Source organism: Streptomyces sp. A01, assembly GCF_059026195.1.
In genome coordinates, this window is record NZ_JBWLKN010000042.1 from 1 (window position 1) to 48,026 (window position 48,026).

Genomic DNA, 48,026 nt, shown 5'->3' on the forward strand with positions numbered 1-48,026 from the left:
CCCCCCCCCCCCCCCCCCCCTCCCCCCCCCCCCCCCCCCCCCCCCCCCCCCCCCCCCCCCCCCCCCCCCCCCCCCCCGCCCCGGCGCCGTGCGGACGGCGACATACGGCGAGTCGCCGCGCACGCCAGCCGCAGCCGACAGCGGCAACCGCCTTACGCAGCCGCGTTACGCGGTGTCTTTCGGAATCCACGCCTTCCAGACGTCCGGGTTGGCCTTCACCCAGCGCTTGGCCGCCTCATCGGCGGACAGCCCCTGGGAGGCGATCATCTCGGAGACGTCGTTCTGGTGGTCCTTCGACCAGTGGAAGTTCTTCAGGAACTGCGCCGCCTTGCCGCCCTTCTTCGCGAAGTCCGCGTTCAGGTACTTCTGGAGCGGGGTCGTCGGGTAGGCGCAGTCGATGGTCCTAGGGTCCTCGGCCCCCTTGGCGGCGCACTCCTCCGTGTACTTCGGAAGCTTCACCTCCACCATCGGGACCTCGTTGAACAGCCACTGCGGCTCGTACCAGTAGGTGAGGAACGGCTTCTTCTGCTTGGCGAACTGCTTGATCTGAGTGATCTGCGCCGCCTCGGAGCCCGCGAAGACGACCTCGAAGTCGAGGTCGAGATTGCTCACCAGCGCCTTGTCGTTGGTGACGTAGGACGGTGAGCCGTCCAGCAGCTGGCCCTTCTTGCCGCTCTCCGCCGTACGGAGCTTGCTCGCGTACTTGTTGAGGTTCTTCCAGTTGGTGACGTCCGGGTGGGCGTCGGCGAAGTACTTCGGTACGAACCAGCCGATGTGGCCGGTCACGCCCAGGTCGCCGCCGCGCGCGATCGTCTTCTTCTCCTTGACGTACCGCTGCTCCTGCTCCGGGTGGCCCCAGTCCTCCATGATCGCGTCGACCCGGCCCTGGCTGAGCGCGTCCCAGGCGGGCACCTCATCGACCTGGACGGTGTCCACGCGGTAGTCCAGCTCGTGTTCCAGGAGGTACTTCGCCACCGCCACATTGCCCTGGGCTCCGACCCATGACTGGAGGGAGAGGTTGACGGTCTTGGCGTCGGAGACGTTCGCGTACGGGGACGACTGCTTGGTCATGTCGGCCTTGCCGCAGCCGGTGGTGAGGGCCAGCAGCCCGGCGACGGCGCTGAAGGCACCGAGTGTCATCGCGCGGGTGCGCGTACGAGACGTACGAGACGTGTGATTGCGCGTACGAGCTGCCATGTCAGGCTCCCTTCCGTGCGCGGCGCCGGGTCGGCTGCGTCACGCGGTCGAGCATCAGGCCCAGGCAGACGATCGCCGCACCGGCGACGAGGCCGGTGGCCAGGTCGCCCTGCGCGAGGCCGAGCAGCACCTGGTAGCCGAGGCCGCCGCCGCCCACGAGCGAGCCGATGATGACCACGGCGAGCACCAGGACGACGCCCTGGTTGACGGCGAGCAGCAGGGCCGGGCGGGCGAGCGGGAGCTGCACCTGGCGCAGTTGCTGGCCCCGGGTGGCACCGAGGGACCGGGCGGCTTCCATGGCCGCCGGGTTGACCTGGTTCAGGCCCTGGGTGGTGATGCGGATGACGGCGGGCAGCGCGTACACGATGGCGGCTGCCGCCGCCGGGGCGCGGCCCACGCCGAACAGCGCGACGACCGGGATCAGGTACACGAACTGCGGCATCGTCTGGAAGACGTCAAGGACCGGCCGCAGCAGGCGTTCAAGGCGGCCGCTGCGCGCGGCGAGGATGCCGATGGCGAAGCCGAGGATGAGCGTGACGACGACGGCGGCGAGCACCTGGGACAGGGTGTTCATCGACTCGTCCCAGACCCCGAGCACGCCGATGCCCGCCATGGCGAGCACGGCCGTCAGGGCGGTGCCCCAGGTGCCGATCAACCAGGCGAGGGCGGCGACGATGAACAGCACCGACCACCACGGGAGGGCTTGCAGGCCGTCACGCAGCGGGTCGAGGGCATAGGTGGTGAAGTGCCCGGCCCAGTCGGCGGTGCCGCCGATGACGGGCACCCCGGAGTAGAGGTGTTCGGTCATCCAGTCGACGCCGTCGTTGACGGTGTCGGCGATGGCGACCGTCCAGCTCTCCGGCCAGGTCAGCGACTCCGAGAGCTGGCCGGCGACGAGGGCCACAGCGACGGCCCACCCGTCCCAGCCGCGCAGCCAGCGCGGCCCGGCGGGCTTGCCGCCCGCGTGTTCGCCCGCCGCTGCCGTGGTGCGGTCCAGGACGATGGCGAGCAGGACGATCGGGATGCCCGCGGCGAGCGCCGCGCCGACGTCGACGGAGGACAGCGCCTGGAAGACGCGGTCACCGAGACCGCCGCCGCCGATCATGGAGGCGATGACGGCCATGGAGAGCGCCATCATGATCGTCTGGTTGAGGCCGAGGAGGAGTTCCTTGCGCGCCAGCGGCAGCCGGGCCGTCACCAGCCGCTGCCACCGGTTCGCGCCGAGGGAGTCCACGGCCTCCAGCACGCCCACGTTGGCGTCGCGCAGCCCGAGCGCGGTGAGCCGGGCCATCGGCGGCGCCGCGTAGATGACCGTCGCGAGGACGGCGCCGGGCACGCCGATGCCGAAGATCAGCACGACGGGCAGCAGATACGCGAAGGCGGGCAGCACCTGCATGGTGTCGAGGACGGGCCGCAGGGCCCGGAAGGTGCGGTCCGACAGGCCGCCGGCGAGGCCTAGCAGCGCGCCGATGACGACCGAGAGCACGACGGCGACGACCATCAGGGCGAGCGTCTGCATGGTCGGCACCCACATGCCGAGCAGCCCGCACACCGCGAACGACAGCGCGCTGGTCACCGCGACCTTCAGCCCCGCCGTGCGCCAGGCCACGAGGGTGGCCAGCGCGGTCACACCGATCCAGCCGAGGGCGAGGAGCACGAGGTAGACGCCGCGTACGGACAGCACGATGGCGTTGCTGATGTGGCCGAAGAAGTACACGAACAGCGGGTGGCTGTCGCGGTTGTCGATGATCCAGTCGTTGGCGTCGCCCAGCGGCTCGGTCAGATCGACCGTCAGGTCCGACGGCCACGTGCCGCTGGCCCACTTCGCGTGCGCGAGCGGGATCAGCACGGCGGCGAGCACGATGAGGACGGCGAGCTTGCGCACGCTCGGGCGCCGCGCCAGTGCGCGCGGGCCGCTCACGGCCGACGCGTCGGGGGTCTTCGTCATGGGAGGGGTGGCGGTGCTCACACGCGGCCCCTGGTGACGGGGCCGGTGGCGTGACACGCCGCACGGCGAGCGGCGCCCGCCGTGGGACAGGAAGCGGGGAAAGCCGGGAGACGGCTGGTGGTGGTGCGGTTCACGCCGGCACCGCCTCGCCCCGCTCGATACCGGCGACCACGTCGAGCAGGCAGGCGTGGTCGATGACGCCGAGGCAGCGTCCCGCCTCGACGACGCGGACCGGGCCGCCCGCGCGGGCCACGGTCTCGATGGCGTCGGCGACCGTCGTACCGGGCGGCAGCTCCGGGCCCTGGTCGGCTTCGCCGTCCCTGGCCGGGCGCATCGCGCGGCGCACGGTCAGCACCTGCTCGCGCGGCACGTCGCGGACGAAGTCCCGTACGTAGTCGTTCGCCGGGGAACCGACGATCTCCTCCGGCGATCCCAACTGCACGATCTTCCCGGCGCGCATCAGCGCGATCCGGGTGCCGAGCCGCAGCGCCTCGCTGAGGTCGTGGGTGATGAAGACCATGGTGCGGCCCTCGTCCTGGTGCAGGCGGATGACTTCTTCCTGCATGTCACGGCGGATGAGCGGGTCCAGGGCGCTGAACGGCTCGTCGAAGAGGAGGACCTCGGGGTCCACGGCGAGGGCGCGGGCGAGGCCCACGCGCTGCTGCTGGCCGCCGGAGAGCTGCCCGGGGCGGCGGTTCTCCATGCCGGTGAGGCCGACCTTCTCCACCATCTCGGCGGCCTTGGCGCGGCGTTCGGCCTTGCTGATGCCCTGGATCTCCAGGCCGTAGGCGATGTTGTCGAGCACGGAGCGGTGCGGGAGCAGCCCGAAGTGCTGGAAGACCATCGACGCGCGGTGGCGGCGCAGGTCGCGCAGCCGTGCGCGGTCCATCTCCAGCACGTCCTCGCCGTCTATGACGACGCTGCCGCTCGTCGGCTCGATGAGCCGGGTCAGGCAGCGGACGAGGGTGGACTTGCCGGACCCCGACAGGCCCATGACGACGAAGACCTCGCCCTGGTGCACATCGAAGGACACGTCGTGGACGGCGGCGGTGCAGCCGGTGCGCTGCCGCAGCTCGTCCGGCGGAAGCTCGGCTTCCGGGCTGCCGGGGATGCGGTCGGCCTTGGGGCCGAACACCTTCCACAGGTTGCGGATCTGGAACACGGGCTCCGTGCTCTCCGCGGTGCCGGCCGGGCCGTCGGTGGACGCGGTCCCGCCGTCGGCGGCCGTGGCGCCGGTCCCGGCGGGCGTCTCCGCGGCGGACTCGGCGGTGGTCTCGGCGGTGGTCTCGGCAGTGGGCTTGGCGGACTCAGCGGCTGATTCGGCGGCGCTCATCACGCATCACCTCCCGGCGTCGTGGTTCGGGCAAGCATCTCGGCGCACTTCTCCCCCACCATCAGCACTCCGATCATCGGGTTCACGGCGGGCATCGTCGGGAAGACGGACGCGTCGGCGATCCGCAGCCCGCGCAGTCCGCGGACGCGCAGCTCCGGGTCGACCACGGCGAGTTCGTCAGCCGGGGCGCCCATGCGGCAGGTGCCGGCCGGGTGGTAGACGGTATGCGCGACCTTACGGGCGTACTCGCTGATGTCCTCGTCGGAGGTGACCCCGGGCCCGGGGCACACCTCGCGCTTGAGCCAGCCCGCCAGCGGCTCGGTCTTGGCGACCTCGCGGGCGATCTTGATGCCGTCGACGAGCGTGCGGCCGTCGTAGTCGTCCTCGTCCGTGAAGTACCGGAAGTCGAGGGCGGGCTTGGCCTCGGGGTCGGCGCTGGTCAGGTAGAGGCGGCCGCGGCTGCGCGGCTTGGGGATGTTGGGCGTCATCGACACGCCGTGCGCGGGCTTCTCGTAGCCGAGTCGCTCCGGGTTGTCGGTGAACGGGATCTGGTAGAAGTGGAACATCAGGTCAGGACCGCGCGACTCCGGGTCGCGGCGCAGGAACAGGCCCGCGTCGGAGTCCATCGCCGAGTTCTCCGGGATCGGCCCGTCCGTCTCCCACACGATGACCGACTCGGGGTGGTCGAGCAGGTTCTCGCCGACGCCCGGCAGGTCGTGCGTGACAGGCAGCCCCAGCGCCTCAAGGTCCGCCCGGGGGCCGATGCCGGAGTGCATGAGCAGCCGCGGGGTGTCCACCGCGCCCGCGCACACCAGCACCTCGCGGCCCGCCTCGATCAGCAGCTCCTCGCCGTCCTTGGTGCGCACGCGCACGCCCGTCGCCTGGTCGCCGTCCAGGACGAGCTGGTACGCCCAGGTCTCCAGCAGCAGCGTCAGGTTGGGCCGGTCGCCCGCCTCGATGTGCGGGTGGAGGTAGGCGACGGAAGCGGAGGAACGCTTGTTGTTCTCCGGGTGGTACGCCAGGTCGAAGAAGCCGACGCCCTCGTGGAACGGGGCCTTGTTGAAGCCTTCGACGCGCGGCACGTCGAGCGCGGTCCGGGCGGCGGCGACGAAGTCGCGCGCGATGGCGTTGCGGTCCTTCTCGTCCACGGCCACGATGTTGTTGCGCAGCCGGGCGAAGTACGGGTCCATGGACTGGGCGTCCCAGCCCTCCGCACCCGCCTCGGCCCACTCGTCCCAGTCACCCGGCAGCGGCTTGAAGCTGATCAGGGTGTTGTGGGAGGAGCAGCCGCCGAGCACCTTGGCGCGGCTGTGCCGGATGTGTGAATTGCCGCGTGGCTGCTCTGTTGTGGGGTAGTCATAGTCCAGGTCGCCGCCGAGCAGGCCGAGCCAGCGGCGCAGGGTGAGCACATCGGGGCGGTCGATGTCCGAGGGCCCGCCCTCGATGACGGCGACGGTGACGCCGGGGTCCTCGGTCAGCCGGGACGCGATCACCGAGCCTGCGGTGCCACCGCCGACCACGACATAGTCGTATACGGGCATGAGGGGTCGCTCCTTCTGCAAGGTACGTGCGGTTACGTGGTGCGCGAACAGGCGGGCGGATCAGCCCGCGAACCAGCGGACGGGCCGCGGGTCCAGGTTCTGGTAAATGTGCTTCGCCTCGCGGTATTCGGCGAGCCCGGCCGGGCCCAGCTCACGTCCCACACCGGACCTGCCGAAGCCGCCCCACTCGGCCTGCGGGAGGTAGGGGTGGTAGTCGTTGATCCATACGGTGCCGTGCCGCAGCCGTCCGGCGACGCGGCGGGCACGGCCCGGGTCGGTGGTCCACACGGCACCGGCCAGCCCGTACTCGGTGTCGTTGGCCAGCTCGACGGCCTCTTCCTCGGTGCGGAAGGTCTCCACGGTGAGGATGGGCCCGAAGGTCTCCTCACGGATGACCCGCATGTCGCGGTGGCACTTGTCGAGGATGGTCGGCGAGAAGAAGTAGCCGGAGGCCGGGCGGGTGGCGGACGGCTTCGGCTGCTCACCGCCGCAGCGCAGCACAGCGCCCTCGGCGAGCCCGGAAGCGACGTATCCCTTGATCTTGTCCAACTGCTGCTGGGAGACCAGCGGGCCGCACTCGACCCCGTCCTCGGTGCCCCTGCCGAGCTTGATCCGCTCCGCGCGGCGGGCCAGCTCGGCGACGAAACGGTCCCGCACCGACTCCTCGATGATCAGGCGCGCGCCCGCCGAGCAGACCTGGCCGCTGTGGATGAACGCGGCGTTCAGCGCCTGGTCGACAGCGGTGTCGAAGTCCTCGTCGGTCGCGCATGCGTCGGCGAAGACGACGTTGGGGTTCTTGCCGCCCAGCTCAAGAGCGACCTTCTTCACGGTCGGCGCCGCGGCCTGGGCCACCTTCGTACCGCTGGCGAGTCCGCCGGTGAACGAGACGAGGTCCACGTCAGGGTGCTCGGACAGGCGGGCACCGACCGGGTCGCCCGCGCCGGTCACCAGGTTCGCCACCCCGGCCGGGAGACCGGCCTCGGCCAGCAGCCGCATCAGATAGATGGTGGACAGCGGCGTCACCTCGCTGGGCTTGACGACGAAGGTGTTGCCTGCGGCGAGCGCCGGAGCGATCTTCCAGGTGGCTTGAAGCAGCGGGTAGTTCCACGGCGCGATCAAGCCACAGACGCCCACCGGCTCATGGACGACCACGCTGTGTACGTCGGGGCTGCCGGCGTCCACGACACGGCCCGCTCCCTCGCCCGCCACCAGGTCGGCGAAGTAGCGGAAGGCGTTCGTCACGTCATCGACGTCGACCCGGCCCTCTTCCAGCGTCTTGCCGGTGTCGCGGCTCTCGGTCAGCGCGATCGTCTCGCGGTCCCGCTGGAGCAGGTCGGCCACGCGCCGCAGCAGCGCGGAGCGCTCGGAGACGGCGGTACGGGGCCAGGGGCCGGTGTCGAACGCCCGGCGCGCCGCGGCGATGGCGTCATCGGTGTCGGCGGCGGCGCCTTCGGCCACCAGGGCGAGGGTGGTCGCGTCCGCGGGGTCGAGCACCTCCCGCTGCGCGCCGGATGCGGCCGCTCGCCACACCCCATCCACATAAATCGTCTCGACTGCCGACACGTCTGCTCTGCCTTCCGATGAACCGAAATGTTTCCCCGCTGGTCACGCCAGCAACAGGGAACCCTCCCCGGAAGGCTTAAACGTATGCGCGATCGTTCATTGAAAGTGGCCTGACTCACTACACACGCGCCACTTTAGTCAGAAATGCGTAGTAAAGAGCTGATAAATTCACACGCATCAAACAAGCCAAGGGGTAGGGATCTCGTCATGACGACGAAGTACGGCGTGCTGGCAGCAGCGGTGTGTGTGGTCGCGATAGTAGGCGTTACCGGCTGCGGCAGCGACAACGGCTCGGATGACGGAAAGAGCGGCCAGGCGAAGCCCGCCAACGCGCTGGAAGGGCTGTCCGCGAAGGAGATCTCCGACAAGGCGATGGACGAGCTGCTCGGCGCGACGTCGATGCGCATGAAGCTCGACGAGGGCAACGGTCCCCAGGACGCGAAGATCGACCTCGCGCTGGACAACAAGGGCAACTGCAACGGCAGCATCAGCATGGGCGGCCAGCAGGGCTCGGCCGAGCTGATCAAGGCCGGCTCGAAGGTCTGGATGAAGCCGGACCAGGCGTTCTGGAAGTCCCAGGTCGGCGGCGAGGACGGCACGGCAGCCGCCGAGCTGTTCAAGGACCGGTACATCTACGGCACCACAGACGACGAGATGCTCAAGGGCATGGCCGAGACCTGCGATCTGAAGGCCTTCCAGAGCAGCATCAGCAAGGACGACAAGAGCGACAGCACCGGCGACAAGGCCATGAAGAAGGGCGCGCTGACCCGTCTCGACGGCCGCCCCGTCGTCCCGCTCATCGTGAAGGAAGACACCGACAAGCAGACCGTCTACGTCGCCGCTGAGGGCAAGCCCTACCCGCTGAAGATCGTCTCGACCGGCGGGTCCGACAACAGCACGATCGAGCTGACCGACTACGAGAAGCCGGTCGTGACGACGCCGCCACCCGCCAGCCAGGTCGTCGACGTCAAGAAGTTGCAGGACATCAAGTCCTGACACCGCGCCAGTCGCGCCGCGTGCGCGTCGGCTGACGCATGCGGCGCGCCACAGCGCCACAGCGCCACGGCCACGCATACGGCACTTCGCACGCGGACGCCGGTGCGGATGCGAGCGTCAATGCGGACACGGACGCGGACGCGGACGCGGTAGAAGCGAGCGCCCGTCATACGAGACGTCCCCCGAAGGCCCATGGCCTTCGGGGGACGTTCGCGTCCGGCGACATACCCGCCGCGCGGCTGCGTGCGGGTCCGGCCTGGCTGGGGCGGGTCAGAACTCCTCTTCCGTGGGCGGTGCGTCACGGGCGAGCAGGCCCGCCGTCCACAGCGGCAGCAGCGCGTGTGCCGCGAGCAGCGAGATGAGCACCGGCAGCAGAGCCCCCGTCAGCTCCCCGCCCTCGGCCAGGCCGACGGCCACGAGCCCGGCGACGGCGAGTGCGAGCAGCACAGTGAAGGCGCGGTGCGCGACGGTGAACACCCGGCCCCGGTCGGCGAGCTGCCGCTCGTCGAGGACGGCGGCCCGCAGTTCGAGCAGGCCCCGCGTCGCCGAGTTGAGCGCCCCCGTCAGCCAGCACCAGGGCAGGAGCGTGCCCAGCATGATGCCAAGGCCCCACCAGCCCGGCTGCTCCTGGAACGCGGCGATGCCCGAGCCGAGCGCCAGCGCGGTCAGGCCGATGTGCGCACCGACCAGGGCACGGCGGCGGGCGGAGGTGGCGTGCACCACGTCGGCCCGGGGGTCGTTCATCGTCTTCAGCATGAAGCGGTCGTAGCGCGTGTGTTCCCTCTGGCGCGTGGTCATGACGTCCTTCCGTACACCTCATCGGTGAGCGGCCGGAACGGTTCGAGGGAGAAGATCGCCTCTACCGGCAGCCCGAAATGGCTCGCGATACGCAGGGCCAGGTCCAGGCTCGGGTTGTAGTCACCGCGCTCGATGTAGCCGATCGTCTGGTAGTGCGCGCCGACCGCCTCGGCCAGACGCTGCCGTGAGATCTTCCGCTCCGCCCGTACCATCGCCAGCCTGTTGTGCACCTGCTCGCTCATGTATAAGAAGTACTACATTCGAACGTAGGTCAGCAAGTAGCTGGGCGCGTACGTCGGCAGAGCGCCGCGATGTGAGCAACCCGGACGACGGGCTCAGATGGCCGCCGGGGCCGCCAGGCGGCGCGTCTCAACCAGGGGAACAGACCCAGTCCTTGGGGCAGAACGACGGCAGCACGATGTCCTGCGTCTTCCGCTGCGCGGGCCACTTCGACTCAGGACCCAGGATCAGGATCGCGTACTGCTCCTCATCCACGGCGGTGAACGAGCGGTCCAGAACCCGGCGCGGGCCGAACGCGGGGCTGTCGTAGCGGTACTCAAGCTCCGCGTCGGAGTCGTCGGCCACGTCGCCGAACTCATCGCGGACCCGCTCCAGCCGGAGTCGCTGATAGGTCGGCTGCTTCGCCTTCAGTCCCTTGTCCGCTGCGGTCAGCGACTCGAACGGTGTCAGCGAGGGCCCCGTGGGGTCCAGGGCGAAGATCTGGATCATGGACGTCTTGTCGGGCGACTCGTAGAAAACACCGTCGTCACGCTTCTCGCGCGTCCAGCCCTCGGGGACGTAGACGCTGAACCCCTCGGGGTCGTCCTGCTTCTCGTACCCCTCCGGCGGCCCGCCGCCCGCGTCGGGCGACTCGATTTCTGCGCCAGTGGAGCCGGTGGAGTCCGTGGAGCCCGTGCCCTCGGAAGGCCGCGAGTCACTCGCGAAGGGGTCCGGCTCCCGCGCGGGTTCCGACGCGCTCGAACCGGACCTGCCCCGCTCGTCCTTGCCGTCGTCGGCCACCAGCTGCCAGATGCCGACCCCGAGGCCGCCGAGCAGGGTGACGGCGAAGGCCGCGAGCAGCGCCTTGCCGATCCGTGCGCCCGGCGCTCTGCCGCCCGGCCCGGAAGGCTCCGTGCCCGGCCCCGCCCAGCGCTGCTCGGCCTCGTCCCAGTGCGGCCCGCCGGCCTGCTCACTCATCCGCCCGCCTCCCCTTGGCGCGCGACACGAGAACGCCTGCCCGGCGCGGCGGCGACGGCTGCCTGCCCCGCGTGAGGGGCGGACCGGCGCCTGCCGGGAGGTGACCGCCGCGCGCCGACGCGCCGCCCGCCCCGCACCGACCGGCGGTACGTCCCGTCGCGAGGCCCGGCGCGGCCGACGCACCTCAGACCTTCACGCGGTGTTCGTGATTCCTCCACCAGAGCGGTGAAGTTACCTGCGAGAAACCTGACATGTGCGATGACGAATACATCCCGCCGCGCCCCGACCTCACCGAGACGCAATGGCTCGACCTTGACGAGAGCATCACCACCACCGGACGGCAGGCCCCCACCCCCGCCGCCGGTGCGGGCGCCGGGACCGGCGGCGGCCTGGTCAACCGGCGCACCGTGCTGGGCGGGGCGGTGGCCGGAGCCGCCGCCCTGACGCTGCTCCCCCAGGGCGCGGCCCCGGCGCGGGCGGCGGGCTCCGGCACGGCCCCCGTCGACCCGTTCCCATTCCCCACCCGGCCCGGGGCGAACGGGGAGTACGCCGTGCTGATCACGGGCGACGCCGGCACGGGCTCCGACGCCCAGTACGCGGTGGCTGCCGCCGCCAGGAAGGTCTGCCGCGCCGAGGGCGTCAGCGTGGCCGTAGGACTCGGCGACAACCTCTACGAGAACGGCCCCGAGTCCGCCCACGACGACGAGTTCACCAGCAAGTTCGAGCAGCCCAACACGGGCATCGACGTGCCCTGGCTGATGGTCCTCGGCAACCACGACTGCTCGGGCCTCATACCCGGCAGCGGCGGCGACCCGTCGCGCGGAGACCGCGAGGTGGCGTACGCGACGACCTCCCGGCGCTGGCACATGCCCGCCCGCTACTACGCGACCGCGCTGCCCGCGCGGCGCGGCTCGGACGCCCCGCTCGTGGAGTTCTTCGCGCTCGACACCAACCCGGTGGCCTCGACCGTGACACAGCTGGACCCGTACTTCCGGTGGAACGGCCCGTACATGCGGGAACAGCGCCGCTGGCTCGACTCGGCGCTCACCGCGTCCCGCGCGACCTGGAAGATCGTCATCGGCCACCACCCGTACCTGAACAACGGGAAGCACGGCAGCGCGGGCTCGTACGACGGGTTCGAGATCGGCCACTACACCAGCGGGGTGCATTTGAAGGAGCTGTACGAGGAGGTGGTCTGCGGCCGGGCCGACGTCATCCTGTCCGGGCACGACCACACCCTCCAGATCCTGGAGCCGACGAAGCGGGCCCGGGGCACCCGGCAGATCGTGTGCGGCGCGGCGGGCAAGTCGGGCGACGGCAAGGCACACGGGAACCACCCGGCGCGCTGGCAGGACTTCTCCAGCCACGGGTTCATGGTGCTCAAGGTGTCCGCCGGTGCGCTGAAGACCGACGCCTACACCGTCGACGTCGAGACCGCCACCGCCCGCCTCGCTCACAGCGTCACCACCAAGACCGCGCTGAGCGAACGCTCCTGACCGCCTTTCCACTCGCCGCCGCCCGATGGCGGGCCCGCCCCGGCTCCCCGCGAGCCGCCGGGCCCGCCACCGCGTCGCGCCCACGGCCGCCGCGCCGCCCGGCGCCGCACGCTCATCCACCGAGCAGCGGGCCCAGCGCCTGGCCGACGGCCACACCGGAGGCCAGCATGCCGATGCTCGTGCTCGCGTCCTGAAGCAGCGTCCGCAGCCGGGCGAGCCGACCAGGGGCGGCCTGACCGGTGCGCTGGATCTCGTCCTGGGCACCGGCCAGTTCACCGGCCAGCGCTTGGGTCTCCGGACTGGGCACGACGCGCTCCAGGTCCTCGCCGAGCTGCCGCATCGCCTCGACGAGCCGCTCGTACGCGGGGTCGCGCGGGGCGCCCTCGTACCGGACGTTCTCGATGTGGTGGTGGTCGCCGATGCCGATGGCGCTGCCTTCCACACTGCCGAACCGGATGTCCCCGGTCCGCCAACCGCCGCCCGTGCTTCCTGTGCTTGCTGTGCTGCCCGTACCGCCGCCGGAACCACCGCTCCCGCTCACGCCGTCACTCCCGTCCGCACCGTGCTCGTCAGCTGGTCGCACCGCTGCCCCCTCCTCCTGCGTTGGCACCGCCAGGGGCGGCCCCCCGGCCTGCCCCCTGACCCCCCGTCTGACCTGCCGTCTGACCTGCCGTCTGAGTGTTCTGCCGCGTCACATTGCTGATCGTGTGGTGGTCGCCGATGCCGATGGCGCTGTCCCTCGCCGACTCGATGAAGACGCCGCCGCCGCTGACATTGATCACCTTCTGCTCGAACTCCACGGTCTGCCAGCCCGCCTCGTAGAGCGCCTGCCGCACGCCGCCCGCCACCCGGTCCTCCACGCTCTTGAGGTAGCGGCTCACGTCCATCTCCTGGAAGAGGGAGGCGTCCTGGTCACTGCCCATTTCGCGCACCGAGACCCACGGGCCGTCCGGCAGCGCCCTGTCGTACGCCCCGGCGTAGGCGCGCCACGCGCGCAGTGCGGCACGGAACGGATACACCAACGCCCGGCCCGCCGCCCTGGGCAGCTCGCCGATCACCCAGGCCATCCTGCCCAGCGACGTCTCCCGGCGGTCGGCGTCCGCGATCCGGTCGACTGCCTGGAAGGCGGGGCGGATGGGACGCAGCACGTGCGGGGCGAACTCCAGCATCAGCATGCCGCCCTGCGTGTGCACCCGGACGAAGACGGTGACGACGACTTCTTCCCGCCACGCGCCGACCCGGACGCGCAGGAAGTGCCTGCGCTTCTCGCCACCCTCCTCGACGGCCTCCTCCCGCTGGCGTGCGAAGTCGGTCGCGGAGTGCGGCGCGTGCGACCGCTGGGTCAGGCCCTTGACCGGCAGGAACACACACTCATCGAGCTGAAGGCCGCGCAGCCGGTCCCTGACCTCGACCGGCATGCTCAGCGAGCCCTGCGCGGCGGGCAACCGCAGCTTGTCCACCAGCGGCCGGATCTTCTCCAGCACCACCCGGTTGTCGAGCTGCACCTGCCGCACGCCCTCGCGTGGCCGCAGTTCGACCGCCAGGGTCCACGGCTCATACGGACGGCCCGCGCCGAGGAAGGGATGCTGGGGGTGGTACATGATCATCGGCGAGTGCTGCTCGCGGCGGATGAGGTCCCGCACTCGCTGGAAACGCCTGCCCGTGTACCGCTCGGCGACATCAGGGCCCTGCCCGGCGAACGTGGCGGGCTCCAGGTCGACAGCGAGCGTCCTGGCGACCTGTCCGCGATGGGCAGCCAGCACCCCCGCCATCACCAGCGGGAACACCATGGCGAACCAGCCGTCAGCGGGGTCGATGGGCAGGGGCGGCACGAGACTGCCGGGCGAGACCGGCGCGTCGCCGCCCGCCAGGATCACCGACAAGGCGAGGAGCACGTACGCCACGAGGAGAGCCCAACCGAGGAAGGCGCTCACGACCGTCATCCGACGGCGGCCGGGGGCGGCTCCCTTGCCCGGGTAGCCCGCGCCCACCGTTCCGTACGAGCTGCCACGGGCCCAGGACGCGAGGCCGAGCAACATGCAGGGGATCAGCAGAGCGACAGCGAACCACAGGATGAGGCCGAAGAAGAGCGCCCATACCGCGACGATCGCGGCGGCCGCCGCGGCCTCCAGCCTGCGGGCCCGCAGGGCGTGTGCCAGGACCCGGGTCACCTCGGTGCCGAGTGACGGCGCCACCGCCCGCTCCTGATGGACGTACAGCTCATCGATGACGGCGTCACGGAAATCGTCATCGAGGTACACCCCCGCGCACAGCAGCCGCGTCGCCTCACTGTGGGCGTACGGCGGCCGTCCGGACGGCGGGGCGGGCGGGGAGCCGGGAGCGGCGGGCGTGCGGGATGCCGGTTCGGGCCGCGTGGCCGCGCGGGGCGCGGGCGTCCGCGCTGCGGGCTCTCCCCGCGGCGGCACGGGAGCGGCGGGCGCGGGCGTGAAGACAGGGGCCGGGGCGGGGGCCGGGGCGGGCGCTGGGGTCACGGCCGGATCGACCGCGGGCTGGGACGGCGGGGCGGAGGCGGGCTCGGACGCGCCGGACGCTGGTGGGCCGGGATGCGGTGCGGCGGCGGCCGGGGAGGGCGCTCGGGGTGCGGCCGCGGCCGCACTGATCCCCTCGCGCGCGCCCGGTCTGGACGCCTCTGCCGGCTCGGTACCGCGCGACTCGGCCCTGGGAGACCCGGCTCCGGGTGCGTCGGCGCCAGGTGTACCGCCTCTGGGCGGCTCGGTTTCGGGCGCCGCTGCTGCCGCCGCTCTGGGCGGCGCCGCTCTGGGCGATGGCCGCCGGGAGCCCGGTCGTCCGGCCGCGTGCTGGTGGTGATCCTCGTGAGCCATGCGCCCCCCGGGACTGGCGTCAGATGAGTCCACGTTAGGGGAACTGACGCTCCACCAGCAGGCGCTTGCACGAAAGGCCACACTCCCGTGTGAAACAGGGGTGTGGCCTTCCGTTTTCGGCTTCGGCAACGCCGGTGAACCGGCTACCGCCGGTGGCTCAGATCAGGCCGAGACCGCGCACGGCGTCGCGCTCCTCTTCCAGCTCCTTGACCGAGGCGTCGATGCGGGTGCGCGAGAAGTCGTTGATCTCCAGGCCCTGGACGATCTCGTACTTACCGTCCTTCGTGGTGACCGGGAAGGAGGAGATGATGCCCTCCGGCACGCCGTACGAACCGTCCGACGGGATGCCCATGGAGGTCCAGTCGCCGTCGGGCGTGCCGTTGACCCAGGTGTGCACGTGGTCGATGGCGGCGTTGGCGGCCGAGGCGGCCGAGGACGCGCCACGCGCTTCGATGATCGCGGCGCCGCGCTTGGCGACGGTCGGAATGAAGGTGTCGGCCAGCCACTTCTCGTCGTTGACGACCTCGGCGGCGTTCTTGCCCGCGACCTCGGCGTGGAAGATGTCCGGGTACTGGGTCGCCGAGTGGTTGCCCCAGATGGTGAGCTTGCGGATCTCGCTCACCGGCACGCCGGTCTTCTGCGAGAGCTGCGAGATCGCGCGGTTGTGGTCCAGGCGGGTCATCGCGGTGAAGCGCTCCGCCGGTACGTCGGGGGCGGCGGCCTGCGCGATGCGCGCGTTGGTGTTGGCCGGGTTGCCGACGACGAGGACCTTGATGTCGTCCGCGGCGTGCGCGTTGATGGCCTGGCCCTGCGGCTTGAAGATGCCGCCGTTGGCCTCAAGCAGGTCGCCGCGCTCCATGCCCTTGGTGCGGGGGCGGGCGCCGACGAGGAGGGCGACGTTGGCGCCGTCGAAGGCCACGTTCGGGTCGTCGGAGATGTCGATGCCGCGCAGCAGCGGGAACGCGCAGTCGTCGAGCTCCATGGCGGTGCCCTCAGCGGCCTTCAGGCCCTGCGGGATCTCCAGGAGGCGAAGCCTGACCGGCACGTCAGCGCCGAGAAGGTGACCGGAGGCGATGCGGAAGAGCAGCGCGTAGCCGATCTGGCCGGCCGCGCCGGTAACGGTGACATTGACGGGAGTGCGGGTCATGGCGATCTCCTGCTGCGAGCTGGCGGTGGGTGTCCCTGCCCATTTTCCGAGGTCTCTTGGTATCGAGAGACACGGCGTCAGGCTATACCGACGCGGCCACCCCCCACGCCCCTGCCCTCTGTGGGACAGCTCACCGGGCGAAAACAGCCCAACTCGAGCGCGGCGGGCGCGGTGCGGGACGCCGCAGTACGTCGCGGCAGGTCGCGGTAGAGCGCGGCAGGTCGCGGCAGAGCGCAGCAGAGCGCGGCAGGTCGCGGTGCGTCAGGGACGCGCCGGGCCGCTGGGCGGGTCTCCTTGGCGCGCGTTCCTCGGCGCGGGGCTTCCCGGTGGGGTCCCGCCGACCGGAATCACCTGAGCGGAATCTCCCCGTCGGGTGCCCGGCCTGGGCAGAAACCGGCTCGGCGGCCGTCCGCAGCAAGGAGGGGGGAGCGCGAACGGCCGCCTGTGTATCGCCGTACCCGTGGGGGGGTATGGAGCGCCTGCCCAGCTTCTGTGCGGCCATTCCCCCTCACTGACAAGGAATCGCCACCCGGCCACGCCCCCGCCTCACCGTCCCCGCCACTTCCCTGACCCTCCCCTGGCCCTCCTCCGGCATTCCCCCGGCACGAGTCATGCCGAGAGGTGGCTAACCGGCGTACTTCGCCGCGTAGTCGCGGGCGACCGCCAACTGTTCGCGCTCCATCCAGGGCGCGGCGGCCAGCATGCCGGGCAGCTGCGTACGTTCCGTCGTCACGGCACGGAACAGCCGGGAAACGGTGACGTCATGCTCGGGACGGCGCACCACGTCGACCGGGTCGCCGGCGCGGAACTCGCCAGGCTCGATCACCCGGAGAAAGGCACCACAGGCGCCCGCCCGGGTGAACCGCCGCACCCAGCCCTTCTCGCCGATCCAGCCGGCGAAGGTGCGGCAAGGAATGCGGCCACCCGTCACCTCAAGCACCACCTCGGAGCCGACGCGCCACCGCTCGCCCACCAGAGCGCCCCGGAGATCGATGCCCACGGTGGTGAGGTTCTCCCCGAACGCCCCGTTGGCCAGCGGGCGCCCCAACTCCCGCTCCCATATGTCCAGATCCTCCCGGGCGAACGCGTAGACGGCCCGGTCGTCCCCGCCGTGAAAGCGGAGATCGCAGACGGAGTCCCCGGCCACGCCGCTCGCCCCCACCCCGGGCGGACCGGGCGGAGCCACGCGTACCGGCCCGTTCACCGGCTGCTTGTCGATGCCCGTCATTCCGGACGCGGCATCGGTATAGGTCACCGGCTTCGCCGGTCCCACGTTCAGGCTGAGGATCTTCATACCGCATGCTAGATCCTCGCCCTCACCAGGCAGCGGAACGCACTGTTCCGGGCGGTGCGACGCGGCTGGTGACCCGTCGGCGGCCGAGGCGGTCGCGCGCCCCGGCCCCGCTCGCTCGGCCCCGCGCCAGGCCCGTCCGCCGCTCACTCGCCCGTGCAGCCCCGCTGGCCCGTGGTCAGCGTGACGCACGCCGTGGCGCGCGTGCCGGGCTTGACGGTGACCATGAAGGTGTACGCGTCGCCGTCGGCGTTGGCCGTCTGGCTCTGCTCGGGCGCCCGCTTGCCGTCCGCCGCCTCGGCCGTCACCCGCACCTTGTCGCCGGGCGCCGCCTGGTTCACCCGCGCCCACGATGCGCCGCACACCTTGCTGTAACGGACCTCGATATACGCCGTACCCACGATCGCGTCACCGGTGGTCTTGGCGTACCGACCGCTGCACCCCATGGCCTCCGGGTCCTTGCCGCCGCATGCCTCGCCCGTGCACCGCACTCCCTTGGGCAGGTCGGCGCTCACGGACGGCGAGGGGGTGGCCGGGCCCTTCGCCCGGGCACCGTCGTCCTTGCGGAGGTCGAACACCAGCACGACGGCGGCGATGATGAGCAACGCGCCCACGATGCCGGCGACGAACATCGCGACCTGGCGCCGCCACACGCCCGACGAAGACCGCCCGGATGGCCCGGATGGCTCGGACGGCCCTGCCTTGCCGGACGACCCGGACGACCCGGCCGGGTCGGGGGTTCCGGTCGGGTCGGCGGGACCGGTCGGCCCGGGCGCTTCCGACGGTTCCGCTGGTGTGGGTGGGGCGGAGGCGGTGGAGGCGGGAGAGGACCGTCCGCACAAGAGAGTGGCGGGTGCCGAAGGCCCTTGGCGGTCGCACGAGTCGTCCGGGTGCTCCCGCACGTCGTGGGGCTCGGCCCCGGGCCCGGCCGCCGCGCGGCGCCGCCACGCGGGTGCTGACGGCGAGGGCGCCGACGGTGGTGGTGAGGCCGACGCGGACAGCGGTGGTGCCGACGCTGACGCCGACCGCGTGGCCGACGGCACGGCGAGGTTGCGGGGCCACTGCAACCGTTTACGTGGCGCCTCGTCGGCCGCGTCAGCCTCGATGTCCTCCCTGGCGAGCTCCAGCCAGTGGCTCCGCGGCGCGTCGGCTCGCGGGCTCCCGGCCTCCTGCCGGCCGCCCGCCGGGCGTGCGATGGGCGGCGGGGGCACGGGGGACACGGACGGCACCGCGGGCGCGAAGGAACCTGAGTCGGCCTTCTTCTCGCTGACCTCTTGCTCGGCGGCCTCCTGCTCGCCGGCCTCCTGCTCCGCCTGGCTCGCTTTACGGCCGCCGTGGCCCGGCTTCTCGTCGGCCGGGGCCTCGAACTCCCCCAGCGCCGCCCGCCCTTGCGCGGCCCATATCGCCTCCATGGTCATGTCGTGCCGTATCTCCGACTTCCTCCGGGCGCCCTCCGCGAGCTCCCACAACGTGGACAGGTGGTCCGCATGAGCACCGGTCAGCTCCGCCAGCGTCCGCACCGCACGCCGCGGCGGCAGCAGCTTGCCACCCAGGTACTGCTCCCACGACGTCTTGCTGTAGCCGGTACGGTCCGCCACCGCGGCCATGCCGAGCTCGCTGCGCTCGATGAGTCCACGCAGCTGCTCGATGAACTCCCGCACTTGCGGATCGAGTTCCTCCGGCAATTCCCTCCAGCGAGGCATCGCCTTCCCCCTGTCCCCCCCGAATCCACCCTCTGACCTGCTTCAGTCCGGTCCCCACCGGGCCCGCGTGGAGGTGCTGTGGCTGCCGCTGCGGACGCAGGTCCCAGGATGGCAGTCCCGCGACACAGGACGCGCTGGGGCGCTGGGGACAATACCGCGACCTGGTGCATGGCTCCCATGAGCCGTGCCACCTCCCATCACGGACACGGCTCCTGCCACCGGGCAGAACGGGTCAACTCGCCGTGTCAGCTCGCCGGGCCAGCTCATCGGGTCAGTTCGTCGGGTCAGTTCGTCGACGGTGTCAGCTGAGGGATGCCCGGCGCGCCGCTGCTGAGGCGCCTCCCTGACGCCGGGAGGACCGGGCTGAAGGCCGCCTCTGCCTGGCACTTTCCGTTGCGTAACTGCGACGCGGCACCGGAATGGTCACCTCCGGGCCACAGGCTGCGGACTTTTCTTGATCTCGCCCGGCAGGACGGTGATCCTCATACAGAGCTCGTTCGACAGGGACCGTGGTCCTCGTGGAGAGCTCGTCGTCGCGGCACGCAGTACGCCAGTGCACCAGCGCGACACCAGCGTGATACCACGTCACCAGCGCGACACTGTAGTACTGCGGAACAGCGGCGGTCGGCACGGGGACACATCGAACGGCGGCTCGTCCTCCCACGGGGGTGGAGGACGAGCCGCCGTTGTCCATGTCTCCGGCAAGGTCTCCGGAGGCCCGGCTCTTGCGGCCCTGTCTCTTGCGGCCCGGTCTCCGGCACGCGCGAGCGTCCGCGCGTACAGGCCAACACGTACAGCCACCCCGTACAGGCCCCCACAGGGCACGCACAACGCCGCGGACGCACAACGCCGCGGACGTACGCGCACACAGGCGTACGTCCGCGGAGCCGTCCGACGGGGGAGGTGCCGGGTCAGCGCACCGTGTAGTGGACCAGGTCCTCCAGGAAGGGGAGCTCCAGCCACGGGTCCGGCTGCATCATCATCGACAGCATCACGATCAGGAAGCCGAGCAGCCCGTACGTGACCATGTCGGTGAACCGCGACCGCACCGCCAGCATGCCCACCGACGGCAGCACCCAGCGGAGCACCGCGCCCACCATCAGCGCGAGGCCGATGAGGATCGTGCCCGCCCGCAGTGCGTCGAGGGCGACGATCAACAGCCCGGCGCCGGTCCCGCCCATGACCGTCAGCAGCGGCCACTGCCGCGCGGGCGCGGGCGCGTCGCCGCCGGCGGCCCTGCCGCCGCCCTCCGGGCGCGCCGTGTCCCTGGTGATCAGGGGGAAGCGCCGGGATCTGCGCCCTGTCGGCGCGGAGTCCTGGGCATGCGCCCCGGCTCGTGGTCCCAACTGCGGCTGGGACGCGGCGGCGGCCTCGACCGAACCCGTGCTCTCCCCGCCCGCGTGCGCACCCATGGCTGACTGCCTCTCTCTGCGGCTCATCGGCTCCCGGTTCAGGCCGGCGTTCCCGCGGCCGCGCGCTCGGCGGCCTCAACGACGTTGACCAGCAGCTGCGCGCGGGTCATGGGCCCGACACCGCCCGGGTTCGGGGAGATCCAGCCCGCGACCTCGCTGACGTCGGGGTGCACGTCTCCGGCGATCTTGCCATTCTCGTCCCGGCTGACGCCGACGTCGAGCACGGCGGCGCCCGGCTTGACGTCCTCCGCCTTGATCAGGTGCCGTACGCCCGCCGCCGCCACGATGATGTCGGCCTGCCGGAGGATCGAGGGCAGGTCGCGGGTGCCGGTGTGGCACTGCGTGACCGTGGCGTTCTCCGAGCGGCGGGTGAGCAGCAGCGGGATGGACCGGCCCACCGTGATGCCCCGGCCGACGACGACGACGTGCGCGCCCTTGATCTCCACGCCGTGGTGGCGGAGGAGCTGGATGATGCCGTACGGAGTACAGGGCAGCGGGCCCGGCTCGTTCAGGACGAGGCGGCCGAGGCTCATCGGGTGCAGGCCGTCCGCGTCCTTGGCCGGGTCCATCAGCTCAAGCACCCGGTTGGTGTCGATGCCCTTGGGAAGCGGCAGTTGCACGATGTAACCGGTGCACGTCGGGTCGTCGTTCAGTTCCCGTACGACCGCCTCGATGTCTTCCTGGGTCGCGGTGTCCGGCAGTTCGCGCTGGATGGAGGCGATGCCCACCTGGGCGCAGTCGCGGTGCTTGCCCGCGACGTACCACGTGCTGCCTGGGTCGTCACCCACCAGCAGCGTCCCGAGGCCGGGCTGTACGCCCTTGGCCTTCAGCGCCTCCACACGGGAGGCGAGCTCGGTCTTGATCGCGGCTGCGGTGGCCTTGCCATCGAGAATCTGGGCGGTCATGACTCCATACTCCAGGATGCGGCCGTCCTCGTACCAATCAGGTGGGGCCCGGACCCCCGCGCCGCCCGGCCCCTCCGCGCGACGCACGGCACGGCGCCGCACCCCGTGTCCCGTTTTCCACCGGCTTCACCGGTGCGTAGCGGAGCACCCGCGAGGCGACGGCCGCTCCCCCGTGGAGGAGCGGCCGTGAACCGGGCAGCCGGGCAGCCAGTCGGCCGGTCAGCCAGCCAGCCGTTGCCGCGATGTGGCCGGTCAGTGGAGCCGGTCAGTGGAAGAAGTGCCGGGTGCCGGTGAAGTACATGGTCACGCCCGCCTTCTTCGCGGCCTCGATGACCAGCTCGTCGCGGACGGAACCACCAGGCTGCACGACGGCCTTGACCCCGGCGGCGGCCAGCACCTCGAAGCCGTCCGGGAAGGGGAAGAACGCGTCGGAGGCGGCGTAGGAGCCACGTGCGCGCTCCTCACCCGCCCGCTGCACGGCCAGCTTCGCGGAGTCCACACGGTTGACCTGGCCCATGCCCACACCGACTGTGGCGCCGTCGCGGGCCAGCAGGATCGCGTTGGACTTGACGGCCCGGCAGGCGCGCCAGGCGAAGGCCAGCTCGGCGAGGCCTCCGGAGTCCAGGGCCTCACCGGTCGCGAGGGTCCAGTTGGCCGGGGCGTCGCCGTCGGCCTGCAGCCGGTCGGTCACCTGGAGCAGGGCCCCGCCGTCGATCGGCTTGACCTCGACCGCGTTCGACGGCGCGTCGGGGCAGCGCAGCACGCGGATGTTCTTCTTGCGGGCCAGGACCTCCACCGCGCCGTCCTCGTAGCCCGGGGCGACGATGACCTCGGTGAAGATCTCGGCGACCTGCTCGGCCATGGCCAGCGACACCGGCTGGTTCACGGCGATCACGCCGCCGAAGGCGGACAGCGGGTCGCACTCGTGCGCCCTGCGGTGCGCCTCGGCGACGTCGGCCCCGACGGCGATGCCGCACGGGTTGGCGTGCTTGATGATCGCGACACAGGGCTCGACGTGGTCGTACGCCGCCCGGCGCGCGGCCTCGGTGTCCGTGAAGTTGTTGTACGACATCTCCTTGCCGTGCAGCTGCTCGGCCTCGGCCAGGCCGCCGCTTCCGCTCACGTACAGCGCGGCACCCTGGTGCGGGTTCTCGCCGTAGCGCAGGACGCTCTTACGCGCGAACGTGGCGCCGAGGAAGTCGGGGAAACCCGTCTCGTCCGTGGCCGCGTAGTCGTCGACGAACCAGTTCGCGACGGCCACGTCGTACGCCGCGGTGTGCTGGAACGCCTCGGAGGCGAGCCGCTTGCGCGCGGCGAGGTCGAACCCGCCGTCGCCGACGGCGGCGAGCACGTCCGCATAGCGGGCGGGGTTGACCACGACGGCGACCGACGGGTGGTTCTTGGCGGCGGCGCGGACCATCGAGGGTCCGCCGATGTCGATCTGCTCCACGCACTCGTCCGGGGAGGCGCCGGAGGCGACGGTCTCCCGGAACGGGTAGAGGTTCACGATGACCAGCTCGAACGGCTCGACGCCCAGCTCGGTCAGCTGCTCGCGGTGCGCGTCGAGCCGCTGGTCGGCCAGGATGCCCGCGTGGACCCGCGGGTGGAGGGTCTTCACGCGGCCGTCGAGGCACTCCGGGAAACCCGTCAGCTCCTCGACCTTGGTGACCGGCACCCCGGCTGCGGCGATCTTTCCGGCCGTGGAGCCGGTCGAGACGAGCTGCACGCCTGCCGCGTGCAGCCCGCGCGCCAGCTCCTCAAGCCCTGTCTTGTCGTAGACGCTGACCAGCGCGCGGCGAATGGGCCGCTTCGTACCTTCGGCGGTCACGGGATTCTTACCTTTCGTCCCTCAATGCGGTAGCCGTTGCGGGCCAGGCGCCCCACGACATCGACGAGCAGCTTGCGCTCGACTTCCTTGATCCGCTCGTGCAGAGCGGCGCCTCCGTCTTCGGAGTCCTCGTCCCCGACCTCGACCACGCCCTGGGCGATGATCGGGCCGGTGTCGACGCCGTCGTCGACGAAGTGGACTGTGCATCCGGTCACCTTCGCGCCGTACGCGAGCGCGTCGCGCACACCGTGAGCGCCGGGAAAACTGGGGAGCAGCGCGGGGTGCGTGTTGATGAACCGTCCCCCGAAGCGGGCGAGGAACGCACTACCCACGATCTTCATAAATCCCGCCGAAACGACAAGGTCGGGCTCGTACGCGGCGGTCGCCTCCGCCAGCGCCCGGTCCCATTCGGCACGCGTCGCGTAATCCTTCACCCGGCAGACGAAGACCGGCAGCCCGGCGCGCTCGGCGCGCTGAAGCCCGGCGATTCCGTCCCGGTCGGCACCCACGGCCACGATCTCGGCGCCGTATCCGGCGGGGTCGGCGGCGATGGCGTCGAGCAGCGCTTGGAGGTTCGTACCAGATCCGGAGACCAGTACGACGAGCCGGGCCGGGCGCCCGGCGCTGGGCTCGGCGCCGCGAGCGGCGGCAGCGGGGGGAGGCGGGGAGGCCACAGCGGGTCTCTTTCTCGTGTTCGCGTGTTCTCGTTCGCGTTTGTTCGCGTTGTTCGCGTTGTCGGTGTTCTTGTGCTGGTACGGCAACGGGGACCGCGACTGGTGCGGCAGCGGGTGCGGCAACGGGTGCGCGCATGGCTGACGCTTGGCTTTGTATGGTCGTACGAGATCGCGGAACCTGTGAATCCGGGGAACTCTACGAAGCGCCCGACCGTCGGCAACGATACCGGCACACCGGACAGCCCCCACGGGACGGGGGCGCGCGCGGGAGGTAGCGTCTGGACTGCGAATCCGCCGGGAAACCGGAGAATCCACCGGGGAGCCCGGACAGCGCCGGGCGACCGGGGTAACCAGGGGGCCGGAGAACGAACTGATCGAACGCCGGATTCGTTGACGACGTGGGAACCACAGTCCCGCCCGCGCCCAGGCCGGTCGGCAACAGCCGGACCAGGCCCGACGTGCGGGACGCCGACACAAGGGGAAGACATACTCCACATGCCGGACCGACGCCGCCGCACGGCTCACCGCTTCCCACTGCCCTCCACTTTCACTGGGGGGTCGCGATGAGGCGCGTCAGCATGTCGCGCCCGACGCCGCTGCTGCGCGACCAGCGACCGCCGTCCTCGTCCTCCTCGCCCAGCGGTGGAGACCAGGACAGCCGCCCGTTCCCGCCGCCGCCCGAGGGCCCGCCCGAGCAGTCATGGCAGTCGGGGCAACGGCCGGCGGACAACGGCCCAGCCGATGGCGGTGCCGGCGGTGCCGGTTCCGGCGGGACCGGCAGCGGCCAGGGCGGAGGCGACCAGGGCCCCCGCCAGAGCGGTGGCCGCAGCCGCGACAGCTGGACCCGCTGGGGACCGGCCGGCGGCCAGAGCCCCACGGGTACGGGCGCCGGGCCGGGTTACGGTTCGCCGACCACCGGCCAGCCTGAGAACCAGCCTCCAGGCCAGCCCCAAGGACAGCCGCACGGCCAGAACCAAGGCCAGGGTGAAGGCGGCGAGGGCCAGGGCGACGGGCAGGGTGACGGCGGCCAGCAGCCCCCGGCCTGGGGCAGCCAATGGAGCAGCCGTCAGCCCAGCCGGGGCAGCGGCGGCTTCGGCGCGAGCCCGGGCACCCGCCAGAACGGACCGAACGGCCAGAACGGCAACCAGGGCGAAAACGGCCAGCGCGGCCAAAAGGGGAACGGGCGCGGCGGCATGCGCTGGGACCCCACGGACCCGTTCCAGCGGCGTGCCCGCTATGCCCTGCTCTCCGGCATGTGGGCCTTCTTCTTCGCCCTGTTCAGCCTGCCGCAGATCGCCCTGCTGCTGGGCGCGCTGGCCCTCTACTGGGGCATCAGCGCGCTGCGCGGCAAGACGCGCCAGCCGGAGAAGCCCAAAACCCCGCCCCTGGACGCCCCGCCGCCCGCGCCTGACGCCGCCACCGCGCCGCTGCCCGCCCCGAAGAACGGCAACGGCTCGAAGCAGCACTCGACGGCGGCCATCAGCGGTGTGGTCACCGGCGGCATCGCCCTCGCCATCGTCATCGCGACGTACACGTTCCAACTCGTCTACAGCGACTACTACGAGTGCACGGATGACGCACTCACCAAGTCCTCGCACCAGCAGTGCGAAGATCTCCTTCCGGAGCGCCTTCGCCCGTTCCTGAGCGTGGACGACTAGGCCCGCAGAGCCGACTCGTCGCGGACGAGGGCGCGGTCGCGGTCAAGGTCGCGGATGAGGTCGCGGTCGCCGTCGAGTGGTCAGCTGTGACCACCGGCGGCGACCAGCGGGACCGGGCCGCGACCCGCGGTGATCAACGGCGAGGAGCGGCGAGGAGCGGCGAGCGGCTAACGGACCCGCTCAGCCAGGAAGTCCTCCCAGGTCCGCTTCCCCACGGTCGTTCCCTCAAGTGACAGGTTCTCGCCCGCCCGGTACGCGCGGCCGACCTTTCCCGGCATCGGGACCGGCATCATCAACCGGCGCTTGCCGCGTGCTTGCAGGTATCCGCGGCTCAGCTCGGCCAGCTCGTACACCTGCGGCCCGGCCAGGTCGGGCACGAGACCGGCCGGCTTGTCGAGCGTCAGATCCACGAGCCGGGTGGCCACGTCGCGGGAATCGACCGGCTGGAACCGGAACCCGCGCGGCATGGGCATCACCGGCAGCTTCGCCATCGTCTGCACCACGTTCAGGACGAACTCATGGAACTGGGCGGCACGCAGCGTCGTCCAGGGCAGGCCCGAGTCGGCGACGACCCGCTCCGCACCCAGCTTGGACTTGAAGTAGCCCACCGGAAGCCGGTCCGCCGCGATGACGGAGATGTACACCAGGTGTCGCACCCCGCCGGTTCGCGACGCGGCCCGCACCAGATTCCGGGTCGCCTCCTCATCGCCCTTGGCGGCGCCCGCGAGGTGCAAAACGGTGTCGGCCCCGTCCACCGCGGCCTCGATCCCGTCGTCCTTGAGCAGGTCACCGGTCACGTACTCGATGCCGTCCACCCCGGATTCCCGGCTGTGCCGACTGAGCACCCGCAGGTCGCAGCCGGCATCCCGCAGGAGCGGGGTGACGTGGCGTCCCAGCGTGCCCGTGCCGCCGGTGACCAGGATTGATGACGTCATGACTTCTCCAATGTCTGGTCCGGACTGGGCGTTCATCCATCAGCCGGATCAGTAGGTTTTCAAGGTCTGCTTCTCTGACACCCCGCGAGCGAGGAATGTGACCGATGGACGAACACGCACGGCTCATCGAGCGTTTTGAGGAGAACCGGACCCACCTGCGAGCGGTGGCCTACCGGATGCTCGGCTCGGTCAGCGAGGCCGAGGACGCCGTCCAGGAGACGTGGCTGCGGCTCAGCCGCGCCGACACCAGCGGCGTGGAGAACATCACTGGGTGGCTGACCACGGTCGTGTCACGGGTGTGCCTGAACATGCTGCGCACGCGTGCGTCACGGCGTGAGGAGCCCCTCGACATATACGTACCCGACCCGGCCCTCGGCCATGAGGACGGGCATGACCCCGAGCAGGAAGCGTTGCTCGCCGACTCGGTCGGGCTGGCGCTGCTGGTGGTCCTGGACAGGCTGACACCCGCCGAGCGCCTCGCCTTCGTGCTGCACGATATGTTCGCCGTGCCCTTCGATGAGATCGGCCCGATGATCGAGCGTTCCCCGACCGCGGCCAGACAGCTCGCGAGCCGCGCCCGCCGCCGGGTCAAGGGAGGCACGGCGGTGCCCGCCGCCGACCCGGCCCTCCCCCAGCCTTCGGCCGGGGGGACGCCCATGCGCCGAGTCGTCGACGCCTTCCTGGCCGCCACCCGCGGTGGGGACTTCGACGCGCTGGTCACGCTGCTCCATCCGGATGTGGTGCTACGCGCCGACCGCGCGGTCGGCCCCACCCCCGAACCCCTGGTCGTCCGCGGTGCCCACTCGGTGGCCAAGGGTGCGATGGCCGCCACAGGCCGGGCCCTGTCCACGGGCCCGATACTGATGAACGGCGCGGTCGGACTCGCGATGGCCCCTCGCGGACGGCTGTTCCTGGTGCTCGGCTTCACGGTCACCGATGGCCTGATCACCGAGATCGACGTGATCGCGGAGCCGGATCGCCTCAGCCAACTCGACCTCGCCGTTCTCGACGACTGACAGCACTCCGCCGCCCAGCGCTGTGAGGTTCCGGCTCCTGCGCCCAGCGCTGTGACCCCGTGACACATACGGCCGGCATGGTGGCGACACGCCTGGCGCGCCGACCCCGCGAAGCCGGGGTCGGCCGACGGGCTCGCGGGCCCAGCCGGGCAGGGAGGGCGGCAGCCGCACATCGGCTGCCGCCCTTCCCTCCGCTGAAGCACTGCTGAGCGGACGTCAGGGACCATGCGGCCCCTACGGTTCACGTTTCCCATGCGGCTCTCGGGTCTCGTACGGGTCGTACAACTCATACGTCTCGTGCGGCGGCGGGGACGGCTCGAAGTCGGGCATCAGGCCGCCAGAGGACTCCTTCAGCGCGGCCCAGCGCGCCTCCCGCGCCCCCGTCGCGTGCCATGAGTCGGTACCGGCGGCCTCGTCGGGCTGCTCCGCCCCGGGACGTGGCTTTCGCCAGCCACCCTTCGACGGTGACAGCGCGTGATACCAGCGGTCCGGCCCACGCACGCCACGTCCCAGCCGCCGCCAGCGCGGCACAGCTGATGTGACCGAGGTGGTTGGGGTGGCCGGTGGGGACGAGGTGGTCGGCAGGGCTGATGGGTCCGAGGCGGTCGACGGGATCGATGGGGAGAGCTCGGCTGGTGCGGCTGGTGTGGAGGTCCCGACTGGTGTGGAGGGGGTGGCCGCTTCCGAGAGAGGAGCCGACGCAGGAGCACCAGCAGCCGTGGCAGCGACAGTGGCAGCCGGAGCGGGAGTCTGAGCGGGAGTCGGCTCGGCCTGAGCTGCCGAGCCCTTGCGCCCGCGCGCCGGGGACTGGGCCCCTGGCCGCGACTGGGGCCGCAGTCGCGTTCGTCGCTCCGCCCGCTGCCTCGACGCGTACGCGCGAGTCCGCCACCAACGCAGCGCCAGCGCTCCGGGGACGCCGAGCGATGTGGTCCAGCAGAGCGCGGCCAGCCCCACCCACCTGGGGTCGGGCCCGAAGTCCGCGAGCGCGCCCGTACCCAACGGTCCACCCGCCGCCCAGGCGAGAAATGTCATCGCCGCTCCACAACCGACCCCGGCGAGCAGCACCGTCAGCGCGGTCTGGCATCGGCCCCACACCAGCGTGCCGTCTTCACGCCTGCGCCCACCGTGCCTCCCGGCGACGAGTCCGTTAGTGCCGCGTTCCTTGGTGTCGCGTTCGCTGATGGCACGCCCAATGAGACCGCCTGGCCCCGATCCCCTGCCCCCGCCGGTCTGGTCTCCGCTGGTTTGGTCTCCGCTGGTTTGGTCTGCGCCGGCAGGGTCTGCGCCAGTCTGGTCTGCGCCGGTCCCCTCTCCGGCTGGCCCGTCTCCACACGGCTGCTGCCCGGACAGCCTGTTCTCGGAGGACTCATCATTGGACGACTTGCCTCCGGGCACCTCGGCTCCGCAGGCGGTCGCGACGCTGCGCGCCACCACGATTCCCGCAGTGACGGGCACCACCCCCGCCACCACCCATGTGAGCGGCCCGCCGGGGCCTTCCGCCGGCAGCGCGGCGAACAGCGGGAAGTGCGGCAACAACGGGTAGCCGCTCACCGCGAGCGGCCCCACCGCGCTGCCCGCACCTACGGTGAAGCCGGGGCCGAGCGCGTACGCCGAAGCCCACACCACCGCGTTCGGCAACAAGGCGAGGTTGAGCAGAAAGACCGCGAACCGCCCTGACCACACGTTCGTGAGCTGCGGAAACGAGTCCTGCACGGCTCCGGCGTGCGCGGCCAGCGCGATGAGCGTGAGCAGTGCGCCTCCGGCGAGCAGCGTCGCCGTGGCTCGTGCGGCGACGCCCAGCGCGGCGAAGTAGCGAGGCCGCGCGAAGGTGGTCCGTACAAATCCGGGGAGACGTTTCAGCGCCTGGCGCGCGAGGTGGGGCAACGGCCAGTGCGGCTGGTCGCTCGCCGCCCACACTCCAGCCGTGACAGCGGCGACGACGAAGACCGGCAGCCGCAGCAGAACGCTGAGGGGGTCGGCGGGCAGCGGGCCGGAGCTGGCGTAGAGCATGGCGACCGCACTGACCAGGAGGTATCCACCGGCCACCAGTCCGACGGCCGCGTGCGGCGTGAGCCGCGCAGTGTCCACCCAGGGCTTCCCACCCTCACCTTCATCCCCCCAGGGGTCGTCTCTCGACTCCTCATCCTCCTCATCCTCCGAAAACTGCGCAGGCGGCGAAGACGACGAGTGCGACGAGTGCGAAGCGTCATCCGCGTGCCGCGAGCCATCGGAGTGTCCGGAGTAACCGGCGTGACTGGAGTAACCGGAGTAACCGGAGTAACCGGGATCGTCAAAGTGCTCGGAGTAACCAGGATCATTCGAGCGGAGAGCGCGATCGGAGTGATCCGAGTGATCGGGGTCCGCGCGTTCCGGCTCCCCGGGCACCGACCGGCCGAATCCTGGCTCCCCAAATTCCGGCTCCCGGTGTCGCGGTCGGTTGCTCCGCGCCTCCCACCGCTCGGCCCAGGCCTGTTCCAGCTCTCGCCGATGCATGTCCGACTCCTCGACCGCGTGCCGTCCGGCCCGGTACAGCAGCCAGCACGGCAACAGGGCGAGCAGCAGCGGCGTGACGCCCACAGGCACTGCGTGGCCGGTCAGCGTCTCGGTGCGGATGAGATCCGCACCGTGGGCGAGAAGCCACAGGTCAGCGGCCATACGCAGGGCACTGCCAGGCCCGCTGTCCGGAAACGGCGAGGTGATCCACAGCAGCAGTACGACGACAGCGAGCGTGCCGAGCCCAAGCCCTGCGGCCACCACACCGCCCAGGAGTGCCTGCCCTGCGGCGGGCGAGCGCTGAGCCGAGGCCCGGCCCCGCGAAGACAACGACGGGGTGCGATCGGTCATTTGGGTCACGCGGCCATGCTGCCAAGAACACCCGTTTCGTCCATGTAGCAGGCGAATAGTCGCCGTGTCGCCGAATATATTCGTATGCGTGTTTTCATAGAGCGTGACCGTACGACGCCGAACAGTGCAGAAGCACCTGGCGCGGAGCGGCAGACATGAAGCGGGGCAAGGCCAGCGAGGCTGAGGAGTTGCCGAGCGCGTCCGTCCCCCAGCGGAAACGAAACTGGCGCCACAACCGCGACCAGGCCGAGGATGAGCCGGCCAGGGAGCCAGCGGCGGCCAAGGCGAGGAACGGCAGGGGCAAGAAGGCGGCCCTTTCTCCGTCCCTCCGTCGCCCCAGCCCACGCGCCGCCGAGACCGATGCCGGCCTCAGCCCCTGCCCTGAACTCGGCTCCGTCCCGAGTTCCGATGCCAGCCGGGATCAGGCGATATCCACAGGGCCCGAGCTGGATCGCGGCGTCTCAGCAGCGGGCGGCACCACCCCGGGCACGGCCACCCGGCGGAACGCCATCACCCCCACGAACACGACGACCCCGAGAAACACCGCCAATTCGCCCAAGACCGAACCCACCAGACCCGCCAGACCCGCCAGACCCGCCGAAACCGCCGAACCTGCCGAAACCGCAAAACCCGCCTCGCAACGCAGAGGCCGTCTGGGCGTGCGCCGCAAAGCCATCCCGCAGCGCAAGACCGACCAGCGACGCGAGAGCGCGCTGGCACGCGGCACCGGCAGGAAACCCGGCACCGGCCCGAAGCGCGGCATAAGACCGACGCGCCGTGCCGACCTGGCGAAGAGTGCCCGTACGGAGCACGGAGCCAACGGGGGGCGTGGGATCAGCCTCGACGCGACGTCCGCGAGGCGCGAGCCCGCGGCGGCGTTCGACGCGCTGTACGCGCGGCATGCCCCCGCCCTCGTACGCCAGGCGTACCTGCTCACCGGCTGCGTGCGGCTCGCGGAGGAAGCTGTCGAGTACGCGTTCCAGCTGGCCTGGCAGCACTGGCCAGAGGTCGCCGTGGACCATGACCCGGCGGGCTGGGTAAGGGCGGCGACGCACGAGTACGCGCTGTCGCCGTGGCACCAACTGCGAGTCGGCCTCAAAAGATTCAGAGACCGCAATAGCCCTAAAAGCCTAAGAGGCCGCAGGAAATCGACTCCCGCTACCACCGTAAGCAGCACAGATGGCACCGGTACTACCGGCGCCACCAGACCCTCGCCCGCCGCGAGCCCCGGTTCCGCGATAACAGGGGCGGCGCCTCGCTCCGGCGAAGCCGACGAGGCGCCGACCGCCGACTCGAAGAAGACCAGGTGGCTGAGAAAGCCCAAGGAACCCAAGGAGCCCAAGGAATCCAAAGGCCCCGGAGAGCCCAAGGGACCCGGGAAAGCCAGGGAATCCGGAGAAACCAAGGAAGCCACAGCAGCCAAGGCAGTCGGCAGGTCGCGAAAAACCGGCGAAGCCGGAACGGCTGGAGTGGTCGCAACTCCTGCAACCACTGCAACCACTGGAACGACCGCAACGACCGCAACGACCGCAACCACTGCGAAGAACGGAGAAGTCGGCGAGTCCGAAACGACCGGTTCCGACGGCTCCCGTCGCGGTATCCGTACGAAGGCCACGCCCACCGCCACCGACGCGGCCCGGGCCGTCACCCCGGCCGCCGCAGTGCCCCGTGACCCGTTGCTGCTCGCGGCGCTGCTGAGGCTCCCCCGTTCGTACCGGCGCACCCTGCTGCTCTACGACGGTGTCGGCCTCGACCTGCCGGAGACCGCCGCCGAGGTGGAGGCGAGCACACCGGCCACCGCCAACCGGCTCACGCACGCCCGCGAGGCGCTTGTACAGATGCTCCCATCGCTACGGAAGGTACCGCCGGACCGACTCGGCGAGGTCCTTCATCAGCGCCTCGGTGCGCTGGCCGTGGCTCAGCCGGTTCGTACCCGTGCGGCAGAACTCGTACGAACCGGGAGCGAACGCACGACGCAGCGCGTGGTCCGAGCAGCCATCGGCCTCACCGCGCTGATCGCCGCTTCGACCACCATCAGCCTGGTGTTCTCATCCGACCAGCAGGTCCCGGCCACCGAGCCCAGCCGACCCCCGGTGACGGCCCCGGCCGAGCCGCGCCCGGGAGCGGAGGAGCCCAGTGCGCGGCAGCCCGACGCGCGCAGCGGCGCCGAGGGGACCGAGGCCGACCAGAACGTGACGCCGACCGCCCCGCCCAGCTCCCTCACCCCTGCGACCCCTGTCACCCCGCCGACCTCGTTCCCACCCGTCACCCCGCCCACCTCGTTCCCGCCTGACACCCCACCCACCTCATTCGATCCCCCCGCGTCACCCACTCTCCCCACCTCACCCCCCTCCTCCATCCCGACCGCCCCGTCCGTCCCGTCCCCGCCGAGTACGCCGCCCATCTGGTGACCAGCGCCTGGGCAGAGACGGCCGACGCGGAGAAGCCGCTACAGCAGCAGACGGCCCACGGCCCAGCTGACAGTCCAGCGGACGACTCAGCCGGGGCGGACGCGGCAAGGACAGGCACGGCCGGAGAAGGAAACGGAAACAAAGAAACGCCGCAGAAGAAGAAAAGGCGTGGGCCCGCACCCCGAAGGGTGCGGGCCCACGCCCTGAAGGTCACCGGCCGCGGCCCGAAGGCGTCGGCTCTGGACCGTGGTGCGCGATCGAGGACTCAGCCGGCGAGTGCGGCGCGCGCCAGGCGAGCGGTCTCGGACGGCGTCTTGCCGACCTTCACGCCCGCGGCCTCAAGGGCCTCCTTCTTCGCCTGCGCCGTGCCGGAGGAACCGGAGACGATGGCACCCGCGTGGCCCATGGTCTTGCCCTCGGGCGCGGTGAAGCCCGCCACGTAGCCGACGACCGGCTTGGTGACGTTGGCCTTGATGAAGTCCGCGGCCCGCTCCTCGGCGTCGCCACCGATCTCGCCGATCATGACGATCAGGTCGGTGTCGGGGTCGGCCTCGAACGCGGCGAGCGCGTCGATGTGCGTGGTGCCGATGATCGGGTCACCACCGATGCCGACGCAGGACGAGAAGCCGATGTCGCGCAGCTCGTACATCATCTGGTAGGTCAGTGTGCCGGACTTCGACACGAGACCGATGCGGCCCGGCTTGGTGATGTCGGCCGGGATGATGCCCGCGTTCGACTGACCGGGGGTGATCAGACCCGGGCAGTTCGGGCCGATGATGCGCGTCTTGTTGCCCTTGCTGCCCGCGTACGCCCAGAAGTTGGCGGAGTCGTGGACCGCAATGCCCTCGGTGATCACGACGGCCAGCGGAATCTCGGCGTCGATCGCCTCGATGACCGCGGACTTGGTGAACTTCTCCGGGACGAAGATGACCGTCACGTCGGCGCCGGTGGCCTCGATGGCCTCCTTGACGCCGCCGAAGACCGGAATCTCCGTACCGTCGAAGTCAACGGTGGTGCCCGCCTTGCGCGGGTTCACGCCGCCGACGATGTTCGTGCCCGAGGCAAGCATCCGCTTGGTGTGCTTCTGGCCTTCGGAGCCGGTCATCCCCTGGACGATGACCTTGCTGTCCTTGGTGAGGAAGATAGCCATAGTTACTGGTGCCCTCGTCCCTTACTTCGCTGCCAGTTCGGCGGCGCGCTCAGCGGCACCGTCCATGGTGTCCACCTGCTGCACGAGCGGGTGGTTCGCGTCGTTCAGGATCTTGCGACCCAGCTCCGCGTTGTTGCCGTCAAGACGCACGACCAGCGGCTTGGTGACGGCCTCGCCCTTGGTCTTCAGCAGCTCCAGGGCCTGCACAATGCCGTTGGCCACCGCGTCACACGCCGTGATTCCGCCGAAGACGTTGACGAACACGGACTTCACGTCCGGGTCGCCAAGGATGATCTCCAGGCCGTTCGCCATCACCTCGGCGGACGCGCCGCCGCCGATGTCGAGGAAGTTGGCGGGCTTCACGTTGCCGTGGTTCTCACCGGCGTACGCGACGACGTCCAGGGTGCTCATGACGAGACCCGCGCCGTTGCCGATGATGCCGACCTCGCCGTCGAGCTTGACGTAGTTGAGGCCCTTGGCCTTGGCCGCGGCCTCCAGTGGGTTGGCCGCCGCCTTGTCCTCAAGCTCGGCGTGACCGGGCTGGCGGAACTCGGCGTTGGCGTCCAGCGACACCTTGCCGTCCAGCGCGATGACCTTGCCGTCGCCGGTCTTGACCAGCGGGTTCACCTCGACGAGGAGCGCGTCCTCGTTGATGAAGACGGTCCACAGCGTCTTGAGGACGTTGACGACCTGGTCCGCGATCTCGGCCGGGAACTTCGCCGCGGCGACGATCTCGCGCGCCTTCTCGTCGGTGACGCCCTCAATGGCGTCGACCGGGATCTTGGCGAGCGCGTCGGGGTTCTGCTCCGCGACGACCTCGATCTCCACGCCGCCCTCGACCGAGGCCATGGCCAGGAAGGTGCGGTTGGTGCGGTCGAGCAGGAAGGAGACGTAGTACTCCTCCGCGATGTCCGCGGTCTCGGCCAGCATCACCCGGTGGACGGTGTGGCCCTTGATGTCCATACCCAGAATCTGATTGGCCTTCTCGACCGCGTCAGCCGGGTCCGCCGCCAGCTTCACGCCACCGGCCTTGCCGCGGCCGCCGACCTTCACCTGCGCCTTGACGACCGCGCGGCCGCCGAGGCGTTCGGTCACCTCGCGCGCCGCCTCAGGCGTGTCGATGACTTCACCGGCCAGCACCGGTACACCGTGCTTGGCGAAGAGGTCCCTCGCCTGATACTCGAACAGGTCCACGCGCGTCCGTCCCTTTGCTTCTCAAATACACCGGCGGTCTGAGTGATCGCGGTTCTTGTCTGCGCGGGCGTGCCGCGAAGGGCAGCGTGACGACGCGGTCACCAAGATCGCTACGAGGTTGTACGCGTCAGCCGGGTACGCGGCATGTCCGCTGGGCAGGTTATCGCCGCATGCCTGGCCGCCCTAAATCGCAGATCACACTTGGGCGGTGATAACAGTCACAGATCGCGACGACCGGGTAGCCCTCACACACATGAGGACCACCCGGTCAGCGGATGCGGGCGCCGATTCGCCCTACTGCCTTCTGATGCCAGGTGTCAGACGTTCACACCGTCGAAACCATCAACGGCGGGCAGCGTCGCCACGCCAGGGACAGCCGGGACGAAAGGCACAGAGGTGACGTTGGCCACCGTCCAGACAGCCGCCGGGACGGACGAAACGGCCGGGACGGACGAAACAACCGGCACAGCGGAAACAGCCGGAAGAGTCGGAGCGGACGGCACGGACGGGACGGAAGGCACCGACGGCACGGACGGGACGGCTGTCCCGGCGGGAACCGCCGGGACAGCCGGGACCGACGGCGTGGCCGGGAGGGACGGCACACCGGAGAGTAGCGGCAGCGCCGGGATGTTCGCCGGGTTGGTCAGGTCGGTCAGACCAGCCGGAACGGCCGGAACAGCCGAGCCCAGGTCAGCCGGAACAGCCGGGGTGGGCAGATCGGCGGGGACCACCGAGGTCACGTCAGCCGGAACGGTCGGGGCGGGCAGACCGGCGGGAACCACCGAGGTCACATCGGCGGGAACCACAGAAGCCACGTCGGCCGGAACAGCCGAACCCAGGTCAGCCGGGACGGCAGGGGCAGGCACATCAGCCGGAACCACCGAGGTCACGTCAGCCGGAACGGTCGGGGCGGGCACGTCGGCGGGGACGGTCGAGGTGAGGCCGGTCGCGGCCGGGGCCAGATCGTCGGCACCCGTGACGAGGCCGTCGACGACGACCTGCGCGTCGGCGGTGGCAGTCGTGACGAGACCTCGCGCGAGCGGAGCGGCATCGGCGGTCACGCCCTCTGCCAGGTCCTGAGCGCCACCGGCCGTGCCGGTGGCGAAGACCTGCGCGCCACCGGCCGTGTCCTTGGCGAAGCCCTCCGCCTTGCCGGCCGTGGCGGTGCCGAACGGGGCGACCTGCCCGGCCGCGTGGTCCGCCAGCACGCCCACGTCGCCGACCGCGCGCTCGGCGACGGGAAGCACCTTGGTGACGGTGCGGTGCACGACGGGAGGCAGGACGGCGTCAGCAGCCTCGTCAACGGTCGGCTGAGCAGTGCCGACGGCTCCCCGGGCCGCGGTGGTCAGCTGCTCCGGGCGGACACCGGCGGTGGAGATGGCGCCGAGCAGGTCATTGGCCGAGCCGGGAGCGGCGGGCAGCTGCGGCGCGTCCGGGAGGTCGGTCGGCAGCTGAGTGGGCAGCTGCCCGGCCACGGCCGGTACGACACCGTCGGCCGGAAGCGTGGGTACGACTCCGGGCACCTCGCCCGTCGGCAGGTCGAGGTCGGTGGCGTCACGCAGACCCTTGCGTACGTCCTTCCGCACGCCATCGACGACCTTGCCGGGCTTGGCGTGCTTGACCTGCTTCTGAGCGTTGCGCGTGACGTCGCTGACGTCCCCGGCCTCGCGCACGTCATCGACGCCGCCCAGGCCGTCCACGGTGCCGGTCACGTCACGCGCACCCGGCAGCTTCGCCACATCCGTCACCTTGGGCACGTCAGTGGTGTCAGCCACGTCGGTCACGTCGGCGGCACCGGTGGCGCCGTTCACCGTGTCCGTCGCCGTGTCGGTGACCGTGTCAGTCGTCTTGTTGACGTCCGCCACCTTGCCGGTCGGCAGCGTGTCCCCGGCCGTCTTGGTGACGCCGCTGACCGTGCTGGTCGCGGAGTCGGCGGCCGGTACGTCAGGCAGCTCGGACGCGCTGGCGGCGGCCGTGCCGAGGGCCCACATGCCGGAGGCGGCAGCGGCAACGAGAAGGGAACGGCGGATGTTCTTACGCATGGTGAGGAAACGTCCTTCGAATTCAGGCGATTGGCGAACGGGCAGACCTGTCCCGCCCCCGCGCGGCAGGTCACAACAGACGGGGGAAGGTCTGCCCTAGCCGGGGAATTCGAGGACTTCGTTGAACCGCTCACGCGTCGGCGCGTGGCTCCCGGCGCGCACCGCGCCGGGCACGAGACCGGAGCGCGCCGCGCCTGACGGGAGAACTGCGTGGGTGTCACCGGAGCGGGGAGTGGCGTTGTCTCCCGCGTACTGGGAGACCGGCCCAGCGGGCGCCTGCGGGAACGGCGTTCGCACCGGCCCGCGCTGATCGTGACGCGACGCGCCCGTGTGCGTTTCCCGCGCCTCATCGGCCGTGGCCCAGGGGGCCTTCACAGCCGGACTGTCGGACCGGTCGGCGAAGCCCAGGCGCTCCGCCGCCGTGCCACGCGCGTCCGGTCCCGTCCCTGTGGGGGCGCCGCCGATGCCCGAGGTCTCGTCCGTACGGTCACCAGCCGATGCGTCACCAGACGTACGGTCACCGACCGGCACGTCTCCGAAGCCACCGGGCAGGACATCCGCCGGCAGGTGTACGGGCAGCTGGCGTGCGCCGTCCCGGACAAGGGAGATGACCGGTTCGGCTGCCAGCCCAGCCCGTTCCACGACGGGACGCACCACGCGGTCGCCGGTACGCACAGCCGTCCCGCCGGTACGTACAGCCGTCCCGCCAGTACGCGTCCCACCAGTACGTACGGCCGTCCCCACGCGCTCAGCCGCCCCCACAGGCTTGGCGTCGCCCACCGCGTCGGCCGCAGCGGCCGCGTCTCCAGCGTTGGGCGAACCGGCGTCATCCACCGAACCCACGCCATGGGCGGCGTCAGTCCTGCCGCCCGTGTCACTGCCGGCGTTATCGCCCGCAACGGCGGGGTCTGCGGAAGTGACCTCGCCTGAGCCCGACGCGGACATTGGGGCGGGCATCGGCGCGGATGATGACGGAGACACGGATGATGACGGAGACGGTGACGCAGGCGCCGGCACAGCTGCCGACGCCTGGCCGGAGGGCGCTTCATCGGCGGGCACCGACGGCGCAGCCGACAGCGGGGCCTTGGCGGAGACCGGACGCTGGGCGGAATCGGCTGCGCCGTCGGACGGGGCGACCCGCGTCGCACTCGGGGCCCCTTCGGACGCGTGGACCTGGGATGCGTGGGCGCTACCGCCGAGAACGAACGTGAGCGCCAGGAATCCCCCGAGGAACACCGCTGCCAGCAGCGCACGCCGTGCGACCACGGTGCGCGGCAAGCGCACGGCGGCAGGCAAGGTGAACGCGACAGACAAGAGGAGGGGGCCTTCCCAAACGGACGGACAGATTCACGTCTCGGCGATGGGGGTGATCCTTGCATGCCGGGCGGGGTGCCGCGCAAGCCCTGAGTAACCGAAGTTACTGATGCACCTCCTTGTCCGGTATTGGCAGTTGACGCTTTTCTATCGCGGCCGCCATCACTTCGGGAAAAAGGTCAGGAGTGCACGCGAAGGCGGGCGAATCGAGCGCCGCGAGCGCCGCCGCGTGCTCCCTGTCGTACGAGGGCGCCCCCTCGTCGGACAGCGCGAGCAGCGTCACGAACTGCACGCCGGATGCCTTCATCGCCGCGACGCGCCCCAGCATCTCCTCGCGTATGCCGCCCTCATACAGGTCGCTGATCAGCACGACGACGGTGTCGGCGGGGCGGGTGATCTGCGACTGGCAGTAGGCAAGGGCGCGGTTGATGTCAGTGCCGCCGCCGAGCTGTGTGCCGAACAGCACGTCCACCGGGTCATCGAGCTGGTCCGTGAGATCCACGACGGAGGTGTCGAAGACGACCAGGCGCGTGGCGAGCGAACGCATCGAGGCCAGCACCGCTCCGAACACCGAGGCGTAGACGACTGACGCGGCCATCGAACCGGACTGGTCGATGCAGAGAATGACGTCCTTCTTCACGCCTTGCGCGGCGCGCCCGTAACCCACAAGCCGCTCCGGGACCACGGTGCGGTAATCGGCCACGTAGTTCTTGAGATTCGCACGGATGGTGCGGTCCCAGTCGATGTCCCGATAGCGGGGGCGGCTGACGCGCGCTGAGCGGTCGAGTGCGCCGGTGAGCGTGGCACGCGTACGCGTCGCCAGCCGCTTCTCCAGGTCTTCGACCACCTTGCGGACCACCGCCCGTGCGGTGGTCTTGGTGGTCTCCGGCATCGCCTCGTTCAGGGAAAGCAGCGTCCCTACGAGATGCACATCGGCTTCGACGGCTTCGAGCATCTCCGGCTCAAGCAGCAGCGCGGACAGGCCGAGCCGGTCGATCGCGTCGCGCTGCATGACCTGGACGACGGAGCTGGGGAAGTACATACGGATGTCGCCGAGCCAGCGTGCGACGCGCGGGGCGGAGTTGCCGAGGCCACCGGACCGCTGGCCTTGCCGGCCGGTCCTGCTGCGACCCGCGCCGCCCCCGCGGCGGCCTTCGCCGTCCCCACCGCCGTACAGCGCCTCCAGCGTGCGGTCCATCGCCGCGTCGGTGCCGCCCAGTGCGTACCCGGTGCCATCGCCTCCTTCTCCACCGAGCACCAGCCGCCACCGCCGCAGCCGTTCAGCCGCAGCCGCCTCGGCAGCTGTCTCGGCACCCTCGGCACCCGGGTCACCCAGGACTTCCAGATCCTTCCGGTCATCGAGCGTCCCCGATGGTGCGCCGAAGGCTTCCCCCACCATGTGTCCCTCGCCCACGTCAGCCCCTTCCGCGCTCTGCCCCGCACGCCCCGCGCTTTCCACGCCCAGCTCCGCACCACTCACGCTGGCCCCCTTCACCCACTGCGCCTGCTGCGCTCGCCCCACCCGCGTCACCTTCGTCGCCCCGCTCACACCCCCATCTCCTGCATCGCGCCCTGTCCGAGAGGCCGTCCGAGAGGCCGACTGTCTCCCTCACAGACACCACGCTCACGGACACCGCCGTCCTTCCGCTCGTCGGGCGGGATGCCGAGCAGTGCTCGCAACGTCGGCAGGACGGCCGATGAGCGCTCCAGGTCCCATCCCGGGCCGAAGCCCGGCGCCGAAGCCGCTGCCGAGGTGGCGCCCGCACGGGCGCGGCCGTCGACCGGCCCGCGCCGCACGAGCTCCCCCAGCGTCCGCCGCACCCCCGCTTCGTACGCCGAGAACGTACGGCGCAGCAGCGGCAGCACATCGGTGAACGCGCCTGGTGCTACGCCGCTCAGCCAGCCGTCGATGAGAGCGAGCAGCCGCTCATCGTGGACAAGGAGCATTCCGCCGCCCGCGCCGCCCCCTATGAACCCCTCGATCCAGGCGGCCGCCGCCGTGGGTTCGGTGCCTGGGGACAGGGCGAGCCCCATGAGCCGGGCGGCTTCTCCCTCCGCCAGCCTCCCGTCATCCAGCAGCAACCGGGCCGCCCGGCCACGTATCAGCCCGGGCGTGCCGTCCCGCACGGCCAGCACCCGCAACACGGCCGACCAGCGAGCCCGGAGACCACCGCCCTCACGCGCGCTCCCCCCGCCCCGGGAGACGGCAGCGTGGCCCCCACCGGCCTCCGCACCGCCGACACCGCCGCCGCGACCGTCACTTCCCCCGCCACCGCGGCCACCGTCTCCGCTACCCGCACCGGCACCGGCACCGGCACCGGCACCGGGGATGCTGTCAGCGGCACCGCCGTCCACGCCAGCGTCCACGCCGCCGTCCACGGGGTGCTCCCGGGTCTCCGCCAAGAGCCCGATCGCCTGGTGTGCGGCATCCAGGTGTCCCCACATCTCGGCAGCGCCGTCCGCGTCCAGACCGACGCAGGCGGGCGGCAGCCCGACACAGACACGTTCGGCGAGACCCGCGGCGACCTCGCCGAGTGCTGCGGCGTCCGTGCCGCGTACGTCCCCGTACCGCACGGACCGCACCAACGCGGGCAGCGCCTGCGCGAGGTGACCGACATCGGCGTCGAGCGCGGCGCGGTCCGCGAGGACTCGCATGACCACGGGCAGGGCGTCGGGAAGCCCGGCGAGCAGGCACTGCTCGGCCAGCTCGGTCACCTCGGCAAGCGCCTTCGCCGCCACGGCACGTGACTCGGCCTTCGCTGTGGCGGCCGACAGCACGGTCGTACCCCACACCCCGGCTTCGGCGAGGCGTACCGACAACTCGGGCTCCCAGCGCAGCCGCCACGTCTCGCGGAACGTGCCGGTGCTGGCGCGCGCGGGGGATGACGGGACGCCCCAGTCGATGCCGAGCAGTCGCAGCCGGTGGAGTAGCCGGCTGCGTTCCGCGTCGGTGTCCTTGCGCAGATCCAGGTCCAGCTCGCGGTCAGCGGCCGCTGCCTTGAGGCGCAGCGTCTTCTGCAGCCTGGCCAGATCGCGCTGGAGGGGCGTCGCGGGCGCCGAGTCGGGCACTTCACCGAGCTCATCCCCGACGATCAGCCGGTCCTGTACGAGGACGAGCGGCACATCGGAGCCGTCGCACATCACGGACCGGATGGCGTCCGTGGTCTCGGTGAGCCCGGCGAGCGGGCGGCCGCGCATGGCCGCAAGGGTCTCTGCGAGCCGGACCGCCTCAATGACGTGCGCGGTCGATACCGGGTAGTCCTCGTCGCGGAACAGCCCGGCGACCTTGGCCATCCAGCGCTCGATGGGCCGGTCCGGAGACCGGAACAGGTGGCTGTACCAGCCGGGTGAGGCGACACCGGCACCGTAGCCTCCTCCCGGCTTCCCCGGGTCGCCCAGCCGGGACAACCGCCGGTGGGTCCAGGGCACCCAGCTCAGCTCCACCTTGGCCTTGGGCAGCCCCTGGAGGAGCTTGCGGTCGGCGGTCACGGTCGTCCGTGCCGCCAGCGCGGGCACGTGCCAGGCGCCGCAGACCACGGCCACCTGGTCCCCGAACTCCCGCCGCGCTTCCCGCAGCCGGAGTCTCATGTGCGCCTCGCGGGCGGCGTCGTGGTCATGCCCACCGTGCCCGTACTCGGCTCGCAGCGCGCCCATGGCGTCGCTGAGCGCGACGAACGGGGCGAGCGCGCCCGCTCGTTCCGCGTCGCGTGCCGCCGCCTGTCCCGCGTCCTGCGGCGCAGCCCGCTCCGCCGCCGTTTCCCCGTCTGCGCCCGCCCCTGGCGTGCGGGACAGTGCCGCGACGGTCTGAGCGCTGCGGTGTTCGACCACGTCCTCCCACCAGCGCTCGGGGTCGTCGTGGCCCGCCGCCTCAGCGAGCACGGCGAGCGGATCGACGCGCACTCCCGCGGCGCTCGTCTTCCCGGCTGCCCGCCCATCTCCTGCCCCGGGCTCCGCGCCGTCCCCCTCCGGCTCAGCGTCCCCCTCTGATCCCGCGTCCGCGTCCGCGTCCGCGTCCCCGTTCGCTTCCTCCTCCGCCGCGGCGAGTGCCAGCGAGTGCGCCGCCGGAAGGTCGATGAAGCGCACCGGAACGCCGCGCCCGAGGGCCCACCGGATCGCCACCCACTCCGGCGAGAACTCGGCGAGCGGCCAGAAGGCGGCCCGCCCCGGCTCGTTCACCACGTGGGCGAGCAGTGCGACCGGCGGCCGCATGCCCTCCTCGGCGGCGAGCCCCACCACCGCGTCCGCCTCCGGTGGCCCCTCGATCAGCACGGCCTTCGGCGCGCAGTGTTCGAGCGCGGCCCGCACGGCACGCGCCGAGCCGGGGCCGTGATGCCGCACGCCGAGCAGCAGCGGGCCCGCCGTGACGGCGGCAGCGGGCGCATCCGGGGCCTGGGTCATGAGCTCACCTCCCGGCAGGCGCGGTAGAAGTCCTTCCACCCGTCGCGCTCGCGGACGACCGCTTCCAGATATTCCTGCCAGATGACACGGTCGGCCGCCGCGTCGCGGACGACCGCGCCCAGGATGCCCGCGGCGACGTCGCCCGCGCGCAGCACGCCGTCACCGAAGTGGGCGGCGAGCGCGAGGCCGCCTGTCACCACGGAGATGGCCTCCGCCGTCGAGAGCGTGCCCGACGGGGACTTGATCTTCGTACGGCCGTCTCCGGTGATTCCTTCCCGCAGCTCCCGGAAGACGGTGACCACGCGCCGGATCTCTTCCACGCCCTCGGGGACGGCGGGCAGATCGAGCGACTTGCCGAGCTGGTCGACCCGCCGCGTGACGATGTCCACCTCGGCTTCCGGCGTCGCCGGGAGCGGCAGCACGACGGTGTTGAACCGGCGACGCAGCGCGCTGGACAGCTCGTTGACGCCCCGGTCCCGGTCGTTCGCCGTCGCGATCAGGTTGAATCCGCGCACCGCCTGCGTCTCCTCCCCCAGCTCGGGGATGGGCAGGGTCTTCTCGGACAGGACCGTGATCAGCGTGTCCTGTACGTCGGCGGGGATGCGGGTCAGCTCTTCCACCCGCGCGGTCATGCCCTCCGCCATGGCGCGCATCACCGGGCTGGGCACCAGGGCGTCCCGGCTGGGCCCGTGAGCCAGCAACTGGGCGTAGTTCCACCCGTACCGGATGGCTTCCTCCGGCGTCCCCGCCGTGCCCTGCACCAGCAGTGTCGAGTTGCCGCTCACCGCCGCCGCCAAGTGCTCGGACACCCATGTCTTGGCGGTCCCCGGCACGCCGAGCAGCAGCAGCGCCCGATCGGTCGCCAGCGTCGTGACGGCGACCTCGACGATGCGGCGCGGCCCCACGTACTTGGGAGTGATCACGGTGCCGTCGGGCAGCGTCCCGCCCAGCAGATACGTCGCCACCGCCCACGGCGACAGCCGCCAACGCGTGGGCCGGGGCCGGTCATCGGCTGCCGCGAGCGCCTTCAGCTCGTCGGCGAACGTGTCCTCGGCATGCGGCCGCAGCACCGCCTCCGGATCAGCTGCGGCCCCCGCCGCGCCCACCGCCACCGCACCGGCGGCCGAACCCCCGATGCCGTCCCCCGCCACCTGCGCGGCACTGCTCTCCGGCACCTTCGCGCTGCCGCTCTCCGACATCCTCATCATGGCGTCCCCGGCCTCGTTCGCGGTTCCCGAAACGGTCACAGATCCCCCTCCTCACGCACCATCCGGCTGCCTCAGCCGGGGCACGTCATCCACCATGCACCACACCTCTGACAATCCCCCTCGGCCGCCCAACTCCGCAGGTCAGAACGATTGTCAGAGGTGAAGCGTAGCTTCGTGAGCATGAATCCGCAGGGGGAACGCTGGACGGCGGAGCAGGTGCTTGCCCTCGCTCCTGACGCCGCATCACGCAAGGCGGGCGGCAAGCTCGCCACACCGGCGCCGTGGTCGGGCACGGGCGTCCATGACCAAGCTGTTTGGGGGCTGTGTGCGGGCAGCGGCGGCAAGCCGTACCAGACGGTCGTGGACACCTCCGGCCCGGCTTATCACTGCGGCTGCCCGAGCCGGAAGTTCCCGTGCAAACACGCGCTGGGGCTGCTCCTGCTCTGGTCCGCGGATGACGCCGGGGGAGACAGCGAGCCGCCGCCGTGGGCCGAGCGGTGGCTGGATGACCGGCGGGAGCGCGCCGAGCGCAAGGCGGCTGCCGCAGCCGCAGCAGCTTCTTCCGCAGCCGGGACCGGTAGCGGACGCGGTCCCGGCGGACCCGGTGGGTCCGGCGGATCTGACGAGTCCGGTGGGCCGGCTGTCCCCGGCGCGCGGGACTCAGCGGAGGTGTCCGCCGCGGCCCGCCGTCGCACGGACCGTGCCGAGCAGCGCGAGCGGCGCATCGCCGCAGGCGCCACAGAACTGGAGCAGCGCCTCGCGGACCTGCTGCGTGACGGCCTGGCCACTGCCGACCGTGACGGATACGCGCAGTGGGACGAGACGGCCGCCCGCATGGTCGACGCGCAGGCCCCCGGCCTCGCCGCCCGGGTCAGGGAGTTGGGCGCCATCGCGTCCTCAGGCGCCGACTGGCCGTCCCGACTGCTGGAGGAGTGCGCCCTGCTGCACCTCCTCAACCAGGGCTTCCTGCGCGCCGCCGGCCTGCCGGCTCCCTTGGCGGCCACAGCACGCACCCGTGTCGGCCTGGCCACGGACACAGCCGGACTGCTGGCGTCGGCCCCGCCCGTCCGGGACCGCTGGCTCGTGCTGGCCCAGCAGGACAGCGATGACGGCAAGCTGCTCACGCGCCGCGTCTGGCTGCGCGGTGAACGAACGGGCCGAATGGCCCTCCTGCTGTCCTTCGGAGCCGCCGGCCGGGCTCCCGACCTCGCCTTCCCCGTCGGTCTCGTGCTCGACGCCGACCTCGCCTACTACCCGTCCGCCCGCCCCCTGCGCGCCGCACTCGGCACCCGCTACGGCATGTCGAACAGTGCGGTCGCCACAGCAGACGCCGCTGCCCTCCCCCCGGCGCCCACCCTGCCGCTGACGCCCCTCCCCGGCATGAGTGTCTCGGCCGCTCTCGCCGCCTATGGCGAGGCTCTACGGGACGACCCCTGGCTCGATACCTGGCCCGTCATCCTCTCCCGGGTCGTCCCGGTCCCGGAGACCGCCTCTTCCGCCGCCGTCAGCCATACGGCACAGCCAGCCGCCGGGGGCAGCGACTACTCCCCGGAAACCGACGCCGGAGGCTGGCAGTTGGCCGACGCCGAGTCCGGCCAGGCCCTCCCGGTCGATCCGCGCTGCCCGACAGATCTGTGGCAGCTCGCTTCACTATCGGGCGGCGCTCCCGTCACCGTCTTCGGTGAATGCGGACACCGCGGCTTCATCCCGCTGACCACCTGGGACGAGTCGCCCGTGGCGCTCTCATCGGACGGCCGCCGCCCCACGACCTACGGAGGCACGCCGTGAACCAGGCCACCGAGCAGACCGCGAGCCACCCCACGCACGACACCGTGGCGCGCGCCGTGGACCGCGCCGACGCCACCGCCCGCGCGGACCCCGCCAGCTGGAACGACCTGCTCGCGGCGGCGCTGCTCGGCACCGACCGGCGCACCCCGCCGGTCACCGCGCGCCGTGACCAGGACGCTGCAACAGCCCTGCTCGACGCCGCCGCACTCAGCACGGTGCGGCGCCGCGCGGGGCTGCGTCCCGCCGCAGCGCGACCCCGTCCCGCGCCCGCGCCCGAGGACACCCGCCCCGCGCTGCCGCCCGCCGCCCGCCGCCGGTTGGCCATGCTGCTCGCCGACCGCGCGAGCCCCGGCGCAGGCGGCCCGCGCACCGCGCCGGACCTCACGGAGCTGCTGCCCCAGTGGCTCGCCGCCGCCAACGAGCACGGCTACCGCGCCCCCGCAGCCCTGCTCCCCACGCTCCTCGACGCGGCCCGGGCGCGTACGGACCTGCGCCCGGCAGCGCTCACCCTGGCGGGCCCCCGCGCGCTGTGGCTCGCCCGCCTCAACCCGGACTGGAAGTTCGCCCTACGCGCCGTCCCCGGGACCGAGGCTTCGGACGCGGCGCTGCTCAGCGCCACGGCGGACAGCACGACGACGGCGTCCGCAGACGAGGCCGATCCCGCGCCCTTCCCCAGCGCCGTGCAACGCCGCTGGGAAGAGGGTCTGTTCGCCGAGCGGGTCGCGCTGCTCGCCTCCGTACGGCGCCGGGACCCGGCCGCCGCACTCTCTCTGCTGGCCAGCACCTGGTCCACGGAACGGGCCGAGGACCGGCTGATGTTCCTGGACTCGCTGCGCGAGGGGCTGTCGTCCGCCGACGAGCCCTTCATCGAACAGACGCTGTCGGACCGCAGCCGCAACGTCCGTTCCACAGCGGCCGAACTGCTCTCCGCGCTTCCCCACTCGGCCCTCGCCGCGCGGATGGCCGCCCGCTCCCTGGCCTGCGTAGCGCTCGAAAGCCCGGCCGACGGACCGCCTGCGGGCGATGGCGCGAGCGGAGACGCGAGCCGAACGACGGCCCACGAGCCGCGTGTGACCGTAGCGCCGCCGCGTGCCTGCGACAGCGCGATGCAGCGGGACGGCGTCGTACCCAAACCGCCCTCTGGGCGTGGCGAACGTGCCTGGTGGCTCGGCCAATTGGTGGAGGCGACGCCCCTTGGTTCCTGGACGGAACAGTTCGGTGGACGCACGGCGGCGGAGATCCTGGCGCTCCCCGTCGCCGACGGCTGGCAGACGGAACTGCACGCCGCCTGGAGCCGCGCAGCCGTGCGGCAGCGCGACGCGGCATGGGCGCGGGCCCTGCTGAGCGCCCCCGCGTCCACCACCTCATCCAGCACGCTCGGATCACCGACACCGTCACCGTCACCGACACCAACGCCGGCACCGTCGACGTGGGCGCGGAGTGCGCCGCAGCCGCACAGCGCTCCGTCCCGCGCTCCAGCCCCGGCCGCTGGCGCTGCCGCCCCCGGCGCCGCGACTGGTGGCCCTGCGGCTGCCAGCCCTGTGCCCACCACTGCCAGCACTCCCGCCGTGCGGGCGGCGCTCGGCGGGCCCGCCAGTTCCGGCGTCGCGGGGATCGACGGCCCTTCCTGGCGGGACCCGGCCAAGCTGCTCACGGTGCTGCCTGCGGAGGAACGCGCTCTGTGGGTGGCGGAGTTCATCGCCGCTCATGGCCTGTCCGACGCGTTTCGCCTGCTCGGCGTGTGCACGGTGCCTTGGGCCGAGCCCCTGGGCCGAGCCGTTGTGGACGCGCTCGATATCGCCCGGGACGCCGGTAGCTATCCATGGAGTTTCAGCGGCGTCATGGGGCTGGCCGAGCGTTGCCTGGACCCGGCACAGGCGGACCGGCTGGAGGTACTGACCGCGATATCGGACGAGCCGGAGGACGGCTCGCCGGGCGCCGTCGGCTACTGGTCGGAGGCGTTCCGGCGGCTCGTGGGCACCCTGCGGCTGCGGGCGGCCATGCAGGCGGAGCTGGCCGGAGCGACCTCTCCCGGTACGGCGGCGGGCTCGCCCACCGCCCCCTAGCTGTTCTGTCCGGGGAGGTTGTGGACAGGTGAGCCAGGTCTCGGCTGAGGGAGCTTGAACAGGTGAGGGCCTTCCGGGTTCGGTGTGGATTGCGACGTCTACACCGACCGAAAGGCCCTCGTGCCCCACC

33 protein-coding genes are annotated in these 48,026 nt (G+C 71.5%); 7 read left to right on the top strand and 26 right to left on the bottom strand.

Annotated elements, in window-relative coordinates; genetic code table 11:
* Positions 1-165: 165 nt before the first annotated feature.
* From AC5P1B_RS33235 to AC5P1B_RS33255, 5 genes are all read right to left on the bottom strand, one after another.
* Positions 166-1,197, bottom strand: coding sequence for an ABC transporter substrate-binding protein (locus tag AC5P1B_RS33235; protein ID WP_493891734.1), 1,032 nt, complete (start codon positions 1,195-1,197; stop codon positions 166-168).
* Between the two features lies 1 nt (position 1,198).
* Entirely contained in the window at positions 1,199-3,145 is a 1,947-nt protein-coding gene (locus tag AC5P1B_RS33240; RefSeq protein WP_493891765.1) for an ABC transporter permease, read from the bottom strand.
* A 130-nt stretch (positions 3,146-3,275) separates the two neighbouring features.
* Positions 3,276-4,478, bottom strand: a complete 1,203-nt coding sequence (locus AC5P1B_RS33245) for a quaternary amine ABC transporter ATP-binding protein (RefSeq protein ID WP_493891735.1) — start codon at positions 4,476-4,478, stop codon at positions 3,276-3,278.
* Positions 4,478-6,019, bottom strand: coding sequence for a GMC family oxidoreductase (locus AC5P1B_RS33250; RefSeq protein WP_493891736.1), 1,542 nt, complete (start codon positions 6,017-6,019; stop codon positions 4,478-4,480). The genes AC5P1B_RS33245 and AC5P1B_RS33250 overlap by 1 nt, the downstream gene beginning before the upstream one ends.
* Positions 6,020-6,079: 60 nt before the next feature.
* Positions 6,080-7,582 (bottom strand): aldehyde dehydrogenase family protein, encoded by a 1,503-nt coding sequence (locus tag AC5P1B_RS33255; RefSeq protein ID WP_493891737.1) that lies wholly within the window; start codon positions 7,580-7,582, stop codon positions 6,080-6,082.
* A 207-nt stretch (positions 7,583-7,789) separates the two neighbouring features.
* Between AC5P1B_RS33255 and AC5P1B_RS33260 the strand changes: the two genes are divergently transcribed.
* Positions 7,790-8,578 (top strand): hypothetical protein, encoded by a 789-nt coding sequence (locus AC5P1B_RS33260; RefSeq protein ID WP_493891738.1) that lies wholly within the window; start codon positions 7,790-7,792, stop codon positions 8,576-8,578.
* Positions 8,579-8,848: 270 nt separating this feature from the next.
* Here AC5P1B_RS33260 and AC5P1B_RS33265 read toward each other — a convergent pair whose 3' ends face one another.
* From AC5P1B_RS33265 to AC5P1B_RS33275, 3 genes are all read right to left on the bottom strand, one after another.
* On the bottom strand, positions 8,849-9,376 hold the full coding sequence (locus tag AC5P1B_RS33265; RefSeq protein ID WP_493891739.1) for a hypothetical protein: 528 nt from the start codon (positions 9,374-9,376) through the stop codon (positions 8,849-8,851).
* A complete protein-coding gene (locus AC5P1B_RS33270; RefSeq protein ID WP_493891740.1) occupies positions 9,373-9,618 on the bottom strand; it encodes a helix-turn-helix transcriptional regulator in 246 nt (81 codons plus the stop codon). The genes AC5P1B_RS33265 and AC5P1B_RS33270 overlap by 4 nt, the downstream gene beginning before the upstream one ends.
* Positions 9,619-9,745: 127 nt before the next feature.
* Positions 9,746-10,573 carry a serine/threonine kinase C-terminal domain-containing protein gene (locus AC5P1B_RS33275; RefSeq protein WP_493891741.1) on the bottom strand — a complete coding sequence of 276 codons (828 nt, stop codon included), beginning with the start codon at positions 10,571-10,573 and terminating at the stop codon, positions 9,746-9,748.
* 251 nt (positions 10,574-10,824) lie between these two features.
* Here AC5P1B_RS33275 and AC5P1B_RS33280 point away from each other — a divergent pair, with 251 nt between their 5' ends.
* Positions 10,825-12,069 carry a metallophosphoesterase gene (locus tag AC5P1B_RS33280; protein WP_493891742.1) on the top strand — a complete coding sequence of 415 codons (1,245 nt, stop codon included), beginning with the start codon at positions 10,825-10,827 and terminating at the stop codon, positions 12,067-12,069.
* Between the two features lie 112 nt (positions 12,070-12,181).
* Here the strand turns inward: AC5P1B_RS33280 and AC5P1B_RS33285 are convergent, their stop codons facing one another.
* From AC5P1B_RS33285 to purN, 9 genes are all read right to left on the bottom strand, one after another.
* Positions 12,182-12,652 carry a hypothetical protein gene (locus tag AC5P1B_RS33285; RefSeq protein WP_493891743.1) on the bottom strand — a complete coding sequence of 157 codons (471 nt, stop codon included), beginning with the start codon at positions 12,650-12,652 and terminating at the stop codon, positions 12,182-12,184.
* Positions 12,639-14,561 carry an AbeC-like domain-containing protein gene (locus AC5P1B_RS33290; RefSeq protein ID WP_493891744.1) on the bottom strand — a complete coding sequence of 641 codons (1,923 nt, stop codon included), beginning with the start codon at positions 14,559-14,561 and terminating at the stop codon, positions 12,639-12,641. Before AC5P1B_RS33290 ends, AC5P1B_RS33285 begins: the two co-directional genes overlap by 14 nt.
* A gap of 508 nt (positions 14,562-15,069) precedes the next feature.
* The gene (locus AC5P1B_RS33295) at positions 15,070-16,059 is read right to left on the bottom strand and encodes a malate dehydrogenase (protein ID WP_493891745.1); all 990 of its coding nucleotides are present in this window, start codon (positions 16,057-16,059) and stop codon (positions 15,070-15,072) included.
* 625 nt (positions 16,060-16,684) lie between these two features.
* Positions 16,685-17,353, bottom strand: a complete 669-nt coding sequence (locus AC5P1B_RS33300) for an MOSC domain-containing protein (RefSeq protein ID WP_493891746.1) — start codon at positions 17,351-17,353, stop codon at positions 16,685-16,687.
* 143 nt (positions 17,354-17,496) lie between these two features.
* The gene (locus AC5P1B_RS33305; protein WP_493891747.1) at positions 17,497-19,053 is read right to left on the bottom strand and encodes a helix-turn-helix domain-containing protein; all 1,557 of its coding nucleotides are present in this window, start codon (positions 19,051-19,053) and stop codon (positions 17,497-17,499) included.
* Positions 19,054-19,964: 911 nt separating this feature from the next.
* Positions 19,965-20,465: a DUF3017 domain-containing protein gene (locus AC5P1B_RS33310; RefSeq protein ID WP_493891748.1), complete on the bottom strand. Its 501-nt coding sequence runs from the start codon at positions 20,463-20,465 to the stop codon at positions 19,965-19,967.
* Positions 20,466-20,503: 38 nt separating this feature from the next.
* Positions 20,504-21,370, bottom strand: a complete 867-nt coding sequence (locus AC5P1B_RS33315) for a bifunctional methylenetetrahydrofolate dehydrogenase/methenyltetrahydrofolate cyclohydrolase (RefSeq protein WP_493891749.1) — start codon at positions 21,368-21,370, stop codon at positions 20,504-20,506.
* Between the two features lie 265 nt (positions 21,371-21,635).
* A complete protein-coding gene (purH, locus tag AC5P1B_RS33320) occupies positions 21,636-23,198 on the bottom strand; it encodes a bifunctional phosphoribosylaminoimidazolecarboxamide formyltransferase/IMP cyclohydrolase (protein ID WP_493891750.1) in 1,563 nt (520 codons plus the stop codon).
* Complete coding sequence (gene purN / locus AC5P1B_RS33325; protein ID WP_493891751.1) at positions 23,195-23,872, bottom strand: phosphoribosylglycinamide formyltransferase; 678 nt, start codon at positions 23,870-23,872, stop codon at positions 23,195-23,197. Before purN ends, purH begins: the two co-directional genes overlap by 4 nt.
* 578 nt (positions 23,873-24,450) lie before the next feature.
* Between purN and AC5P1B_RS33330 the strand changes: the two genes are divergently transcribed.
* Positions 24,451-25,530, top strand: coding sequence for a hypothetical protein (locus AC5P1B_RS33330; RefSeq protein WP_493891752.1), 1,080 nt, complete (start codon positions 24,451-24,453; stop codon positions 25,528-25,530).
* Positions 25,531-25,697: 167 nt separating this feature from the next.
* Here the strand turns inward: AC5P1B_RS33330 and AC5P1B_RS33335 are convergent, their stop codons facing one another.
* Positions 25,698-26,465 carry an SDR family oxidoreductase gene (locus tag AC5P1B_RS33335; protein WP_493891753.1) on the bottom strand — a complete coding sequence of 256 codons (768 nt, stop codon included), beginning with the start codon at positions 26,463-26,465 and terminating at the stop codon, positions 25,698-25,700.
* Between the two features lie 104 nt (positions 26,466-26,569).
* Between AC5P1B_RS33335 and AC5P1B_RS33340 the strand changes: the two genes are divergently transcribed.
* Positions 26,570-27,481 carry a sigma-70 family RNA polymerase sigma factor gene (locus AC5P1B_RS33340; protein WP_493891754.1) on the top strand — a complete coding sequence of 304 codons (912 nt, stop codon included), beginning with the start codon at positions 26,570-26,572 and terminating at the stop codon, positions 27,479-27,481.
* A 234-nt stretch (positions 27,482-27,715) separates the two neighbouring features.
* Here AC5P1B_RS33340 and AC5P1B_RS33345 read toward each other — a convergent pair whose 3' ends face one another.
* Positions 27,716-30,325, bottom strand: a complete 2,610-nt coding sequence (locus AC5P1B_RS33345) for a cell division protein PerM (protein ID WP_493891766.1) — start codon at positions 30,323-30,325, stop codon at positions 27,716-27,718.
* Between the two features lie 659 nt (positions 30,326-30,984).
* Between AC5P1B_RS33345 and AC5P1B_RS33350 the strand changes: the two genes are divergently transcribed.
* Positions 30,985-32,736 carry a SigE family RNA polymerase sigma factor gene (locus AC5P1B_RS33350; protein ID WP_493891755.1) on the top strand — a complete coding sequence of 584 codons (1,752 nt, stop codon included), beginning with the start codon at positions 30,985-30,987 and terminating at the stop codon, positions 32,734-32,736.
* 265 nt (positions 32,737-33,001) lie between these two features.
* Here the strand turns inward: AC5P1B_RS33350 and sucD are convergent, their stop codons facing one another.
* The 7 genes from sucD to AC5P1B_RS33385 all read right to left on the bottom strand — a co-directional run bounded on the left by sucD (position 33,002) and on the right by AC5P1B_RS33385 (position 44,081).
* On the bottom strand, positions 33,002-33,886 hold the full coding sequence (gene sucD / locus AC5P1B_RS33355; RefSeq protein WP_493891756.1) for a succinate--CoA ligase subunit alpha: 885 nt from the start codon (positions 33,884-33,886) through the stop codon (positions 33,002-33,004).
* A 21-nt stretch (positions 33,887-33,907) separates the two neighbouring features.
* The gene (sucC, locus tag AC5P1B_RS33360; protein WP_493891757.1) at positions 33,908-35,080 is read right to left on the bottom strand and encodes an ADP-forming succinate--CoA ligase subunit beta; all 1,173 of its coding nucleotides are present in this window, start codon (positions 35,078-35,080) and stop codon (positions 33,908-33,910) included.
* Positions 35,081-35,397: 317 nt separating this feature from the next.
* Positions 35,398-37,122, bottom strand: coding sequence for a hypothetical protein (locus tag AC5P1B_RS33365; RefSeq protein ID WP_493891758.1), 1,725 nt, complete (start codon positions 37,120-37,122; stop codon positions 35,398-35,400).
* A gap of 96 nt (positions 37,123-37,218) precedes the next feature.
* Positions 37,219-37,779, bottom strand: coding sequence for a hypothetical protein (locus AC5P1B_RS33370; protein ID WP_493891759.1), 561 nt, complete (start codon positions 37,777-37,779; stop codon positions 37,219-37,221).
* A gap of 760 nt (positions 37,780-38,539) precedes the next feature.
* Complete coding sequence (locus tag AC5P1B_RS33375) at positions 38,540-39,916, bottom strand: vWA domain-containing protein (RefSeq protein ID WP_493891760.1); 1,377 nt, start codon at positions 39,914-39,916, stop codon at positions 38,540-38,542.
* Positions 39,917-39,981: 65 nt separating this feature from the next.
* On the bottom strand, positions 39,982-42,834 hold the full coding sequence (locus tag AC5P1B_RS33380) for a DUF5682 family protein (protein ID WP_493891761.1): 2,853 nt from the start codon (positions 42,832-42,834) through the stop codon (positions 39,982-39,984).
* Positions 42,831-44,081: an ATP-binding protein gene (locus AC5P1B_RS33385; protein ID WP_493891762.1), complete on the bottom strand. Its 1,251-nt coding sequence runs from the start codon at positions 44,079-44,081 to the stop codon at positions 42,831-42,833. The genes AC5P1B_RS33380 and AC5P1B_RS33385 overlap by 4 nt, the downstream gene beginning before the upstream one ends.
* Before the next feature lie 141 nt (positions 44,082-44,222).
* Between AC5P1B_RS33385 and AC5P1B_RS33390 the strand changes: the two genes are divergently transcribed.
* Both AC5P1B_RS33390 and AC5P1B_RS33395 read left to right on the top strand, forming a co-directional pair.
* Complete coding sequence (locus AC5P1B_RS33390; protein ID WP_493891763.1) at positions 44,223-45,830, top strand: SWIM zinc finger family protein; 1,608 nt, start codon at positions 44,223-44,225, stop codon at positions 45,828-45,830.
* Positions 45,827-47,896, top strand: a complete 2,070-nt coding sequence (locus AC5P1B_RS33395) for a DUF5691 domain-containing protein (RefSeq protein ID WP_493891764.1) — start codon at positions 45,827-45,829, stop codon at positions 47,894-47,896. The genes AC5P1B_RS33390 and AC5P1B_RS33395 overlap by 4 nt, the downstream gene beginning before the upstream one ends.
* Positions 47,897-48,026 lie beyond the last annotated feature (130 nt).

Bases quoted from the DNA above. Each gene is read 5' to 3' on its own strand.
- AC5P1B_RS33235 (WP_493891734.1), bottom strand. From the start codon at position 1,197: ATGGCAGCTCGTACGCGCAATCACACGTCTCGTACGTCTCGTACGCGC.
- AC5P1B_RS33240 (WP_493891765.1), bottom strand. From the start codon at position 3,145: ATGACGAAGACCCCCGACGCGTCGGCCGTGAGCGGCCCGCGCGCACTG.
- AC5P1B_RS33245 (WP_493891735.1), bottom strand. From the start codon at position 4,478: ATGAGCGCCGCCGAATCAGCCGCTGAGTCCGCCAAGCCCACTGCCGAG.
- AC5P1B_RS33250 (WP_493891736.1), bottom strand. From the start codon at position 6,019: ATGCCCGTATACGACTATGTCGTGGTCGGCGGTGGCACCGCAGGCTCG.
- AC5P1B_RS33260 (WP_493891738.1), top strand. From the start codon at position 7,790: ATGACGACGAAGTACGGCGTGCTGGCAGCAGCGGTGTGTGTGGTCGCG.
- AC5P1B_RS33265 (WP_493891739.1), bottom strand. From the start codon at position 9,376: ATGACCACGCGCCAGAGGGAACACACGCGCTACGACCGCTTCATGCTG.
- AC5P1B_RS33270 (WP_493891740.1), bottom strand. From the start codon at position 9,618: ATGAGCGAGCAGGTGCACAACAGGCTGGCGATGGTACGGGCGGAGCGG.
- AC5P1B_RS33275 (WP_493891741.1), bottom strand. From the start codon at position 10,573: ATGAGTGAGCAGGCCGGCGGGCCGCACTGGGACGAGGCCGAGCAGCGC.
- AC5P1B_RS33280 (WP_493891742.1), top strand. From the start codon at position 10,825: ATGTGCGATGACGAATACATCCCGCCGCGCCCCGACCTCACCGAGACG.
- AC5P1B_RS33295 (WP_493891745.1), bottom strand. From the start codon at position 16,059: ATGACCCGCACTCCCGTCAATGTCACCGTTACCGGCGCGGCCGGCCAG.
- AC5P1B_RS33300 (WP_493891746.1), bottom strand. From the start codon at position 17,353: ATGAAGATCCTCAGCCTGAACGTGGGACCGGCGAAGCCGGTGACCTAT.
- AC5P1B_RS33305 (WP_493891747.1), bottom strand. From the start codon at position 19,053: ATGCCTCGCTGGAGGGAATTGCCGGAGGAACTCGATCCGCAAGTGCGG.
- AC5P1B_RS33310 (WP_493891748.1), bottom strand. From the start codon at position 20,465: ATGGGTGCGCACGCGGGCGGGGAGAGCACGGGTTCGGTCGAGGCCGCC.
- AC5P1B_RS33315 (WP_493891749.1), bottom strand. From the start codon at position 21,370: ATGACCGCCCAGATTCTCGATGGCAAGGCCACCGCAGCCGCGATCAAG.
- AC5P1B_RS33330 (WP_493891752.1), top strand. From the start codon at position 24,451: ATGTCGCGCCCGACGCCGCTGCTGCGCGACCAGCGACCGCCGTCCTCG.
- AC5P1B_RS33335 (WP_493891753.1), bottom strand. From the start codon at position 26,465: ATGACGTCATCAATCCTGGTCACCGGCGGCACGGGCACGCTGGGACGC.
- AC5P1B_RS33340 (WP_493891754.1), top strand. From the start codon at position 26,570: ATGGACGAACACGCACGGCTCATCGAGCGTTTTGAGGAGAACCGGACC.
- AC5P1B_RS33345 (WP_493891766.1), bottom strand. From the start codon at position 30,325: ATGACCGATCGCACCCCGTCGTTGTCTTCGCGGGGCCGGGCCTCGGCT.
- sucD (WP_493891756.1), bottom strand. From the start codon at position 33,886: ATGGCTATCTTCCTCACCAAGGACAGCAAGGTCATCGTCCAGGGGATG.
- AC5P1B_RS33365 (WP_493891758.1), bottom strand. From the start codon at position 37,122: ATGCGTAAGAACATCCGCCGTTCCCTTCTCGTTGCCGCTGCCGCCTCC.
- AC5P1B_RS33380 (WP_493891761.1), bottom strand. From the start codon at position 42,834: ATGACCCAGGCCCCGGATGCGCCCGCTGCCGCCGTCACGGCGGGCCCG.
- AC5P1B_RS33390 (WP_493891763.1), top strand. From the start codon at position 44,223: ATGAATCCGCAGGGGGAACGCTGGACGGCGGAGCAGGTGCTTGCCCTC.